At 62.4% G+C, this 57396-nt stretch carries 50 protein-coding genes (1 of these 50 only partly in view); 20 read left to right on the top strand and 30 right to left on the bottom strand.

Annotated features, from left to right (window positions below):
* Positions 1 to 168: the 3' portion of a response regulator gene (locus ACIOMR_RS11565; RefSeq protein WP_003213389.1), read on the top strand. 732 nt of this gene lie to the left of the window's left edge; 168 of the gene's 900 nt are visible here — the last part of the coding sequence; the start codon falls outside the window, past its left edge; its stop codon occupies positions 166 to 168.
* 236 nt (positions 169 to 404) lie between these two features.
* Positions 405 to 1055, top strand: a complete 651-nt coding sequence (locus ACIOMR_RS11560; RefSeq protein ID WP_008439474.1) for a M23 family metallopeptidase — start codon at positions 405 to 407, stop codon at positions 1053 to 1055.
* Positions 1056 to 1172: 117 nt separating this feature from the next.
* Here the strand turns inward: ACIOMR_RS11560 and ACIOMR_RS11555 are convergent, their stop codons facing one another.
* From ACIOMR_RS11555 to phoB, 3 genes are all read right to left on the bottom strand, one after another.
* A complete protein-coding gene (locus ACIOMR_RS11555) occupies positions 1173 to 2513 on the bottom strand; it encodes a hemolysin family protein (RefSeq protein WP_003213385.1) in 1341 nt (446 codons plus the stop codon).
* Positions 2514 to 2637: 124 nt separating this feature from the next.
* Positions 2638 to 3960, bottom strand: coding sequence for a phosphate regulon sensor histidine kinase PhoR (gene phoR / locus ACIOMR_RS11550; RefSeq protein WP_008439473.1), 1323 nt, complete (start codon positions 3958 to 3960; stop codon positions 2638 to 2640).
* A gap of 43 nt (positions 3961 to 4003) precedes the next feature.
* Positions 4004 to 4693, bottom strand: coding sequence for a phosphate regulon transcriptional regulator PhoB (gene phoB / locus ACIOMR_RS11545; RefSeq protein WP_003195617.1), 690 nt, complete (start codon positions 4691 to 4693; stop codon positions 4004 to 4006).
* A gap of 152 nt (positions 4694 to 4845) precedes the next feature.
* Here phoB and ACIOMR_RS11540 point away from each other — a divergent pair, with 152 nt between their 5' ends.
* A complete protein-coding gene (locus ACIOMR_RS11540; protein WP_003213380.1) occupies positions 4846 to 5226 on the top strand; it encodes a hypothetical protein in 381 nt (126 codons plus the stop codon).
* 33 nt (positions 5227 to 5259) lie between these two features.
* Here ACIOMR_RS11540 and ubiA read toward each other — a convergent pair whose 3' ends face one another.
* Complete coding sequence (gene ubiA / locus ACIOMR_RS11535) at positions 5260 to 6150, bottom strand: 4-hydroxybenzoate octaprenyltransferase (protein WP_003213378.1); 891 nt, start codon at positions 6148 to 6150, stop codon at positions 5260 to 5262.
* The gene (locus tag ACIOMR_RS11530; protein ID WP_008439472.1) at positions 6150 to 6713 is read right to left on the bottom strand and encodes a chorismate lyase; all 564 of its coding nucleotides are present in this window, start codon (positions 6711 to 6713) and stop codon (positions 6150 to 6152) included. Before ACIOMR_RS11530 ends, ubiA begins: the two co-directional genes overlap by 1 nt.
* 195 nt (positions 6714 to 6908) lie before the next feature.
* Here ACIOMR_RS11530 and ACIOMR_RS11525 point away from each other — a divergent pair, with 195 nt between their 5' ends.
* The 3 genes from ACIOMR_RS11525 to ACIOMR_RS11515 all read left to right on the top strand — a co-directional run bounded on the left by ACIOMR_RS11525 (position 6909) and on the right by ACIOMR_RS11515 (position 8740).
* A complete protein-coding gene (locus ACIOMR_RS11525; protein ID WP_003213373.1) occupies positions 6909 to 7076 on the top strand; it encodes a rubredoxin in 168 nt (55 codons plus the stop codon).
* 48 nt (positions 7077 to 7124) lie between these two features.
* Positions 7125 to 8273, top strand: a complete 1149-nt coding sequence (locus tag ACIOMR_RS11520) for an NAD(P)/FAD-dependent oxidoreductase (RefSeq protein WP_087693724.1) — start codon at positions 7125 to 7127, stop codon at positions 8271 to 8273.
* A gap of 191 nt (positions 8274 to 8464) precedes the next feature.
* Complete coding sequence (locus ACIOMR_RS11515; protein ID WP_003213368.1) at positions 8465 to 8740, top strand: HU family DNA-binding protein; 276 nt, start codon at positions 8465 to 8467, stop codon at positions 8738 to 8740.
* A gap of 109 nt (positions 8741 to 8849) precedes the next feature.
* On the opposite strand, the gene ACIOMR_RS11510 is transcribed toward ACIOMR_RS11515, so the two are convergent.
* From ACIOMR_RS11510 to tssA, 13 genes are all read right to left on the bottom strand, one after another.
* Entirely contained in the window at positions 8850 to 9224 is a 375-nt protein-coding gene (locus ACIOMR_RS11510) for a DUF4259 domain-containing protein (RefSeq protein WP_017476744.1), read from the bottom strand.
* Positions 9225 to 9360: 136 nt separating this feature from the next.
* On the bottom strand, positions 9361 to 9558 hold the full coding sequence (locus ACIOMR_RS11505) for a hypothetical protein (RefSeq protein WP_177028070.1): 198 nt from the start codon (positions 9556 to 9558) through the stop codon (positions 9361 to 9363).
* Between the two features lie 10 nt (positions 9559 to 9568).
* A complete protein-coding gene (locus ACIOMR_RS11500) occupies positions 9569 to 13966 on the bottom strand; it encodes an RHS repeat-associated core domain-containing protein (RefSeq protein ID WP_401194160.1) in 4398 nt (1465 codons plus the stop codon).
* A 14-nt stretch (positions 13967 to 13980) separates the two neighbouring features.
* Complete coding sequence (locus ACIOMR_RS11495; RefSeq protein ID WP_017476738.1) at positions 13981 to 14415, bottom strand: DcrB-related protein; 435 nt, start codon at positions 14413 to 14415, stop codon at positions 13981 to 13983.
* Between the two features lie 15 nt (positions 14416 to 14430).
* Positions 14431 to 16377, bottom strand: coding sequence for a type VI secretion system Vgr family protein (locus tag ACIOMR_RS11490; RefSeq protein WP_401194156.1), 1947 nt, complete (start codon positions 16375 to 16377; stop codon positions 14431 to 14433).
* Between the two features lie 158 nt (positions 16378 to 16535).
* On the bottom strand, positions 16536 to 19193 hold the full coding sequence (gene tssH, locus ACIOMR_RS11485; protein WP_102604054.1) for a type VI secretion system ATPase TssH: 2658 nt from the start codon (positions 19191 to 19193) through the stop codon (positions 16536 to 16538).
* The gene (gene tssG / locus ACIOMR_RS11480) at positions 19186 to 20229 is read right to left on the bottom strand and encodes a type VI secretion system baseplate subunit TssG (protein ID WP_008439466.1); all 1044 of its coding nucleotides are present in this window, start codon (positions 20227 to 20229) and stop codon (positions 19186 to 19188) included. The genes tssH and tssG overlap by 8 nt, the downstream gene beginning before the upstream one ends.
* Complete coding sequence (gene tssF / locus ACIOMR_RS11475; RefSeq protein WP_401194151.1) at positions 20193 to 22052, bottom strand: type VI secretion system baseplate subunit TssF; 1860 nt, start codon at positions 22050 to 22052, stop codon at positions 20193 to 20195. Before tssF ends, tssG begins: the two co-directional genes overlap by 37 nt.
* Entirely contained in the window at positions 22049 to 22564 is a 516-nt protein-coding gene (gene tssE / locus ACIOMR_RS11470) for a type VI secretion system baseplate subunit TssE (RefSeq protein ID WP_003213348.1), read from the bottom strand. The genes tssF and tssE overlap by 4 nt, the downstream gene beginning before the upstream one ends.
* Positions 22565 to 22642: 78 nt before the next feature.
* Positions 22643 to 23131: a type VI secretion system tube protein Hcp gene (locus ACIOMR_RS11465; protein WP_003213345.1), complete on the bottom strand. Its 489-nt coding sequence runs from the start codon at positions 23129 to 23131 to the stop codon at positions 22643 to 22645.
* Positions 23132 to 23284: 153 nt separating this feature from the next.
* A complete protein-coding gene (gene tssC, locus ACIOMR_RS11460) occupies positions 23285 to 24781 on the bottom strand; it encodes a type VI secretion system contractile sheath large subunit (protein ID WP_003213343.1) in 1497 nt (498 codons plus the stop codon).
* 2 nt (positions 24782 to 24783) lie between these two features.
* A complete protein-coding gene (gene tssB / locus ACIOMR_RS11455; RefSeq protein ID WP_003213340.1) occupies positions 24784 to 25290 on the bottom strand; it encodes a type VI secretion system contractile sheath small subunit in 507 nt (168 codons plus the stop codon).
* Positions 25291 to 25344: 54 nt separating this feature from the next.
* The gene (gene tssA / locus ACIOMR_RS11450) at positions 25345 to 26364 is read right to left on the bottom strand and encodes a type VI secretion system protein TssA (protein ID WP_401194145.1); all 1020 of its coding nucleotides are present in this window, start codon (positions 26362 to 26364) and stop codon (positions 25345 to 25347) included.
* A gap of 403 nt (positions 26365 to 26767) precedes the next feature.
* On the opposite strand from tssA, the gene tagH reads away from it, so the two are divergent.
* The 13 genes from tagH (at position 26768) to ACIOMR_RS11385 (ending at position 44282) form a co-directional block, all read left to right on the top strand.
* Complete coding sequence (tagH, locus tag ACIOMR_RS11445; protein WP_177028066.1) at positions 26768 to 28099, top strand: type VI secretion system-associated FHA domain protein TagH; 1332 nt, start codon at positions 26768 to 26770, stop codon at positions 28097 to 28099.
* 52 nt (positions 28100 to 28151) lie between these two features.
* Positions 28152 to 28658 carry a type VI secretion system lipoprotein TssJ gene (gene tssJ, locus ACIOMR_RS11440; RefSeq protein ID WP_003213332.1) on the top strand — a complete coding sequence of 169 codons (507 nt, stop codon included), beginning with the start codon at positions 28152 to 28154 and terminating at the stop codon, positions 28656 to 28658.
* Positions 28659 to 28672: 14 nt separating this feature from the next.
* The gene (gene tssK / locus ACIOMR_RS11435; RefSeq protein ID WP_003213330.1) at positions 28673 to 30007 is read left to right on the top strand and encodes a type VI secretion system baseplate subunit TssK; all 1335 of its coding nucleotides are present in this window, start codon (positions 28673 to 28675) and stop codon (positions 30005 to 30007) included.
* 6 nt (positions 30008 to 30013) lie between these two features.
* Positions 30014 to 31303, top strand: a complete 1290-nt coding sequence (locus ACIOMR_RS11430) for a DotU family type VI secretion system protein (RefSeq protein ID WP_008439459.1) — start codon at positions 30014 to 30016, stop codon at positions 31301 to 31303.
* A complete protein-coding gene (tssM, locus tag ACIOMR_RS11425) occupies positions 31300 to 34800 on the top strand; it encodes a type VI secretion system membrane subunit TssM (RefSeq protein ID WP_177066885.1) in 3501 nt (1166 codons plus the stop codon). Before ACIOMR_RS11430 ends, tssM begins: the two co-directional genes overlap by 4 nt.
* Positions 34797 to 35450, top strand: coding sequence for a type VI secretion system-associated protein TagF (gene tagF, locus ACIOMR_RS11420; protein WP_401194138.1), 654 nt, complete (start codon positions 34797 to 34799; stop codon positions 35448 to 35450). The genes tssM and tagF overlap by 4 nt, the downstream gene beginning before the upstream one ends.
* Positions 35451 to 36170: a PP2C family serine/threonine-protein phosphatase gene (locus tag ACIOMR_RS11415; protein WP_003213320.1), complete on the top strand. Its 720-nt coding sequence runs from the start codon at positions 35451 to 35453 to the stop codon at positions 36168 to 36170.
* Positions 36167 to 39175, top strand: a complete 3009-nt coding sequence (locus tag ACIOMR_RS11410) for a serine/threonine-protein kinase (protein ID WP_401194134.1) — start codon at positions 36167 to 36169, stop codon at positions 39173 to 39175. Before ACIOMR_RS11415 ends, ACIOMR_RS11410 begins: the two co-directional genes overlap by 4 nt.
* Positions 39175 to 39879, top strand: coding sequence for an ABC transporter ATP-binding protein (locus tag ACIOMR_RS11405; RefSeq protein WP_008439454.1), 705 nt, complete (start codon positions 39175 to 39177; stop codon positions 39877 to 39879). The genes ACIOMR_RS11410 and ACIOMR_RS11405 overlap by 1 nt, the downstream gene beginning before the upstream one ends.
* Positions 39879 to 41063 carry an ABC transporter permease gene (locus tag ACIOMR_RS11400; RefSeq protein ID WP_401194131.1) on the top strand — a complete coding sequence of 395 codons (1185 nt, stop codon included), beginning with the start codon at positions 39879 to 39881 and terminating at the stop codon, positions 41061 to 41063. The genes ACIOMR_RS11405 and ACIOMR_RS11400 overlap by 1 nt, the downstream gene beginning before the upstream one ends.
* A complete protein-coding gene (locus ACIOMR_RS11395) occupies positions 41056 to 42768 on the top strand; it encodes an SUMF1/EgtB/PvdO family nonheme iron enzyme (RefSeq protein ID WP_003213313.1) in 1713 nt (570 codons plus the stop codon). Before ACIOMR_RS11400 ends, ACIOMR_RS11395 begins: the two co-directional genes overlap by 8 nt.
* An 84-nt stretch (positions 42769 to 42852) precedes the next feature.
* Positions 42853 to 43776, top strand: coding sequence for a type VI secretion system-associated lipoprotein TagQ (gene tagQ, locus ACIOMR_RS11390; RefSeq protein ID WP_003213311.1), 924 nt, complete (start codon positions 42853 to 42855; stop codon positions 43774 to 43776).
* Between the two features lie 125 nt (positions 43777 to 43901).
* The gene (locus tag ACIOMR_RS11385) at positions 43902 to 44282 is read left to right on the top strand and encodes a hypothetical protein (RefSeq protein WP_008439448.1); all 381 of its coding nucleotides are present in this window, start codon (positions 43902 to 43904) and stop codon (positions 44280 to 44282) included.
* Positions 44283 to 44416: 134 nt separating this feature from the next.
* Here ACIOMR_RS11385 and ACIOMR_RS11380 read toward each other — a convergent pair whose 3' ends face one another.
* The 9 genes from ACIOMR_RS11380 to exbB form a co-directional block, all read right to left on the bottom strand.
* Positions 44417 to 45817, bottom strand: a complete 1401-nt coding sequence (locus ACIOMR_RS11380; RefSeq protein WP_087693715.1) for an aminoacyl-tRNA deacylase and HDOD domain-containing protein — start codon at positions 45815 to 45817, stop codon at positions 44417 to 44419.
* A gap of 78 nt (positions 45818 to 45895) precedes the next feature.
* Positions 45896 to 47971, bottom strand: coding sequence for an ATP-dependent DNA helicase RecG (gene recG, locus ACIOMR_RS11375; protein ID WP_003213306.1), 2076 nt, complete (start codon positions 47969 to 47971; stop codon positions 45896 to 45898).
* A gap of 8 nt (positions 47972 to 47979) precedes the next feature.
* Positions 47980 to 48900: a hydrogen peroxide-inducible genes activator gene (locus tag ACIOMR_RS11370; RefSeq protein WP_003213305.1), complete on the bottom strand. Its 921-nt coding sequence runs from the start codon at positions 48898 to 48900 to the stop codon at positions 47980 to 47982.
* Positions 48901 to 49014: 114 nt separating this feature from the next.
* Positions 49015 to 49545, bottom strand: coding sequence for an iron transporter (locus ACIOMR_RS11365; protein ID WP_087693714.1), 531 nt, complete (start codon positions 49543 to 49545; stop codon positions 49015 to 49017).
* Positions 49546 to 49564: 19 nt separating this feature from the next.
* The gene (locus ACIOMR_RS11360) at positions 49565 to 50383 is read right to left on the bottom strand and encodes an FTR1 family protein (RefSeq protein WP_401194124.1); all 819 of its coding nucleotides are present in this window, start codon (positions 50381 to 50383) and stop codon (positions 49565 to 49567) included.
* A 3-nt stretch (positions 50384 to 50386) separates the two neighbouring features.
* Entirely contained in the window at positions 50387 to 50722 is a 336-nt protein-coding gene (locus ACIOMR_RS11355; protein ID WP_003213299.1) for a cupredoxin domain-containing protein, read from the bottom strand.
* 167 nt (positions 50723 to 50889) lie between these two features.
* Positions 50890 to 51639 (bottom strand): energy transducer TonB, encoded by a 750-nt coding sequence (locus tag ACIOMR_RS11350; RefSeq protein ID WP_003213297.1) that lies wholly within the window; start codon positions 51637 to 51639, stop codon positions 50890 to 50892.
* Complete coding sequence (exbD, locus tag ACIOMR_RS11345) at positions 51636 to 52061, bottom strand: TonB system transport protein ExbD (protein ID WP_003213296.1); 426 nt, start codon at positions 52059 to 52061, stop codon at positions 51636 to 51638. The genes ACIOMR_RS11350 and exbD overlap by 4 nt, the downstream gene beginning before the upstream one ends.
* A 6-nt stretch (positions 52062 to 52067) precedes the next feature.
* A complete protein-coding gene (exbB, locus tag ACIOMR_RS11340; RefSeq protein ID WP_401194119.1) occupies positions 52068 to 53054 on the bottom strand; it encodes a tonB-system energizer ExbB in 987 nt (328 codons plus the stop codon).
* Positions 53055 to 53242: 188 nt separating this feature from the next.
* Between exbB and ACIOMR_RS11335 the strand changes: the two genes are divergently transcribed.
* The gene (locus ACIOMR_RS11335) at positions 53243 to 54094 is read left to right on the top strand and encodes an SDR family oxidoreductase (RefSeq protein WP_102604062.1); all 852 of its coding nucleotides are present in this window, start codon (positions 53243 to 53245) and stop codon (positions 54092 to 54094) included.
* 43 nt (positions 54095 to 54137) lie between these two features.
* Here the strand turns inward: ACIOMR_RS11335 and ACIOMR_RS11330 are convergent, their stop codons facing one another.
* From ACIOMR_RS11330 to spoT, 3 genes are all read right to left on the bottom strand, one after another.
* On the bottom strand, positions 54138 to 54881 hold the full coding sequence (locus ACIOMR_RS11330) for a hypothetical protein (protein WP_177080584.1): 744 nt from the start codon (positions 54879 to 54881) through the stop codon (positions 54138 to 54140).
* 63 nt (positions 54882 to 54944) lie between these two features.
* A complete protein-coding gene (locus ACIOMR_RS11325; protein ID WP_003213288.1) occupies positions 54945 to 55325 on the bottom strand; it encodes a RidA family protein in 381 nt (126 codons plus the stop codon).
* A gap of 24 nt (positions 55326 to 55349) precedes the next feature.
* Positions 55350 to 57396: bifunctional GTP diphosphokinase/guanosine-3',5'-bis pyrophosphate 3'-pyrophosphohydrolase (gene spoT, locus ACIOMR_RS11320; RefSeq protein WP_401194114.1), on the bottom strand; the 2047-nt coding region annotated here is incomplete at its 5' end.

Below are 57396 nucleotides of genomic sequence, written 5' to 3'. Positions count from 1 at the left end.
CGTCTGAATGGCTACCTGCATGCCGTGGTGGCCTACGAGCCCAAGCCCGACAGTGACTGGCTGCAACTGACCTTCCGGTTTATCGACCAGGATGCGCAGAAGCTTGACTACATTTCGCGGCTGATCGCCCGCGGGACCGCACAGAAGCATTTTGTGCCGGGTGCGTGACTTGATGGGGTCTCCAAAAAACCTGTGGCGAGGGGGCTTGTCCCCCGTTGGGCTGCGTAGCGGCCCCAAACCCTGTAATTGAGTTCTGCCTGACCCTGCGCGATAACTCTACTGGGGCCGCTGCGCAGCCCAACGGGGGACAAGCCCCCTCGCCACAGGGTTAGTGTTTGGTTCACATAGCACTGTCATGATCCCTTGTTAGCCTGCCATTCAGTCGTCCCTGGCAGGCCAACCCGATGCTCGTGCGCTCACTGTTGTTGTGTGGACTGTTCGCCGTTGTCATGCCGGCGATGTCCATGACCCTCTACAAATCCATCGACGCCGACGGCGCTGTGGTCTTCAGCGACCGGTACACGCCCGGGGCGCAGGCGTTTGTGTATCAGGAGCGGGTGATTCCCAAGCCTGTATATCCGTCGCAACCCGCTTCCTATCGTTATCCCTTGCCCTGGCGTGGCGGGCCGTTCCGTCTCACCCAAGGCCCCAACGGTACCTTCAGCCACTCTGAGCTCAAAAGCCGTTATGCGATGGACATTGCCATGCCTGAAGGCACGCCAATCATCGCGGCACGTGGCGGTGTCGTACTGAAAACCGAGAACGAGCAGAGCGGGCGCGGCAGCGATCCATCGGGCAATTTCGTGCGGGTGCAGCACGATGACGGCACGCAAGGCGTGTACCTGCACCTCAAGCAAGGGTCGGTCAGCGTCAGGGAAGGGCAGCGAGTGGCGGTGGGCAGCCCGCTGGCGTTGTCGGGCAATACCGGTAACAGCAGCGGGCCGCATCTGCATTTTGTGGTGCAGCGCACGACGGCGTCGGGGCTGGTGTCGATTCCCTATGAATTCAACCAGCCGGTGCAGGCGTTGCCCAACTTTGCGCTGGGCACGCGGTAAGGCTTTTGTAGGAGCGAGCTTGCTCGCGAAAAACCTGAGGGCGCTGCCGGGTGTCAGGGTCCCAGCGTTATTGTTAACGTCCTTCGCGAGCAAGCTCGCTCCTACAGGGGGTGTGCCCTAGTCGAGCAATAGCACCTTGGCCAACACGATCTTCGGCCCTTTCATCTTCTTGATGATGATGCGCAGGCCTTCGACTTCCAGCACTTCTTCCTCTTCCGGCACCCGCTTCAGGGTGTCGTAGATCAGCCCGGCCAGGGTTTCGGCCTCGATGTGGTCCAGGTCGACGCCCAGCAGGCGCTCCACCTTGAACAGCGGCGTGTCGCCACGCACCAGCAATTTGCCCGGCTGGTAAGCGAGGATGCCGCGCTCGGCCTTGCGGTGTTCGTCCTGGATGTCGCCTACCAGTACTTCCAGCACGTCTTCCATGGTCAGGTAGCCGATGACCTTGCCGTCGGCCTCTTCCACCAGGGCGAAGTGCGCGCCGCCTTTACGGAACTGCTCGAGCAGTTGCGACAGCGGCATATGGCGCGATACGCGTTCCAGCGGGCGGGTCAGCTCGGCCAGGTTGAACGACTCGGGAATGTGGTCCAGGGCCGCCAGTTCCAGCAGCAGGTCCTTGATGTGCAGCAGGCCGACGAACTCGTTGCGCACGGCGTCGTACACCGGGTAGCGGCTGAACTTGTGGCGACGGAACAGCGCCAGGATTTCCTTGAGCGGTGCGTTGAAGTCCAGGGTCACCAGGTCTTCCCGAGAGTTGGCCCAGTCCACCACTTCCAGCTCGCCCATTTCCACGGCGGAGGCCAACACGCGCATGCCTTGGTCGCTCGGGTCCTGGCCACGGCTGGAGTGCAGGATCAGTTTCAGTTCTTCACGGCTGTAATGGTGCTCGTGGTGCGGGCCAGGCTCGCCTTGGCCGGCGATGCGCAGGATGGCGTTGGCACTGGCGTTGAGCAGGTAGATCGCCGGGTACATGGCCCAGTAGAACAGGTACAGCGGCACGGCGGTCCACAGCGACAGCAACTCGGGCTTGCGAATGGCCCAGGACTTGGGCGCCAGTTCACCAACCACGATGTGCAGGTACGAGATCACGAAGAAGGCGGCAAAGAACGACACGCCCTTGATCACTTCCGGCGACTGCACACCGATCGCCCCCAGCAACGGCTCGAGGATGTGCGCGAAGGCCGGCTCACCGACCCAGCCCAGGCCCAGGGAGGCGAGGGTGATACCCAACTGGCAGGCCGACAGATAGGCGTCGAGCTGGCTGTGTACGGTGCGCAGGATCTGCCCGCGCCAGCCGTTCTTGTGGGCGATGGCCTCGACCCGGGTCGAGCGCAGTTTGACCATGGCAAATTCCGCCGCAACGAAAAAGCCGTTGAGCAGTACCAGGATCAGTGCAAAAAGAATCATGCCGAAGTCGGCGAAGAGTGTCGCGAGGGTGATGCCAGGGGAAGGGTCCATGATGGGGTTTTGCGGGTTCCGTCTAATCGAAAAGGGTGAGCAGGTGGGCCTGAAAGGCAGGCGCAAGTCCGCCAATGTAGCGGCTGACGGGGCGCTTGCCTAGTGGCGGCTGCCGGGCGGAGGGTCACTCGTCCTGATGAAGGACCCGGGAACGTGTCACCTGGGCCGGCGGGAAATGGCAGGTAAAGGTACTGCCGTGGCCGAGCACGCTACTGATTTCCAGCCGCGCGCGATGGCGCAGCAGCACATGTTTGACGATGGCCAGGCCGAGCCCGGTGCCGCCGGTGTTGGAGTTGCGGCTGGAGTCGACGCGGTAGAAACGCTCGGTAAGGCGCGGCAAATGCTTGGCGTCGATGCCCATCCCGGAGTCCTGCACGCTGAGGTGTGCGCCCTGGTCGTCGGCCCACCAGCGGATGCGGATGTTGCCTTTGTCCTGGGTGTATTTGACGGCGTTGAACACCAGGTTGGAAAACGCGCTGCGCAACTCGCCCTCACTGCCCTTGAGCAGGATCGACGGGTCGGCTTCAAGGGTGATCTGCTGTTCACGCTGCCCGGACAATGCCTGGGCGTCGCTCTTGATCGTCTGCAACAGGCTTTGCACCGGCACCGGATGGTTGTCCGAGGGGTAATCGGTGGCTTCCAGCTTGGCCAGCAACAGCAGGTCGTTAAGCAGGGTTTGCATGCGCGAGCCTTGCTGCTGCATCTGTTGCAGGGCACGGGTCCAGCGCGGGTTCACGTCTTCGACGTTATCGAGCAGCGTCTCCAGATAACCGCAGATCACTGTCAGCGGTGTGCGCAGTTCGTGGGAGACGTTGGCGACGAAGTCCTTGCGCATCTGTTCCAGCTGATGGATGCGTGTGACATCGCGCACCAGCATCAAATGTTCGTTATTGCCGTAGCGCGTCAGGTACAGCTGGATACGCACGCGGTCGTTGGTCGGTGACGGGATTTCCAGGGCTTCTTCGTAGTTGTCCTGCTCGAAATACTCCTTGAAACGCGGGTGGCGCACCAGGTTGGTCACCGGCTGGCCGCTGTCCTGGGGCGTCTTGAGACCCAGCAAGGTCTCTGCGGCGCGGTTCCACCATTCCAGGTTGCCGTCGCTGTCGAGCATGATCACCGCGTCTTTCAGTGCGGCGGTGGACTCCTGCACCCGGTCGATCACCGCTTGCAGGCGCCCGCGTACACGCTGGTCGCGGCGTTGCAGGTGGTAGATGCTGTCGAACACCTCGCCCCACAGGCCGTAGCCGTCGGGTGGTGCTTCGTCGGGTTTGTGCTGGCGCAGCCATTCGTGCAGGCGCAGCAGTTGCTTGAGGGTCCAGCCCAGGTAAAGGCCCAGGCCGACGGCCAGGCTCCAGCCGTAATAGCCGCTGACCAGGCCCACCAGCAGGCAGCCGGTGATCAACAGGAGCATGTGGCGGATCAGGGTGCCATGCCAGTTTTGGTTCACTTAAACACGCGTCCTTTCAGCTGTCTGGGCAGTTCGGGCTGGCTCAGCCTTTGGTGGAAAACCGGTAGCCGGTGCCGCGCACGGTTTGTACCAGATTCTCGTAAGCGTCGCCCAAGGCTTTGCGCAGGCGGCGGATATGCACGTCGACGGTGCGCTCCTCCACATACACGTTGCCGCCCCAGACCTGGTCCAGCAGTTGGCCGCGGGTGTAGGCGCGCTCCTGGTGGGTCATGAAGAATTGCAGCAGGCGGTATTCGGTAGGGCCCATCTCGGCGGGTTTGCCGTCGATGGTCACGCGGTGGCTGATCGGGTCAAGGATCAGGCCGTCGACTTCGATAGGCGCTTCACCATCGGTGGGGCCGGCACGGCGCAGAACGGCTTTCAGACGGGCGACCAGTTCCCGTGGGGAAAAGGGCTTGGTGATGTAGTCATCGGCGCCGACTTCCAGGCCCTGGATCTTGTTGTCCTCTTCGCCCTTGGCGGTGAGCATGATGATCGGGATATCCCCGGTCAGCTCGTCACGCTTGAGGCGGCGGGCCAGTTCGATGCCGGAGGTGCCGGGCAGCATCCAGTCCAGCAGGATCAGGTCCGGCTTGCGGTCGACGATAATGGCATGGGCCTGCTGGGAGTTCTCCGCCTCCAGGCAGTCATAGCCGGCCATTTCCAACGCAACGGCGATCATCTCGCGAATGGGCGCTTCGTCGTCAACGATCAGAATGCTCCTGCCAACCATGCTAAATCCTCTTGTCATTTAACTGTCTTGCGCCGCATTAGATAACGGAATTATTGCAGTCGTGTGACAGTAATTTAGTCGCCTGGGCAATCCTTGCCTCTCTGGACTACGCTTTGGGTCCGAATCCTGACAACCACAAAAGGAAGGTTCCCATGACTCACAGTACTTTTTCCTGGAAAGCCCTGCTGGTAACGGCCGCGTTAACGCTGCCGACACTGGCGTTTGCGGCAGACCCGGCGATGACCAAGGACGGGATGCTGGTGGACCACAACGGCATGACCCTCTACACCTTTGCCAAGGACGCTGATGGCAAATCCATGTGCAACGACAAGTGCGCCACCAACTGGCCGCCGTTGATGGCCGAATCCACCGACAAGCCCATGGGCAAGTGGACCGTGATCACCCGTGACGACCAGAAAAGCCAGTGGGCCTACAGCGGCAAGCCGCTCTACACCTTCATCATGGACAAGAAGGCCGGTGACATGACCGGCGAAGGCAAAATGGACGGGGCGTGGAAGGTCGCCAAGCCTTGATGTGAGCCGGATAAGGGTGAGGGGCCTGGCCTCTCACCGAAATCCGTAGTCCGCGACAATCCCGACAAAAATCGCCAACCCGGCCCAGTGGTTGTGCAAAAACGCCTTGAAGCATTTGAGCCGGTCCTTGTCCCGGGTGTACCAGAACTCCCAGGCAAAACACCCGGCCGCCGCCAGCAAGCCCAGGTGGAACCAGCCGCCCAGCTCAAAACGCATCCCCGCCAGCCACAGGCACACCAGTGCCAGGCCCTGCAGGGTCAGGATGATCACCCGGTCGGCATCGCCGAACAGAATCGCGGTGGATTTGACCCCGATTTTCAGGTCATCGTCGCGATCGGTCATGGCGTAGTACGTGTCGTATCCCACCGTCCACAACAGGTTGGCGATGTACAACAGCCATGCCGCGGCGGGCAGGCTGCCCGTCTCGGCGGTGAACGCCATCGGCATGCCCCACGAGAACGCCGCGCCCAATACCACCTGCGGGTAATAGGTGTAGCGCTTCATGAACGGGTAGCTGGCCGCCAGCGCGAGGCCGCCCAGAGACAGCCAGATCGTCATGGAGTTGGTCAGCAGCACCAGCAGGAAACTGATGACCATCAGCACCGCGAAGAACACCAGGGCCTCTTTCGAGCTGATCCTGCCGCTGACCAGCGGGCGCTGTTCGGTGCGCTTCACATGGCCGTCGACCTTGCGGTCGGCCCAGTCATTGATGACGCAACCGCCGGCCCGGGTGAGTACCACGCCGAGCACGAAGATCAGGATATTGAGCAGCGATGGCGAACCCTTGCCGGCTATCCACAGCGCCCACAGCGTGGGCCATAGCAGCAGGTAAATGCCGATGGGCTTGTCCATGCGGGTCAACTGGATGAAGTCCCAGGCCCTTGGGTTCAGGTGATTCAGGGATTTGAGCAGGCGCTGGTACATCAGAAACGCTCCGGATGGTCGTGCACGGCTTGCCACAGGGTGGGCAGGAAGATCTCGGCCACCAGCACGCTCAGCGGCCCGCGGTCGAAGCGCGAGCGGCGTGCCCACAGGTGATCGGCCTGGTCCGCCGGGGGCAGCCATTCCCGTGGGTAGCGGCGTACCTCGATGGCCTGGCGCGTGAAGGCGTGGTCACAAAACAGCAATTCCCCGAGAGACCGGCTGCCCAACTCATCCATGTGCAAGCCGTCGCCCTGCAAGGCGCTGCGGGCCGCCACGCTGCGGGCAAACACCCACGGCTGGCCATGGCCACGCAAATACACCTCGCGCACCCAGCCGATGCTGGCGGCGGGCAAGTCCAGGGTGGCACATTCGTCGTCTCGCAGTGGCTGCCAGCCTTCGAACAACGGCGTCACGCTGAAGCCATCGTCGGACAGGCGCGTCAGGCGCCGGGTCAGCGAACCTTCATCGAACAGCCAGTTGAGTGTCAGCGGCGCGGGCAGTGGGCTCAGAAGGCTCTGGGTCAGCCATCGGCAAGCATCGGGAAGGGCGTTTGAATGCGGCACGGAGGGTCATTATTGGCAGTTAATGAGGCGGCGAGCTTACCATGGTGCCCTGGACTTTTGCCGGAGTGCGCCAGGCCCATGCGTCGATCATGCTTGCATCTGCGCCTGCTGATCAGTACAAAACGCCCTGAGCCGCACGGCAAGGTTGCATCTATCGACCGTCGGCCAACGCGCCTGGACCTGAGGAAACAAGTAATGAAGAAGTGGCAATGTGTCGTCTGTGGCCTGATCTACGACGAGAAAGACGGATGGCCGGATGACGGCATCGCGCCGGGCACCCTGTGGCAGGACGTCCCCGAAGACTGGCTGTGCCCGGACTGCGGCGTGGGCAAAATGGATTTCGAAATGATCGAAATCGGCTGATTGCTGATTTAAGTCGCAATTCAAGAAACGTACTACAAGGAGAAAGGAATGAACGCACCTGTCGTGATCGTCGGCACGGGTTTGGCCGGTTACAACCTGGCTCGGGAGTTTCGCAAGCTCGATAGCGAAACCCCGCTGTTGCTGATCACCGCAGATGACGGGCGCTCCTACTCCAAGCCTATGCTTTCCACCGGCTTTGGCAAGAACAAGGAAGCCGACGGCCTGAGCATGGCGGAACCGGGCGCCATGGCCGAGCAACTGAAGGCCGAAGTGCGTACCCACACCCGCATCAGTGGCATCGACCCGGGCCACAAGCGCTTGTGGATCGGTGAGGAAGCGGTGGCCTATCGCGACCTGATCCTGGCCTGGGGCGCAGAAACCGTGCGGGTGCCGGTACAGGGCGACGCCGCCGAGCTGATTTTCCCGATCAACGACCTTGAAGACTACGCACGCTTTCGTGCCGCTGCGGCCGGAAAACGCCGGGTGCTGTTGCTGGGTGCCGGGCTGATCGGCTGCGAGTTCGCCAACGACCTGATCCTCGGCGGCTACGAGATCGACCTGGTGGCGCCGTGCGAGCAAGTCATGCCGACCCTGCTGCACCCGGCAGCCGCCGCAGCGGTGCAGGCCGGTCTGGAAGGCCTGGGGGCGCGTTTCCACCTGGGCCCGGTGCTCAATCGCCTGCAGCGCACCGCTGACGGCCTGGAAGCCCACTTGTCTGATGGCGAAGTGATCCAGTGTGACCTGGTGGTGTCTGCTATCGGCCTGCGCCCGCGTGTCGACCTGGCCGCCGCCGCCGGGTTGCAGATCAACCGCGGGATCATGGTCGACCGCCACCTCAAGACCTCCCACGCCAACATCTACGCCCTGGGCGACTGCGCCGAGGTCGATGGCCTGAACCTGCTGTACGTGATGCCCCTGATGAGCTGCGCCCGCGCCCTGGCCCAGACCCTGGCGGGTAACGCGACGGCCGTCAGCTACGGCCCTATGCCCGTCACGGTAAAAACCCCGGTCTGCCCGCTGGTCGTCTCGCCACCGCCACGGGGCACCGAAGGCGTGTGGAGCGTCGAAGGGCAGGGCGGCGACATCAAGGCCCTGTGCCGCGACGCCAGCGGGCGCCTGCTGGGGTACGCCCTGACCGGCACGGCCGTGATGGAAAAACTGGCCCTCAACAAAGAACTTCCGCCGCTGCTGGCGTAAATGCTGGTCGTTCTGTCGGAATAAGCATCATTTTGACCGTAGAAAGGTCGCCGTGAGACTGGCGCAGGCCCCGATGGCATGCCATCCTCACTCCCGTCTGCCGCAGAGTAGAGCCTGCGGCGCCTTGGGCGCTGCTCCGATAGAGAGCAGCACGGACATAACAACAAAAAACCGTCAAAGAGGCTTCACTTATGCGTAAACCAGAACTCGCAGCCGCTATTGCAGAAAAAGCAGACCTGACCAAAGAACAGGCCAACCGCGTACTCAACGCCGTACTCGAAGAAATCACCGGCGCGCTGCATCGCAAGGACAGCGTCACCCTGGTGGGCTTCGGCACCTTCCTGCAGCGCCACCGCGGCGCCCGCACCGGCAAAAACCCGCAAACCGGCGAGCCGGTGAAAATCAAGGCGAGCAACACCGTTGCGTTCAAGCCAGGCAAGTCGCTTAAAGACAGCGTCAATCCGTAAGTCATGTAGAACGCGCTACGCACATGCGAGTGTGAGCGCGGGATGAAAAATGGGCACGCCGACTGGGTCGGGTGCCCATTTTTTGTTGGGGGCTGGTACGTATGCCAGATTAAGCCAGTTCGCCTAAACGCGTTTTTAGAGCGTCGACTTGCTCCTCCACTGCCTTGATGACATCAGCACTGCCTCCCCACATATCAAGAAACCCCAAGTCTTCATTGGTTGGGTCAATCATTTGCGTCAGTATTGAAATCGCGCGCTGGATCAGGGGCTTCAGTTCTGCCAAATGCTCCGCTGGCCATATATAGGGGTTGCCCAGGGTTTGTAATAGATAACAGGCAGCCCTAAAGGCGTCATAACGTTCTTCAGTGGGATCAAACTGGTTAATTTCGTTGATCAGGACTGCGAAATTCTGTTGTTTCCAAAATTCTTGAAACCAGTCGGCGGCTTCATCGTTTTCCCAAGGATTGTAATTCCAGGCGCCCATTTTTTACTTCTCAGAAAACTTTCCCGCCGGTGACCGGCACGGATTTATTTAATTTATCTTATTGCCGTTAATTTAAATAAATCTGTCTCTTTTATATGTTCTCCAACCTGGCCATCGGTTTTATAATGGTCGTGTATCATAATACTATAGGGGCGTACGAAATAATTTTGTCGGCAATGAATTCGGCGGTCCATTCATGCTGGAAAATGTAGTCGACAGCTTCTGGATCTAAAACACTATTTACCAATAGTTCTATGTCCGCATCTGCCTCTTCTTCAGTTCCTTCGTTTCGCTGAATTTTTAATATAAGTTTTATTAACTCGTCGCGAGACATGGTTAAATCCTCAAAAGTGATAATCCCTGTCCAGCACATCCAGGTGAAACTTCGGCGTTACGATCATTAAGTTATCCATATTATATACGCCTCCTCCGTGCTGTATTGGTTCTCGATGATGGAGTATATATGATCTGTTTTTTCCGTTCCATTGCGAACCATGAGCGATAGGTGCATTCCCATTCTGCATTCGTTTGAGATTCGAAGGACTGAATTTCTTTGACAAATTTTTATCCATCGCAACTTCTTTCCAAAATGAATTTCGGAAATCGTTGAATGTATTAAACGTTTTGCCTCTCATTTTATTGGCAATCGAAGCCGGGAACAGTCCGGCATTACCATGGCTACCTCTGAGCCATTTGTTAGTAATAGTTACGCCTTTGCCTGACGCAGTGCCGGGGGCGCATCGGCTCAGACCTAGAGGATCGACCCAAGACATCGGGTTCGGTGCATATTTATAAAGGTTTATACCTCCCTTGAGCCCGATAGGATCCCGAGTAGTAAACCTGCCCACGTCAGGATCATAAAACCGCAGCGTGTTGTAGTGTAGGCCAATCTCCCGATCCAGATACTGCCCTTGAAACCGTAGATTTTGATCCTCGATGTAAGAGGGCTCACGCACTTCCTCCAAGGCATCACCCCAGACTCGATAGCTCGCCTGCCAGATGGTGTGTCCATCGGTTTCAGTTAGCTGCTCGGGCGTGCCGTTGAGATCATTGTGATAATGGCGAACTTTTTGCTGTGGGCCGCTGCCATCTACGCGGGCAAGGGGTTTGTAACTTTCGTCTTCATAGATATAGAGGCTAGTCTGGCTGTGTTTGTATTCTTGCAGGAGCCGCAATCCATCCCAAATGAAGCGCGTTATGCCCAATGCGTACCCGACGCTGTCGTGTTCAGTCTTCTCGATGCGACGGCCCAGAGGGTCGTAGGCCATTTTGACCACGTTGCCATTTTCATTGCGTACTTCAACTAATCGGCTTTCAGCATCGTAGGCGAAACGCTGCACGCCACGAACAGAGCTGCGTTTTTCGATCATTCGGCCAAAAGCATCGTATTTATAACGTTTGTCTTGATAGGTCAGCAGCCTGTTGTGCCGTACCAGGCCGCCTTGTTGTGGGCCGTCCAAAAGGTTGGCCGCTGCATCGTAGGCGTAGGTTTCGCTCCGGCTCACCTGATGGCTGACGAGAATACGTTCGGTACTGTCGTAACCCAACTGCTCTTGCCGATCATGAACACGGTCAACACGCCGACGCCCGATCAGGTTATCGCTGGGATCGTAGCTGTAGTCAGTCTCAACCAACGGCGGCAACTGCCACGGTTGGTCAATACTGCGGCGCTGGCGTGAGCGAACCCTTCCACTGCGGTCATACGCGGTGTTCGTCCTGAGTTGGCCTTGAGTGCGCTGCACTTCGCGATGCAAACGATCACGCTCGAAGTCGCTGATGACCTTCCCATCGAGATTCAACTGATGCAGGTGACCGCTGCCGTAGTAGAGGCGGTTGAGCCATCGACCGTCGGGCAACTGGGTCTGAATCAGGTTCCCCAATTCGTCGTAGTGATGCTGCAAGGAGCCCGCTGTGCTTTGCTCCTGCAGCAGTTGCCCCAGTGCGTCGTAGCTGAAACCCAGTCGCTGCTGCTGACCGTCAATCGCGGTGAACGTGACGCCGACCAGTTGGTCGTTCAGATCATGTTCGTAAACGGTGGTGCCGTCGGCGGTGACTTTGCTGACCAGGCGTCCAACCGGATCTCGCTGAAACTGGTGTGACAATGGCGCTACCGGTTCGCCTTCCGTCCCCGGCAGGAAGTCCACGGCGACGACATCATCCAGCGGATCATAGGTGTAGCAGCGCTGACTCTGGTCGAGGTCTTGCTGCCGCACCATGCGGTCGCACGCGTCCCACTCAAAGCGATAGCTTTCACCGTTCTCATTGGTCAGCTTGCGCAATCGGCCATAGGCGTCATGGTCGAACATGACCGTGCGGTTGTGCGCATCCCAGCGCTGTTTGACCAGGCCACGCAGGTCATAGGCATAGCGCGTGGTGCTGCCGGCCGGGTCGACATGGGCCGTCAGGTAACCGCTGGCGCTGCGCTGGAACTGTTCCACGCGGCCATCCGGGAGCTGGCATTCCAGCAATAGCCCCTGAGGACCGTACCGGTAGCGAACCGACTCACCTTCCGCATTGGTCTGCACCACCATATTGCCAAAGGCATCGTATTGATAACGGGTGGGATAACCCGAGCAATCCACCGCTTCGACCAGTTGGCTCCATTCGTTCCAATGCAGCGTTTTGGTTTTTTCCGTGGCGTCGATGATGCGCACTGGTTGACCGAACCCGTCGTAGACGTAGCGCGTGCTATTGCCCAGCGGGTCGATTTCCTCGATGCAGTTGCCTCGCTGGTCATAGCGATAGTGCCAACTGTTGCCCGCAAGGTCGGTCTCTACTTGGGGCAACGCCCAGTGCGCGAGCCACTGCGTGCCGCTGGTTCTGGACAGTGGATCGATCACCGCGCTCAGGTTGCCGGACGCGTCATAATTGAAGCGCCACTGACCGTTTTGCGGGTCAATCGCGCCGAGCAACTGGCGATCTTCGCTCCACTCGAACTGCCACGTATGGCCCAGGTTATCGACGTAGCGAGTGATCTGGTACTGCGGGTTCCAATGCCGTGTGCTGACGCGCATCAGGCCATCGGTCACGCGGGTAATGCCGGCGTCGAGATCGTAGTCGAAGGTGTATTCATCGCCTGCGTCTGTCCAGTGGCGGCTGACGCGCCACTCGTCACCGTGGGGGCCGGTCACTGCACTCCATTGATAGAAGCAGCGCAGGCCACTCGGCAACTGGTGTTCGACCATTCGCCGGCCATTGTCATAAGCAAAGCGTCGAAGGGCTGTGCCTTGCACATCCAACACTTCAGCCAGGTCGCCGTTGCTGTCATAGCGGTAGCTGACGAGCACATCGCTGCGCGCATCGAAATGTTCCTGGCGCAGATAACGCCGTTCGATGTGGCTCACGCGCCGTGGGTGTTCAGCCGAGTAGCTCAGTTCGACGTGCATCAAGTCATGGGTGTCGCGCAGGCGATACAGCCGCCCCTGAGCGTCGTAGTCGAGAAAGATCCGCCCTTCATTACGATCACCCAGCAGCTGCAGACGCATCCGCGCGCTGTTCAGCGGGTCGGGCTCGAACAGGCGATACAGGCCGTCGATGCTCTCGATCAATACCGCGCCGTCGGCACTGCGCCTGACCGCAAGGCCTTCGCCCGGGTCGAATGCTCCGCCGGACAAGGGGATGTAGCCGATCTCCAGACGGCGTCCTTGCTCATCGATGTAGAGCAGGTTTTCGTCTGCATCTATCTCGATCGAAACTTCATACGCAACGCTCCAGCCCGCGCCAAAGAGGCCGTCCTGGCGTGTGTCGAGGCTGCTGTAGAAACGCTGCCAATCTATCGGGAGCAAGCCCGGCAGCACGAAGTCCAGCTCCTCGTCCCCACCCAGGACCTTGGCCCCGGTCGCGCTGTGAACCGGATTGGGCGAGCCATTCATGGCGCTCTTGAGCGCAGAGGTGACCTTGCTGGTTGCATACGAAATGGCACCGCCCACCACCAAGCCACCGACCAGGCACGGCAGCTTGGTCCAGAAACACTTCAGGTTGCCCCGCAACGCCATCACCACCGCAATCGCCAAACCCACGCCCGGCGTCTTGCCGCTGCGAATCTCTTGCACCACGATGGTCCCGCCACCGATGCGCACATCCGGCGAGATCAGGCCCGGGGCTGTGCCGATCTTGGCGTCGCACGTGCTGCGATCGCCACTGCGCGCCGCAGGCTGGCCATTGATGAATACCGAGCTGGACCCCTCGGCAATGAATTGCAGGGGCATTGGCGGGTGCTTGTTGCACCCCACGGTGTCCAGCGGGCAAGGCTCGGTGCCGGGGGCGGGGGAGGCGACGGTCGGGCGCCACATCTGTGAGAAAAACTCCCCGGCCATGTCCAGGAAGCTGGGGGCTGGCGGTTCGCTGGGTGCGACCGGAACCGCAGTCATCTTGCCTGCGGCGCGGGCAGCTTTTTTGCCATTGATGAAGACGTTGTCCGAACCGCTGGTGATGAAGGCATCGATCACCGGCGGGAACACCCAGTTGGCGGCGGACTCGCACCAACTGGATATTTTCAGGTCAGCCCCTGTGAGCCCTGCGGTGATCCCAACGACTGCCCCCACTACCAAGACCAATGCAACGCCGCCTGTGGCGATGGTCGCACCGGTCGCGAGGAAAACCGCCCCTGCAACGGCCAGGCAGCCCACGGTAGTGAGTGCGGCATAGGCGGCCACTTCCAGCACGCCGCCGAGAATATCGGCCATCACCGAGGTGTGCAGCAGTGCGTCGCCTTCGCGGGCAGCCCAGAGGTCTTCACTCATTGTTCAGACTCTGCTCAGGGGGTGACGGCAAAGTTGAGCGTGTTCTTGAGCGTTGCCCAATGTGCCGCCTCGGCAGGTCCCAGGGGCTGGGTCTTGACGTAGCTCAAGGCGATCAGGTTGCGTGTGCCGGGTATCTGCATTGCCAACTGATATTGGTAAATATTGTCGCTGCCTTTGTTGAAACGGTTCTGCACTTCAAAGGCGTCGATGTCCTGCGCCGGCCCCACCTTGATGGCTTGCGCCGGCGAATAACGAAGGTCCTTGACCTGCTGTTCGAGCTTTTTCAGCTGGCCCTCGAAGTTGTTTTGCAAGGTCTCGCCATCGGCCAACGGGCTGCGGCTGACCACCAACGTGGTGCCCAGCTTGGCGAACTTGAGAATGTTGATCGAGGTGTCCTGTACCTCTGCATCGGGCAGGGTGAATTGGGCTTCGTTGATCAGGTAATTCATGGTGGAGAAATCTCGTTATTGACCAGCGCCGGGCTTGCCAGGGAATTTTGATTCGACGGCGGACTTGATCGTGCTTTGCACGCCTTGGGCGCCGGGCACCGTGCCCTTGTCGCTGCCAAGGTTGATATCCAGTTTGCCCTTCGTCTGGATTTTGCTGCTGCCGGTAGAAAACAGGTTGAACGAGCCACAGGTCAGGTTGATGTCTCCGCCAGCCTTGAGCTCAATCACACTGTCGCCGCACACCAGGCGAATACTGTCGCCAGCCTCGATGGTGTAGGTCGTGGCGGCGCTGTCGGACTTGGCCCCGCCCACAATCACGGTGTCGTTGTTGCGCACGACCCGCAGGCGGTTTGAGCCAATCGTCACCGTCTCGTTATGCCCAATACTCTTGTTCCGGTCATGCCCCACCGAATGACTTTCATCCACCTCTACCACGATGTCCTGATTACGCTCGGCATGGATGTACAACTGCTCCAACCCCTTCTTGTCCTCCATGCGGATTTCATTGAAGTTGGCCGGCGTGCCGCCTTTGCTGGAGCGGCTTTTCATCCCGCTTTGGGTGGCGTTTTCCGGCAAGTCGTAAGGCACGGTCTGCTCGGCGTTGTACACGCGGCCGGTGATGATCGGCCGGTCGGGATCGCCTTCCAGGAAGCTCACAATCACTTCCTGGCCGATCCGCGGGATCTGCATCGAGCCCCAGTTTTTTCCGGCCCAGGACTGCGATACGCGAATCCAGCATGAGCTGTTTTCGTTGGACTGGTCGTGGCGGTCCCAATAGAAATGCACCTTGACCCGGCCATATTGGTCGGTCCAGATTTCTTCGCCTTTGGGCCCCACCACCAGCGCCGTCTGCGGGCCTTTGACGATGGGCCGGTAGGTGTTGGCCAGCGGGCGGAAACTCTGTTGTGCGTCGATGCAGGTGAGGGTGCTTTCGAACTGCGCCGAAGGCGCGCCACCGCCGCTTTCGAGGCTTTCCTGGGAGATGTAGTAGCGGGCGCCGACGATCAGGTATTCGCGGTTCTGGTCGCGGCGACTGAAGCCGGTGAGGCTGAACAGGTGGCCGGAACCCAGGCCCCGGGCGTTGCCGCTGAACTCCACTTGTTCGTGCAGGGTTTGCAGGGCTTCGATGCGGGTGCGGGCGTAGTGTTCGCCGTCTTCGCTTTTGACGTAGGTGCCGGGGTAGTCGTACAGCGGGTAGTCGCCGGCGGTGTGCGGGCGCGGCATGGCCGAGCGCACGTCGATGCTCGCGCTGGGGCGCTGGAAGTCGTAGTCGTTGAGCTCAAGGGAGCCGGGCTGTACTTCCTGTGCCAGGTGCCAGTTGTGCATATGGTCGCGTTCGCGCTGCTGCTCGTCCTTGGGGTAGTAAGGCACCGAGGCGTAGCCGGGCACGTTGGCGTGGGCACCGTAGGCATCGGCCAGCACCAGCACGTGGCGGTCCTGCTCGTGGCGGAAGAAGTAGTAGATGCCTTCCTGTTCCATCAGGCGGCTGACGAAATCGAAGCTGGTCTCGCGGTACTGCACGCAGTATTCCCACTCGCGGTACGGGCGGCTCAAGGCGTCTTCGAAGTCGGAAAAACCCAGGTCGCGAAACACCTGCTTGATGATCTGCGGGATGCTCAGGTTCTGGAAAATCCGGCAGTCGGAGGTGCGGCTCAGCAGCCACAACCACGGGCGCAAAGTCACCTGATAGCTGGCGAACTGGCCCTGGTCGATGTTCTGGCTGCAGCGGGCGACGATGCCGTGGAAGTGCCGCTCGCCACCGTCCGCCAGTTGCAGGTTCAGGCTCATGGGCTTGCCCAGCAACTGGTTGAGGTCGATGTTGGCGTCCAGCGAGGTCAGCTGCAGTTCGAAATTGAACAGCCGACCCAGCTCTTCGCCGCCACCCATTTCATTGAGCAGCAGCACATCCGGCCCCAGGGGGCTGGTGATCTTGGCCAGGCGTGAGGCTTGGTTGAATAACATCGGTTAACCCGTAAATAGCGTAATAACTGTAGGAACCGGCTCCAACTGTGGGAGCGGGCGTGCTCGCGAATGCGGTGAATCAGCCACTGGATGCATCAACTGATGCACCGCCTTCGCGAGCACGCCCGCTCCCACAGTTTTGATCGCATTCCGTCAGGTCAATCGTTGAAGTCGTAGTGCAATTCGTTATCCCGCGTGCTGATCCGCACCCCCGCCAGCGCCTTGCCTTCGAGCATGCGGGTGAGGAATTCGCGACTCATGTCCGGCAGCAGGCTGTTGGTGAGGATGGTGTCGATCATCCGCCCGCCGCTTTCGGTTTCGGTGCAGCGGGACACGATCAGGTCGACCACGTCGTCGTCGTAATCGAAGGCGACTTTGTGGGTGTTCTCCACACGCTTCTTGATGCGGTTGAGTTGCAGGCGGGTGATTGCCTTGAGCATCTCGTCGCTGAGCGGGTAGTACGGAATGGTCACCAGGCGGCCGAGCAGCGCCGGCGGGAAAATCTCCAGCAGCGGCTGGCGCAGGGCCTTGGCGATTTCCTCGGGCTCGGGGATGTTCGCCGGGTCTTTGCAGACCTGGGAAATCAACTCGGTACCGGCGTTGGTGGTCAGCAGGATCAAGGTGTTCTTGAAGTCGATCACCCGGCCTTCGCCGTCTTCCATCACGCCTTTGTCGAACACTTGGAAGAAGATTTCATGCACGTCCGGGTGGGCTTTTTCCACCTCGTCCAGCAGCACCACGCTGTAGGGTTTGCGCCGCACGGCTTCGGTCAGCACGCCACCTTCGCCATAGCCAATGTAGCCCGGTGGCGCACCCTTGAGGGTGGACACGGTGTGGGCTTCCTGGAACTCGCTCATGTTGATGGTGATCACGTTCTGCTCACCGCCGTACATGGCTTCGGCCAGGGCCAGGGCGGTTTCGGTCTTGCCCACGCCGGAGGTGCCGGCGAGCATGAACACGCCAATCGGCTTGCTCGGGTTGTCGAGGCCGGCGCGGGAGGTCTGGATGCGCTTGGCGATCATCTGCAAGGCGTGGTCCTGGCCGATGATGCGTTTCTTCAGGTGCTGGTCGAGGTTGAGCACCGTCTCCAGTTCGTTGCGAGCCATGCGGCCCACCGGGATGCCGGTCCAGTCGGCGACCACCGAGGCCACCGCTTGGTAGTCTACGGTCGGCAGGATCAGTGGGGTTTCGCCTTGCAGGGTGCTGAGGCGTTGTTGCAGGTCTACCAATTGGGCACGCAATTGATCATCGCCGCTGTCCACGACACCGGATTTTTCACGCAACGTCGCACGGGTGGCGAGCAACTCATCCACCAGGGTTTTCTCTTCGGCCCAACGGGCTTCCAGGGTGGCCAGGCGCTCGCGTTCGGCGTTCAGCAGCGCTTCGCTGTTGGTCTGGCGCGCACCGATGGCGATGCCGATCGCATGCTCGCGGGCGATGATTTGCAGCTCGGTTTCCAGTGCCTCGATACGGCGGCGGCTGTCGTCGACTTCTGCCGGCACCGCGTGCAGGCTGATGGCGACGCGGGCGCAGGCGGTGTCCAGCAGGCTCACGGATTTGTCCGGCAATTGACGCGCCGGAATGTAGCGGTGGGACAGCTTCACTGACGCTTCCAGCGCTTCGTCGAGGATCTGCACCTGATGGTGTTTTTCCATGGTCGAAGCCACGCCGCGCATCATCAGCAACGCCTTGTCTTCCGACGGCTCGGCCACTTGCACCACCTGGAAACGGCGGGTCAGGGCCGGGTCTTTTTCGATGTGCTTCTTGTACTCGGCCCAGGTGGTGGCGGCCACGGTACGCAAGGTGCCGCGGGCCAGGGCAGGCTTGAGCAGGTTGGCCGCGTCACCGGTCCCGGCGGCGCCACCGGCACCTACCAGGGTGTGGGCTTCGTCGATAAACAGGATGATCGGTTTCGGCGAAGCCTGGACGTCTTCGATGACCTGGCGCAGGCGTTGTTCGAACTCGCCTTTCATGCTCGCGCCGGCTTGCAGCAGGCCGACATCGAGGCTGCGCAGTTCCACATCTTTCAGCGCGGGTGGTACGTCGCCGGCGACGATGCGCAGGGCGAAGCCTTCGACCACGGCGGTCTTGCCGACGCCGGCTTCACCGGTAAGGATCGGGTTGTTCTGGCGGCGACGCATGAGGATGTCCACCAGTTGGCGGATCTCTTCGTCACGCCCGACGATCGGGTCGAGCTTGCCGCTACGGGCCTGTTCGGTCAGGTCGACGGTGAAGCGCTTGAGGGCTTCCTGCTTGCCCATCGCGCTCGGGGCCATGGCGCCGCTGGCTTCGCCCGGTACTGCACCGGCATTGAAACCGTCGCTGGCACTCAGTGCATTTTCGGGCGAGTCGCCGACGTATTCGTCAAAGCGTTCGCTCAGGGCTTCGGCCTTGATCTTGTCGAACTCACCGGATAAGCCCAACAGCGCATGGCGCAGGCTCGGCGTCTTGAGAATCCCCAGCACCAGGTAGCCGGTGCGTACCTGGCTTTCGCCAAACATCAGGCTGCCATAGACCCAGCCACGCTCGACCGCTTCTTCCACATGGGACGACAAGTCAGTGATCGACGTCGAGCCACGGGGCAGGCGGTCCAGGGCTTCGGTCAGGTCGCGGGCCAGACGCGCCGGCTCGACATTGAACTGTCGAATGATGCGGTGCAGGTCAGAGTCCTGCAGTTGCAGCAACTGGTGAAACCAGTGGGCCAGTTCCACGTACGGGTTGCCCCGCAGCTTGCAGAACACGGTGGCGGCTTCGATGGCCTTGTAGGCCACGCTGTTGAGTTTGCCGAACAGTGCGGCGCGACTGATTTCACCCATGCTCTGGATTCCTTGAGGTGTTGGCGTGTTCGGCGTAATGCCGGGCCAGGATTAGGTCGTTGGCGTCATGCTCGGGTTGGCCGAGCCAGGTGTTGAAGCCCAGGCGGAACTGGCCGTTGAGTTGCAGGGCCGGCACTTCCGGTTGTTGCAGGATCAGGTTCAGGTCCCAGTCCAGTTCGTGGCCCAGGTACTCGGCGACCCACGCCACCAGCTCGTTGAACGGCTGGCTGCCGGGCAGCATGCCCATGTAGTCATCGAGCTTCAGCGGGCCCAGGCGGATGCGGAATTTATGCTGGCGGTCCCACACGTGGCTGCCCAGGCAAAAGTCCACGCCCAGCTGGTTGGCGCTGACACTCACGCGGCTGCGCTCGGGCAGCTCCAGCCATTGGCCGACGTATTCTTCGATCTCCACCGGCAGGCCGAAGTACTCGCCGAGAATCGCCTTCAGGCCGTCCGGATAGCGGGTTTGTGCCGACAGGTGGCCGCTGTAATGCAGCTTCGCGGTGTCGGGGATCAGGCCCTGGTTGAGCAGGCTCGGGGTGCCGCGACCGCTCAATGCGGCGAGGCGCGCCGACCAGTAGTCATCGTCCGGGCGGTCATGGCTGACGGTCGGCCGTGCCTCGGCCCAGGCACGATAAAACAGGGTCAGCAGGCGATGGTGGAACACATCCAGGAAGCGCTTGCTGGTGCTGTCGGCGTTGTTGCGTTGGCGCTCACGCACGTACTCGGTGATGTGCAGCGGCAGCGGGCCGTTGGGGCCGCCGAGGCCGAAGAAGAACTGCTCCAGCCGTGCAGGCTGGCCTTCAGCCCCAGGTTCGACCGAGGCCAATGTGGCCGGCGCAAAGGTGCAATCGGCCTGCTGCCCGAGACGCAGCGGGTCATCCGCCAGGCGCAGGGAGTGCCCCAGGCGTGGCAGGTCCGGCGATTCGCACTCGATACGCCGCAGCGCCTGGAAGAAGTCATATTCCCAGGGCTCCTGATGCATTGCATCCAGGGTACTCACAGGGTCGGACGGCGTCCGGGCTTGGCTTTCCATCGCATGATCTCGCCGCGTTCGGTGGTACGGATCACCGTCTCGGTAAAACTGTTGATCGACACGTAGCGTGCCAGGAACCGTTCAAACACCGCACCGAGCAGGAACACGCCGGTGCCGCGGAACGCGTTTTCATCAAATTCCAGAGTGATCTCAAGGCCGCGGCCAAACACGATCGGGCCGGGCATCGGCAGGCGCCGGGTCACCGCCTTGCTGCTGACTTCCCGCAGGCCTTCGATCTGCAATTGCAGGGCGGCGTCGTTGCTGTCGCCATACAGGCGCAGCAGTTCACGCAGCGCGGCGGCGCCCTGGCCTTGCTCGCTCAGCGACAGGTAGTTCAACGACAACTGGCTGATCAGGCGCCAGGCCTTGGCGTCATGGGCATGGCTGGCGCGCGGGCGGCTTGGCCCGGCGACGCAGCGCACGGCCAAGACCGGCGCACTGTCGGCCAGGGTGAAGTCGGTCTTGCCGTTGCCCACGCTCATGAACAGCGGCAAGTCGCGGTTAGTGCACATTGCGGTCACGCCCAGTTGGCGCAGGTCATGGCGGTACGGGGCTTGCTGGGTGTCCACCAGGCTGACGAAGGTTTCGCTGCCCACATAGGTGGAGCGCGGCCCGTTGCGGCGCTGGTCGCTGGACAACACGCGGGGTTCGCGGCGCACCGTGTAGTAAGCCTGGTCACGGCCATAGCGCGACGGATCGCGTACTGCGTAGAACGGCAAGAACGGTTGCTCGGGCCCGGTGCCGTGGCCCGTGATGCCGCTCAAGGAGTGAATCTCGAAATCCATCGGCCGCGTGCGGTCGGCGATCACATGGTGTTCGTTGACCCGCTCGGACAAGTGAATCCGGTCCACGCGCTTGGGAAACAGGTTGATTGCCGGGGTGCAGAACGGCACGAACTGCGCCTTGCCGACGCTGCCTTCCAGGCTTGGATCGTGACGGTCGAACAGCACGATCAGTTCCAGTTCCTGGCCGTCACAGCGTTTGACTGCACGGCTCAGTTCAGCGAATTCGACGAACAGAAAACGGTGGGGCAGGGCGAAGTATTCCTGGAGCAAGCGATATCCCTGGAACGCTCTCGGCACCACCGGCATCGCCGCATCGGCGTCATCGAAACCCCGGGAGCGCAAGGCCTCCGGCGGCAGGCGCTCAACCCAGTCACCGCCGGGCTTGCGCGCGAACACCGCGCAGGCATTGCCCAGCAGTTGTTCGTAGAGGCGGAACGGTTGTTCGTCGGCACCGCTGAGGTACAGCGGCAAGTTATCCAGGGCGAGGCTGTTGAACGGCAGCTCGGCGCCGGTACGCAAGGTCAGGCGCAGGCCAGCCTTGGCCTTGGGTTCGCTGGCAGCCAAACGCCCGAGCACGGCGGACGGGTTGCCGAAGTACTCGGCCTGGGCGACCTGCAACGGCCACAGCGTCACCGGGTGCGCGGTGCGGTACTCGCAGCAGGTCTGGGTTTCGCGGCCCAAGGCGGCGCGCAGGACGGTGTCGCGGGGCAGTGGAAAACCACTGGCCAGGGAGCCTTCATCGGGATCGGCCTGCAACTGCACCACGGTCATCGACGGGGTCGGCGCCAGGTAGTGCGGGTAGGCGATCTCCAGCAGGTTGTTGGTGAAGGTCGGGTACTCGGCGTCGAGCTTGAGCTGGACCCGGGCCGTGAGATACGCAAAGCCTTCGAGCAAACGCTCGACGTACGGGTCGGCGCAGTCCATGCCGGACAGGGTCAGCCGACTGGCGATCTTCGGGTATTCCTTGGCGAACTCGGCGGCGCTTTCGCGCACGTGGTGCAGTTCCTGGTTATACAGCTCCAGCAAGCGCGGGTTCATGGGCGTCTCCGCTGGTCGGCGTTCACCACACGCACATGGCCGGACTCCAGGTCCAGGTCGGTTTGCAGCAACAGGCGCAACGGCACCGGCTGCGCCCACAGGTCGCCTTCGATCTCGAAACTCAGGGCGTTGTGGTTCATCTCACCGTGGCCGACGCGTGCCTTGACCCGCAAGGTGTGGCGCAGGATGCGCGGCTCGAAGGTGGCGATGGCTTGTCGAATCAAGGCTTCCAGGGCGCTGATGTCGACACTGGAGACACTGTTGCCCGCCAGCGCCGGCAGCCCGTAATTGACCACCGACGTACCGGCAGGCGTGTGCAGCGTGGCATCGGCGTTGAGCAGTGAAGTGGTGTTGAGCAGCCACGTCAGGTCACGCAGCACCGAGGCTTTCAATTGGCTCAGGGACAGCACGCGTTTGTCGGCGCTTTCCTTGGGATTGGTCGGGTCATCGTCGGTCAACCGGTCCAGCAGGGACGGTTGCAGGCGATCGCGGGAAGCAATTTCAGTTACCACCAAAGCAGCTCCACGGACGGGTTGCGAGAGGAACAGGGGGCTTGCAGCCGCCACTTGGGGTGGCGGCTACAGGGGCAATCAGCGTTTGGTGTTGGAGCGAATGTTCCAGCCAAACTTGATCGCGCCGCCGTCTTTGGTGCCGTCGGCTTTCTGTGGCTGGTAGTCCACCATCACCTGGGCAAAGTTCAGGGTCACGTTTTCGGTCAGGCGGTCATCGCTGCCCGAACCGCCGGTGCTCAGGGAAGTGACCAGCACTTCTTCCAGGTTGATGATCATGTACTCGACCTGGCTTTCACCGCCGGCCTTGCGCACGGTCAGCGTGACCTTGTCGATGTGCTTGCCGCTCGCGCAGTGCATCATCAGGTTGGGCGAGGCCTTGTCGACGTACTTGGTCAGCGACAGGTCCTGGATGTTCACCTTGCCCGCACCGCCGCCACCGCCCACGTGCATGTTGCCGGACTGGGCCATGCCCCAGCTCCAGTTCAACACGTCGATTTCGTCCTTGTGGGCCTTGTCCATGGACTCGCCCTTGATGTCGCCGATCTTGATGAAAATATCAACAGCCATGTTTTCTCCCTGTGTGGTCTCAGCCACAGAATTTGTTAACGCTGATCGTTCCCACGCTCTGCGTGGTAACGCATCTTGTGACGCTCTGCGTCACTGGGACGCGGAGCGTCCCGGGCGGCATTCCCACGCGGAGCGTGGGAACGAGCGACGGTGTTACGCGCCTTTCGCCGAAGGCAGTTTCGATACCAGGCGCAGCGACACGGTCAGCCCTTCAAGCTGGTAGTGCGGGCGCAGGTAGAACCTGGAGTTGTAGTACCCCGGGTTGCCTTCGACGTCTTCCACGATCACTTCGGCGGCAGCCAACGGATGCTGGGCCTTGGTGGTTTCGGTGGAGTGCGCCGGGTCACCGTCGACGTAGTTGAGGATCCAGTCCTGCAACCAGCGTTGCATCTCGTCCTTCTCTTTGAAGGAACCGATCTTGTCGCGCACGATGCACTTCAAGTAGTGAGCGAAACGGCAGGTGGCGAACAGGTACGGCAGGCGCGCGGCCAGGTTGGCGTTGGCGGTGGCGTCCGGGTCATCGTATTCGGCCGGTTTCTGCAACGACTGGGCGCCGATGAAGGCGGCAAAGTCGGTGTTTTTCTTGTGCAGCAGCGGCATGAAACCGTTCTTCGCCAGTTCCGCTTCGCGGCGGTCGCTGATAGCGATTTCGGTCGGGCACTTCATGTCCACGCCACCGTCATCGGTCGGGAAGGTGTGGGCCGGCAGGTTCTCGACTTCACCGCCCGACTCCACGCCACGGATGCGCGAGCACCAGCCGAAGTGTTTGAACGAACGGTTGATGTTCACCGCCATCGCGTAAGCGGCGTTGGCCCAGGTGTACTTGGAGCTGTCGGCACCGTCGGTATTTTCTTCGAAGGCGAAGGCTTCCACCGGATCGGTCTTGGCACCGTACGGCAGGCGCGCCAGGAAGCGCGGCATGGTCAGGCCGATGTAGCGCGAGTCTTCCGATTCACGCAGCGAGCGCCAGCCGGCGTATTCCGGGGTGGTGAAGATCTTGGTCAGGTCGCGCGGGTTCGACAGTTCCTGCCACGAGCCCATGCCCATCACGGTTGGCGAAGCGGCGGCAATGAACGGTGCGTGCATGGCGGCGCAGACTTTCGACAGCTCCCCCAGCAGCTCCACGTCGGGAGGCGACTGGTCGAAGTAGTAGTCGCCCACCAGGCAACCGTAGGGTTCGCCGCCGAACTGGCCGTATTCTTCTTCGTACATCTTCTTGAAGATCGGGCTCTGGTCCCACGCGGTGCCCTTGAATTTCTTCAGGGTCTTGTGCAGGTCCGGCTTGGAGATGTTGAGCACGCGAATCTTCAGCTGCTCATCGCTCTCGGTGTTGTTCACCAGGTAGTGCAGGCCACGCCAGGCGCTTTCCAGCTGCTGGAAATCCTGGTGATGGATGATCTGGTTGACCTGGGCGGTGAGCTTGGCGTCGATGGCGGCGATGATCGATTCGATCGACTTGATCGCGTCGTTGGACACCAGGTCGGTCTGGGCCAGAGCCTGCTCGGCCAGGGTGCGCACAGCGGTTTCCACGGCTTCGCGGGCACGCTCGGTCTTGGGTTTGAATTCTTGCAGCAGCAGGTTCGCGAACTCGCTGGCTTCTTCGGTGGTACCCAGGATCTGGGTGCCTTCGCGGGCGGTATTGTCAGTCATGATTACTGCTCCCCTGCAGGCTTGGGCGCGCTGGCAAGTGCCTGAAGCAGTGCCGGGTCCTTGATCGCCTTCATGATGATTTCTTCAGCGCCGGTCTTGCCGTCCATGTAGGTCAGCAGGTTGGCCAGCTGGGTGCGGGCTTCGAGCAGTTGCTTGAGCGAATCGACCTTGCGCGCCACAGCGGCGGGGCTGAAGTCGTCCATGCTTTCGAAGGTGATGTCCAGGCTCAGGTTGCCTTCGCCGGTCAGCTCGTTGGGCACGTGGAACGCGACGCGTGGCTGCATGGCCTTGAGGCGCGAGTCGAAGTTGTCGACGTCCACTTCAAGGAACTTGCGGTCGGCCACAGGCGCCAGAGGTTCGGCGGGCTTGCCGGCGAGATCGGCCATCACGCCCATGACGAAGGGCAGCTGGACCTTTTTCTCGGCGCCGTAGAGCTCGACGTCGTACTCGATCTGCACCCGAGGCGCACGGTTGCGCGCGATGAATTTCTGAGAACTTTGCTTCGCCACGTTGCTGCTCCTGGTCGCTTGAGCGACGGTGTTGTAACTGCGCGATCCGTACGCTTATTCGCTGTCCGGCCCGCGCAGATTTTCAAATTGGGACATGCCGTCGGGAATCAGGTTGCGCACGATGGCCGCAAAGTCGGCGTGCACCAGATTCTTCGCTCGGCTCAACAGCACCGGCAGCGGGCTCGAAGGCTCGTGCCGGGTGTAGTACGCAAGGATCTTGTCGAGGCTGCGCAGCACTTCATCGCGGCTTGCGATGTCGCCGGTCGGGCGTGCTGCAACGGGCGCGGCGGCGTATTCAACCGAGGGGGCATTGTCGTCACTGACAACCTCGGGCTCGCTGGCAGCGCCGCTGTGCGGGGCGTATTGGTTAAGTATCTGCGCGGCCTGCTTGAGCAGTTGCTTCAAGGGGGCGAGGTCCACGCCCTGGGCGGAACCGACCTGGTCGCTGACGTATTGTTCGATGGCCTCACAGGCGTCGCGGGCGGCGTTCAGCGCGTCGCGGGTGGCTTGCAGTTGCTCGGCATCGCTGTCGAGGAATGCGCCGTTAAGCTGTTCGGCACCGAGGTTTTCGCCGGGGAAACTCTGTAGCCCGCTGGCATTCAGCGCGGCGCGCAGGCTGACGGGCCCGAAGGTGCGGGAACGGGTGAGGATAGCCTCACGCAGCAGGCGGATGTTCGCGTCGCTGGCCACGCCGCTGAGGGCGTTGATGCGCACGGTGGGGTCGTTGTCGTCATCGGCATCCAGGCGCGGATGCAGGTCGGCCCAGTATTCGCGCAGCAGCGCGTTGATCAGTGCGAGTGCGTCGGCAAGCCCTGCAATGCCCTGGAGGGCGAGGGCGGCTTGCAACAGGAAATGGGTGATGCGCAGGTCTTTGCTGCGTTGCAGGAGGTCGAGACTTTGCTGCTGGATGCTGCGCCATTCCGGAGGTTCGGCAGGCAGGATCGAGTCGCCCATGCTGCGCTCGGGTTGACCCTGTGCGGCACGCTCAAGATGCAAGTAATCGGCGTCATATTCCAAGTCTTCGCCACAGGGCGAAGTCGCGGAAACGGCGGCGAGCAGCAGAGGCACATCCACTAAATTCGATCTCCCTATCAGCCCGTTAGATGACGGGCAACTCATGCATTAGTTGCGCGAGGAACTTTGCATGTTTTCTTGGTCTTATTTAGCGCTTTGACATCATTCTGATTTCAAAGTGCCATCATTGGTGTTCAAGAAGTTGTGCATTTTTGGTGTAGTACTTATGCCTTGTCAAGGTAAGCTATTCGCCCTCTATGACAGATGTGCGGTGCTTAACATCTTGTGCGACTGATCAGTCGAAGCAGGTGCCGAGGCAGGATTTTTGTCATACAGGCCGGTTAAGATCAGCAATTACGCGGGTTGAAGCAGGCTTTCAAGGTTTTGAAAGGATCTGTCGTGGATCTCTCGGAGCATTTCTCCCAGGGAACGGCCGCGCGCGAAGTATCAGCAAGGAGGCAAGATGTCGCTGTGCTTGACTATCACTAGTTATCACAAGATTACCCCTGGCCAGTGTTCTGAAAAGTCCCTGGATCAGGGAGTGATGGCTATTGGCCGCGGTTCCGAAAATGACTGGGTACTGCCTGATCCAGAACGTCTTGTTTCCACGCAACATTGCGTTATTCAGTACAAAGATGGTCGTTACTACTTAACTGATAACAGCACTAATGGAGTTGAGTTAGTGCATGCCGGTATTCGTTTGCGGCGGGGAAGCAGCGAGCCATTGCAGGACGGCGAACTGATCCGCATCGGCGATTACGAGATCCAGGCGCGTATCGATTTCAACCTGAAAGTGACAGATACCCCGTCTTTCACCGGTGACGCTTCCAACAGTTTCGAAGCCCTGATGGGCGCCGCCGTGAAGGCCCCGACGCCACCTCCGGTGATCGCGCCGCAGTTCCAGGGCGCCTCGTCGATGGACACCCTGCCGGACCTGTTCGACTTCCTCGCGCCCACCAGCGTACCGCCGGCCACCGTGCACGATCACGTGCCGGCCGAGCAGCACGACTTCCGCCCGCCGACACCGCTGCCCGTGGCTGAGCCGCCTGCGCCGGTGGTCTCGGGCTCAGTAATCCCCGAAGACTGGGATCTGTTCGGCGATGCCCCGGCACCCAGGCCTGTTGCACCGCCGGCGCCAACACCGCCACAGCCGCCGGTCATCGACCCGCCCAAGGTCGAGCGCCCGCTCCCGGTGGCTGATGCCAGCCAGCCCGACCTGTTGCAAGCCTTCCTGCGTGGTGCGGGCCTCGATCAGTTGCGCCTGGACAAGGCCCAGGCCGAAGCCCAGATGGAAAGCATCGGCCGCAGTTACCGGCTGATGGTCGAAGGCCTGATCGACGTGTTGCGTGCCCGCAGCAGCCTCAAGGGCGAGTTCCGCATGCAGCAGACGGTGATTCAACCTGTGGAAAACAATCCGTTGAAATTCGCCCCGAATGCCGATGAAGCGCTACTGCTGCTCCTACGCCACAGCAATCAGGCGTTTATGGCACCGGACTTGGCCGTGCGCGACAGTTTCGACGATCTGCGCGCCCACCAACTGGCCGTCATGGCCGGGGTCGAAGCCGCCATCAAGCACCTGCTGACGCGCTTTGAACCGGCGCAGCTCGAAGAACGCATGGGCAAGCCCGGCGGGCTATCGAGCATTTTCAACGGCTCGCGCCAGGCCCAGTACTGGCAGCAGTTCACCGAGCTCTACAGCAATATTTCCCGCGAGGCCCAGGAAGATTTCCAGGACCTGTTCGGGCGTGAATTCAGCCGTGCCTACGAAGCGCACAGCAGCCGACAGCGTCACTAACAACGCAGTACATGGAACAACGGATAGCTAAGTACGTCATTGAGGACGCAGGATGATTCCCAGGTTTTTACTCGCAGTCGCCACCGCGCTTCTGCTGACGGCGTGTGCCAAGGATGCGGCCAAGCCCGAGGCCGCCGAAGCTGAGGCAGACACCGCCGCCGTCGAGCTGCATTTCCATGCCATCGCCGGGCTCAACCCCGGCGCCAATGGCCAGGCAGCCCCGGTACGGGTGCGGATTTTCGAACTGAAAAACGCCGCCACCTTCAGCCGTTCCGACTACTTCGCCCTGGCCGATCGCGCACAGTCGACCCTCGGCCTCGACCTGCTCGACCAGGACGAAGTGGTGATCCTGCCCGGCCAGCAATTGAGCATCCAGCGCGACCTCGACCCGTCCACCCGCCAGATCGGCCTGCTGGTGGGCTATCGCGAACTGGACCGCGCCGAGTGGCGCACGGTGCTCAACGTGCCGGCACGCCAATACACCGAATACCAGATCAGCCTCGATGTGCATGCCGTGCGTGCCGACGTCGTGGTCCCCCCATCCAGCCCTGCCCAATAAGAATCGGAGCCCCCATGTCCTGGAACAATCGCGTGGTCTGGTCGGAAGGCATGTTCATCGGAACGCAGCACTTCCAGCAGCATGACCGTTACCTGGAAAACCTGATCGATGCGCGCAGCCGCCCGTTGTCGGCGGGGGCCTGGGGCTTTTCCGAACTGTTGATCGACCAGGGCCTGCTGGCCCAGGGCAAGCTGGCGATCGTCTCGGCACGTGGCCTGTTACCGGATGGCACGCCGTTCAATATCCCCCAGGACGACCTGGCGCCGAGCCCGCTGAATATCGACGACAACTTGCGCGATGGCCTGGTGTACCTGGCGTTGCCCCTCAAGCGTGCCGGCGCCCGCGACACCGTCGACGAAGGCGAGGCCCTGGAAGCCGCGCGCTATGTCAGCCAGGTGCGTGAAGTGCGCGACGACAACGCGCCCTTCGAAAACCGTGCGCCGGTGGCGGTCGGCTCCCGCGCCTTGCGCCTGTTGACCGCCCAGGATGGCATCAGCGATTACGCGGCCATTGGCCTGGTGCGCATCAAGGAAAAACGCGCCGACCGCGCCCTGGTGCTGGACGAGAGCTACATCCCGCCGGTCCTCGACGTGACGGCCAGCAAACCGCTGACCGCGTTTCGCAGCGAACTGCTGGGCCTGCTGCACCAGCGCGGCGAAGCGTTGGCCGGGCGCGTGGTGGCTTCGGGCGCCGGTGGTGCTTCGGAGATTGCCGACTTCATGCTGCTGCAACTGGTCAACCGCGCCCAGCCGCTGATCCAGCACCTGAGTCAGTTGAGCCCGCTGCACCCGGAGCGTTTCTTCAGTGAGCTGGTGAGCCTGGCCGGCGAGTTCTCGACCTTCTCCACCACTGGCCGCCGCCCCCACGAATATCCGCAGTACCAGCATGACGACCTGGCCCTGAGCTTCACCCCGGTGATGCAGGCCCTGCGCGAGGCGCTGTCGATGCTGATCGACAGCAAGGCCACGCCGATCCCGATTGTCGAGAAAGCCTACGGCGTGCACGTGGCGATGCTGGCCGACAAAACCCTGATCGACAGCGCCAGTTTCATCCTGGTGGTGCGCGCCGATGTGCCGGGCGAAACCCTGCGCGCGCGCTTCGGCCAGCAAAGCAAAGTCGGCTCGGTGGAACACATCCGCGACCTGGTCAACCTGCAACTGCCGGGCATCGGCCTGCTGCCGCTGCCGGTGGCGCCACGGCAGATTCCGTACCACGCAGGCTCCACCTACTACGAGCTGGACCGGGGCAGCGAGCACTGGCAGCAACTGGGTAATTCCGGTGGCTTTGCGTTCCACATCGCCGGCCAGTTCCCGGGGTTGAACCTGGCTTTCTGGGCCATCCGAGGGTAATCCGCGATGCATCCGAATGACGATGACCGCACCCAGTTCATGCCGCGTCCCGGTGGCCGCGCGCCGGAGCCTGTTCGCGCAGAGCCGGCGCCGCTGTCGATGCCCGCTGCGCCGATCCTGACCGGCAAGGCCCAGGGCCTGAACCCGCTGGAAAGCGCCGCCGGCCCGTTGTTGTCGCTGCTGACGCGCCTGCGCAACACCATCTCGCACCCTGCGCCAGCGAGCCTGCGTGCGCAGTTGCTGGCTTACCTGCGCCAGTTCGAAGAACGTGCCGAGGCGGCCGGCGTGGCCCGCAACGATGTGCTGCTGGCGCGTTACGCGCTGTGCACCGCCCTCGATGAAGCCGTGCTGAGTACGCCGTGGGGCAGTGCCAGTGACTGGGGCAAGCAGAGCCTGCTGATCACCGTGCACAACGAAGCCTGGGGCGGCGAAAAGGTCTTCCAATTGCTGGATCACTGCCTGCAAAGCCCGCGGGAACGCCTGTACCTGCTGGAGCTGTTGTACCTGTGCCTGTGCCTGGGTTTCGAAGGTCGCTACCGCGTGATGAACGATGGCCGCAGCCAGCTGGAAGCCTTGCGCGAGCGTACCGCGGCGGCGATTCGCAGTGCCCGTGGCGAGCATGAGCGCGAGCTGTCGCCCCATTGGCGCGGCGTAACCGTGGCCCGTGATCGCCTGGCGCAGTTCATGCCGCCGTGGATCGCCGTGGCCATCGGCCTGGCACTGCTGTTGGCATTGCTGTTCGGGTTGCGGATGAAACTGGCGTCGGATGCCGAGCCGGTGTTCAAGAATATTCATGCCCTGGGCGAGATCCCGGTGCAGGCCATCGACCGTCCGGTGGCCCAGCCGAAAATCATCGAGCGGCCACGCCTGGCAGGCTTCCTGGTGGAAGACATCAAGGCCGGTCGCGTAGCCGTGGAAGATGCCGTCGACCGCTCCGTGGTGACCATCCGTGGCGATGAACTGTTCGCCTCGGCCAGCTCCAGCATCGTCGATGACTTCCAGCCGCTGATGCTGCGTATTGCCGACGCCATCCGCAAGGTCAAGGGCCAGGTGCGGGTGACCGGCCACAGCGATAACCGTCCGATTGCGACCCTGCGCTTTCCGTCCAACTGGGCGCTGTCCGAAGCGCGGGCCAAGTCGGTGCTGGAGATTCTCGCGGCCAAGACCGGCCAGCCGGAACGCTTCAGCGCCGAAGGCCGCAGCGACACCGAGCCGGTGGCGACCAACGCCACAGCCGAAGGCCGTGCGCGCAATCGCCGGGTAGAAATCACCGTATTGGCGGAGGGCGTCGAGTGAAGGCGTTTTTCAGTTTTGTGATTCGCTGGGTGATCCCGCTGCTGGGCCTGATCGCCTTGAGCCTGATCATCTGGTTTGTGGGCCCGTTGCTCGATGTGCTGGTGCCGGAAGGGCGCCGCTGGGCGCTGATCATCCTGGTGTTCGCGGTGTGGATTGCCTACCGCGTATTCCGGATTATCCAGGCCCGGCGCCAGGCCGCCGAAGTGATGCGCAGCCTCGCGGCGGAAACCCCGCCAGACCCTGCCAGCGTCGCCACCGCCGAAGAGCTGGCGACCCTGCGCCAGCGCATGGACGAAGCCCTGGCCCTGTTGAAAAAGGCCAAGCTGGGCGGTGACGAGCGCCGCAACCTGTATGAGCTGCCGTGGTACGTGATCATCGGCCCGCCGGGCTCGGGCAAGACCACCGCGCTGGTCAATTCCGGGCTGCACTTTCCCTTGGCGGCGCAGTTGGGTGCCGGTGCGGTACGGGGCGTGGGCGGTACGCGCAATTGCGATTGGTGGTTTACCGACCAGGCCGTGTTGCTCGACACCGCTGGCCGCTACACCACCCAGGACAGCAACTCCACGGTGGATAAAGCCGCCTGGCTGGGCTTTCTCGACCTGCTGAAAAAGCAGCGTTCCCGGCGCCCGATTGACGGTGCGTTTATCGCCATCAGCCTCTCGGACCTGCTGCTGGGCAGCGACGCCGAGCGTGCCGCCCATGCCGCCGCGATCCGCCTGCGCATCCAGGAGCTGTACACCCAACTGGGCGTGCGCTTCCCGATCTACCTGATGCTCACCAAGCTCGACCTGGTGCCGGGCTTCATGGAGTTCTTCGACAACCTGAGCAAGGAAGAGCGCGCCCAAGTGTGGGGCATGACCTTCGCCCTGGACGACGGCAAGAACAGCGACAGCCCGCTGGCCCATCTGCAAAGCGAGTTCGCCGGCCTGGAACAGCGCCTCAACGAGCGCCTGGTGGAGCGCCTGCAACAGGAACGCGACCCGGCGCGGCGCGACCTGATCTACGGTTTCCCGCAGCAGTTCGGCGCGTTGAAGGATTGCCTGCAAGGCTTCCTCGAAGGCGTGTTCAAACCCAACGCCTTTGAAGAGCGCGTCTTGCTGCGCGGTGTGTACTTCACCAGCGGCACCCAGGAAGGCAGCCCGATTGACCGCTTGATCGGCGCCATGGCCCAGAGCATGAACCTGGACCGCCAGCACCTGGCGCGCCAGACCGGCACCGGGCGCAGTTACTTCATCGAAAAACTGTTCACCGCCGTGGCGTTTGCCGAGCGTGGCCTGGTGGGCGTCAACCCGAAGGTCGAGCGCCGTCGCAAGTGGATTGCCCGGGGTGTGCTGGCCGCAACCGTGGCGCTGGTACTGGTCGTCAGCACGTTGTGGTGGGTGAGTTATCGCGCCAACCAGGCCTACATCGCCCAGGTTGACCAGAAGGTCGCGCCGTTGGGCCAGACCGTGCAGAACCTGAGCCCGGCGCAGCGCGAAGTACTCGCGGTATTGCCGTTGCTCAATGCGGTGAAGAACCTGGCGGGCGACTCGCCGAGCTGGTCCGAAGGCTTGGGCCTGTATCAGGGCGACATGCTCGAAGCCGAATCCTCCAGCGTCTACCGCAAGCTGTTGATCGCCGTGTTCGCGCCCCGTTTGGTGACGCGCATCGAAGAGCAACTGCACGGTGGCGGCAATTCCGACTTCCTCTACGAAGGTTTGAAGGCCTACCTGATGCTCGCCGACAGCGAGCATTACGACCCGGACTTCATCAAGGCCTGGATCGCTCTCGACTGGGACCGCAACCTGCCGCGCGACCTGCCGGCGGACCAACGCCAGGCCCTGATCGGGCACTTGCAGGCCCTGTTCGAGCGGCATCCGCCCAGCGCCCGTCTCGACCCGCGCTTGATCGACGACCTGCGTCGGCAACTGCAGCAACTGCCGGTGGCCCAGCGCGTCTACGACCGCATCAAGCGCCAGAAACTGCCGGAAGGCGTGCCGGACTTTCGCATCAACGAAGCGGCGGGCCGCGATGCCGCGCTGGTGTTCAGTCGCAAGAGCGGCAAGCCGTTGGGCGAACCGTTGAGCGGTTTCTTCACCGCCAAGGGCTATCGCCAGGGCTTCCTGCTGACCAGCCTGAACCAGACCGGCACCCTTGCTGAAGAGCAGTGGGTACTGGGCCGCGAGCAGGCCGACCAACAAAACGTCGTCAGCCTCGCCGCCGATGTGCGCCGCCTGTACTTCCAGGACTATCAACGCCAGTGGGATGCGTTGCTGGCGGATATCGACTTTGTGCCGATCACCAGCGTGGCCCAGGCGGCCGACGTCTTGCGGGTGATTTCCGGGCCGACCTCGCCGCTGAAGAAGCTGCTGGTGGCGGTCTCCAAAGAGACCGACTTGCAAGCGGAAGAACGCTTGCTGGCCGCCAAGGGCGCGCCGGTGGAAGGTGGCGTGGACAAGCTCAAGGAACGCCTCGGCAGCCTGCTTGGCCAGGACCAGCCAACTGCGAATGCACCAGCGGCCAGTGAAGATCCGGTGACGGCGCACTTCGCCGAACTCAACAGCATCGTCAGCAAGAACGAAGGCGAACCGGCAGCCATTGATGGCCTGCTGGCGGACATGAATGCGCTGTATGTGCAAGTCAGCGCCATGGTCGGCGCCAGTGGCGATGCGTTGCTCGGCGAAGCGAAAAACCAGGCGGCGGCTGCGGCCACGCGGGTCAGCCTGAATGCCGAACGCCAGCCGCCGCTGGTGCAGGGCATGGTCAAGTCAGTGGTCAACTCCACCACCAACAGCATGATGGGCGGGGTGCGCAACCAGCTGAATGCGGCGTGGGTCAGCGAAGTGGTGAACGTGTATCGCCAGTCCCTGGCCGGGCGTTATCCGATGTCGCCCGGCAGTGCGCGGGACGCGACCCTGGATGACTTCGGCCAGTTCTTCGGGGTGGGCGGGGTGATGGACAATTACTTCCGCAAGTACCTGCAACCTTACGTCGACACCTCCACGCAAACCTGGCGCTGGCAGCCGGGCGCGGCGCAGAAACTCGGCATCGCGCCGGGCGTGCTGCAAACCTTCCAGCGTGCGGCGACCATTCGGGATGCGTTTTTCCGTGCCGGTGGCACCCAGCCGATCGTGCGCTTTGAACTCAAACCGGTGGCGATGGACGCGACCATCACCCAGTTCCTGCTGGACCTGGACGGCCAGCAACTGAGCTATGACCACGGCCCGAGCCGGCCGGTCGCGATGCAGTGGCCGAATCCCGGCAGCATTGGCGTGGTGCGCATTTCCATCATGCCGCCGTCAGCCAGCGGGCGCTCCGGCGTGACGCTGGACGGCCCGTGGGCCTGGTTTCGTCTGCTGGAGCAATCGGACCTGACCGCCGGCAATTCGCCGGACCGCTTCAACCTGCGTCTGCGGGTCGACGGCGCGAGCATCTCCTACGAGTTGCGGGCCAACAGTGCCTTCAACCCGTTCAAGAGCCGCGTGCTTAACGGCTTCAGCCTGCCGGAGCGGCTATGACCACGCTGGGTTTCTACGGCAAGTTGGCGTGCCGCGGCGACTTTGTCAGCCGCGCGCTGCCCCAGAGTTTTATCGGCCCTTGGGACAGTTGGCTGGCGTCCGGATTGCTCGCCAGCCAGACCCGCCTCGGGGCTGACTGGCTGAATGCTTACCTGGTCAGCCCATTGTGGCGCTTCGTGTTGGCGCCGGGTGTGTGCGGGCCGGACGCGGCGGTGGGCGTGGTGATGCCGAGCATCGACCGGGTGGGGCGCTATTTCCCGCTGACGGTGGCTGCGCTGTTGGATCACGACACCGACCCGGCCTCCGTCGTTGGCGGCCCGGACACCTGGTTTGAACAGGTGGAAGAGCTGCTGCTGAGCACGCTGGATGCCGGTGCCAGCTTCGAAGGTTTCAGCGACGGCATCGAATCCCTCGGCGCTCCAGCCTGCCAACCTCGCACCTTGGGTAGTCGCTTTGCGGGCTTGCAGCGTGTCAACGCCACAGACCCTCAAGCGCGGATGACTGCGCTTGCCGAACAGGCCTGCGAAGGCGCGAGCCTGTGGTGGGGCCGTGGTTCGCAACAGATTTCTCCCGGTTTAATGCGGTGTCAGGGCTTGCCTGCCGCCGACGATTTTGCGCAATTTTTGCTCGGCCAAGAAGGTGTTGTGTAGATGCGGTCCACGTTCAAATCCGCCAGCAAAAGCCACGTCGGCATGGTTCGCCAAGTCAATGAAGACGCTTGCCTCGACCTGCCGGAAAACGGCCTGTGGGTGGTGGCCGACGGCATGGGCGGGCACGCGGCGGGGGATTACGTCAGCAGCCTGATTGTCGACAGCCTGCGCAGCATTCCCGTGGGCCGTTCTCTTGAGGAATACACGGCGGCGTTGCGCAGCGACCTGCTGCGAGTCAACGGCGCGGTGCGCGAAGAAACCGCCCACCGTGGCGTGACCATGATGGGCAGCACCGTGGTGTTGCTCGCCACCCGAGGCTTGCGCGGCGTGTGCCTGTGGGCCGGCGACAGCCGCCTGTATCGCCTGCGCGACGGCCTGCTGGAAAGCATTTCCCGCGACCACAGCTACGTGCAGGACTTGCAGGACAGCGGCCTGCTCAGCGAAGCCGATGCGCGGGTGCATCCACGGGCGAATATCGTCACCCGCGCGATTGGCGTGGAAGCACAGTTGGCGTTGTCGTCGGTCGACCTGTTGATCGCCCCCGGCGACAGTTACCTGCTGTGCAGCGACGGCCTGAACAAGACCGTCGAAGACCACGAGATCCGCGAAGTACTAAGCCATGCCGAGCCGGACGAAATCGTCCGCAGCCTGGTGCACCTGGGGCTCAATCGCGGCGCGCCGGACAATATCACCGCCATCGTTGTGAAGGTGTCGACATGAACATCATCATTCCCGGCTACGACATCGAAGGCGAAATTGGCGTTGGCGCCATGGCCAGCGTGTACCTGGCGACCCAGCGGTCCCTGGAGCGCAAGGTGGCGCTGAAGATCATGGCGGCAGCGCTGGCGGCCGACCTGAGCTTCTGCGAACGCTTCCTGCGCGAAGGCAAGACTTTGGCGCGCCTGTCCCACCCGCATACCGTGACCATCCATGACATCGGCAATGTCGGTGAGCTGTATTACATGGCCATGGAATACCTGCCCAACGGCACGCTCAAGGAGCGCATTGCCGCCGGCCTGACGCCGGAGCAGGGGCTGACGTATATCCGCCAGATCGCGTCGGCGCTGGGTTATGCCCACGCCCAGGGCCTGGTACACCGCGATGTGAAGCCGGCGAACATTCTGTTCCGCGCGGATGGCACGGCGGTGTTGTCGGACTTTGGCATCGCCAAGTCCCTGGATGACCGCACGCAGTTCACCCAGGCCGGATTTGCCGTCGGCACGCCGAGCTACATGAGCCCGGAGCAGGCCCGGGGCCAGGAAATTGACGGGCGCGCCGACCTGTATGCGCTGGGCGTGGTGCTCTATGAAATCCTCGTGGGCAAGTTGCCTTACAACGGCACCGATGCGCTTTCCACAGCACTGGCACACCTGACTGAACCGCTGCCGGAATTGCCGGTGCACCACGGGCGCTATCAGGAGGTGCTGCGCAAGCTGCTGGCCAAGGACCCGGCGGAGCGTTTCCCGGATGCTGCGGCGTTGCTGCTGGCGCTGGATCAGTTGCCGAAGGAGCAGCAGGTAGAGGCGACGTTGATTCGGCCCCTGCCGATTCCGGTTGCGGTCTCCAATGACCTGGCCGGACTCACGCCGGTTTCCATCGAAATCCCGACCGAAAAGCCGCAGCCACAACCCGTGCGGCAACCGGTGGTGACGCCGACGCAACACTCGGCCGTGTCCGGACAAAACCGTGGGCCGGTGCTGGCGTTGGCGGCAGTTGCCGTGGCGGTAGCGCTGGCAATTGCGGGCGCAGGTTACTGGTGGTTGAAAGATGACGCGCCAGCCGCCGCGCAGCCGGTTGCCGAGGCGGCCAAGACCATCGCGCCGCCTGCCGCGCAACCGGTAGCGGCGCAGGTTGACGGCGGTCAACGCCCGTTGCTGATGGCCGGCAAGAAAACCCTGTTCCAGCGGGTACTGAGCAAGCCTGGCGCCAAGCTTTCCCACGAAGCGGGCGGGGCGCCTGGCGAAGGTTTGCCGGCGTTTTCCGTGCTCTATGTCTACCAACGCAAGGACGTCGACGGCAGCCCCTGGCTGCGGGTTGGCGCCGCCACCGACGGGCGCAGCGACGGTTGGCTGCCGGCGGCGCAAGCCAGCGACTGGAAGCAGAGCCTGGTGCTCAAGTTCACCGAGCGTTCGGGCCGGGCGCCGGTGATGTTCCTGCGTCAGTCCGCTGAAGTGGAGAAGCTTTTAGCCGATCCCGCAGCGGCGAAAAACCTGCTGCTCAAGGTGCAGAAAAACACCGAGGACAACCAGCAGGTTCTGGCCCTGGAGCCGACCGCCAGCGCCGTCCCGCAGAACCAGTTCTATTTGCTGCCGATCTTCGACTCCAAGGAGAGCTTCGACGAAAACGGCCAGCCGGTGCAGTTGCTCAACGTCGCCTCCATCGACCCTGGCAGCACACCTGATGTCATCGCCAAGGCTGTCGGTCGAACGCCGGTGATTGATGCCAATGCCGATGCCTTCCGCACGGCCGTGGTGCTGGTGGTCGACACCACGGTGTCGATGCAGCCCTACATCGACCAGGTTCGCGACGTGGTCCACGAGCTGCAAACCCGCATCGCCGAGCGTGGCGAACTGGACAGCGTGAGCTTTGGCCTGGTGGGTTTTCGCAACAGCATCAAGAAAACCCCCGGCCTGGAGTATGTGGCCAAGACCCTGATCACCCTCGACCAAGGGCGCGACCCGCAGCGCTTCCTCGACATGGCGCGGCAGGTCAAAGCGTCGACGGTGTCCAGCCACTCGTTCAACGAAGACGCGTTCGCCGGTGTCATGCAGGCGGTGGAAGGCATGGACTGGTCCGGCTACGGCGGGCGCTTGATCCTGCTGGTGACCGACGCCGGTGCGTTGCGCAAGAACGACCCGTTCGCCACCACCCAGATGAACGAAGCCGAAGTACGCCAGGCTGCATTGGGCAAGCAGATCAAGATCTACGCCTTGCACCTGCGCACCGACGCCGGCAAGAAAACCCACAGCGGCGCCGAAACCCAGTACCGCACCCTGACCGCCGACGCCAACCCGCAGATCGGCGACCTGTACACGCCGGTGCCCGGTGGCGATGTGCGCAAGTTCGGCGAGCGGGTCGACGAGATCGGCACGGTGTTCGCCAACCTGGTGCATCAGGTGCGCAGCAACACACCGCAGCCGGTGCCGCTGCTCAGTGCCGCGCCGACCCTGGCGGACAAATCCGCGGCCGTCGGTTACGCGATGCACATGGATTTCCTTGGCCGCAAAACCGCGAGCCAGGCGCCGCAACTGGTGAGTGCCTGGACCGCCGACCGCGACCTGACCAACACCGCATTGCCGGCCTTCCAGGTGTGCGTGATGTTGACCAAATTGCAGCTCAACGACTTGCAGCAGTCCTTGAAACTGATCGTCGACGCCGCGCGCAAAACCCAGACCTCACCGAAGGATTTCTTCCAGGAAATCGCCAGCGCCTCGGCCTATATGAGCCGTGATCCACAGGCCTTGAAAAAGGGCGGCAACCTGGCGGACGGCGGCATCCTTGGCGAATACCTGGAAGGCCTGCCGTACCGCAGCAAGTCGCTGAACATGACCCAGGATTTGTGGCTGTCGTTGAGCGTGGCCGAGCAGGAAGACTTTATCGACGAGCTGGATTCGAAGATCCGCCTCTACGAAACCTTCCATAACGATGTGGCCAACTGGGTCCGTTTCGGCGATGCCGAGCCGGGTGATGCGTTGTACCGCGTGCCGCTGTCGACGCTGCCGTAATGCTGAACTTGAGCGCAGTGCACAAGAGCCGGGGCGTTGGTGCCCAGCGCTACAGCCTGGTGATACCGGGCTTGCAACTGCGTGCGGGTGAACAGTTGGCGGTGGTCGGGCCGAGTGGCTGTGGCAAGAGCACCTTGCTGGATTTGCTCGCGCTGGTGTTGGCGCCGGACCAGGTCGGGCAGTTCGATTTCAACCGCGTCGACATTGCCGGGCTTTGGCGTGGTGACCAGCAAAGCGCGCTGGCGGAGCTACGCAGTCGGCACCTGGGTTACGTGCTGCAAACCGGCGGCCTGCTGGGTTTTCTCGATGTGCGCGGCAACATTGCGTTGTCGCGGCAACTCCTGGGTTTGAAAGACGACGGCAGCGTGGCGCGGTTGGCCGAGCAGTTGGAAATCACTGATCAGTTGGACAAGAAGCCGGCGGCGTTGTCCGTCGGCCAGCGTCAGCGGGTCAGTTGCGCAAGAGCCCTGGCCCACGGTCCGCAGCTGTTGCTGGCGGATGAGCCCACCGCTGCGCTCGACCCGTTGAACGCCGAGCGGGTGATGCAGGCGCTGTTGGCCCAGGCCCGGCATAACGGCGCGTGCTGCGTGATCGCCACCCATGATGAACCCCTGGCCCGGGCCAGCGGCTTGCAGGTGCGGCGCATCAGTTGCCGTCGCGACGCCGACGGCGGCGTCACCGCCACCCTTGGGGAGGCGTGCTGATGCGTATCGCCCTGGTGGCTTCCCTGGCCTGGCAGGATTACCGCAACGATGCGTGGCTGTCGGTGTGTTCGGTGCTGGCGCTGGTGGCGGTGATCGCGCCGTTGCTGGTGTTGTTCGGCCTGAAATTTGGACTGGTTAGCAGTTTGACCGAACGTTTGGAGAACGACCCGGCCACTCGGGAAATTATTCCGTTGGGCGGTGGTCGATTCAGCAGTGAATTTGTCGAGCAGCTCCGCCAGCGCAGCGACGTGGCGTTCGCCTTGCCGCGCACCCGGCAGATTGCGGCGACGGCGCAGTTGGAGGCGGTGACGGTGGAGATGCTGCCGACCGCCGCCAACGACCCATTGCTGGCCGGCCTGCCGATGCCCAAGGGCCTGGATCAGATCGTGCTGAGCCACACCGCTGCCGAAAAGCTCGGGGCAAAGGCCGGGGATTGGCTGGAGGCGAGTTTTGGGCGCCAGGTGGCGGGGCGCATCGAGTCGCAACGCCTGCGGGTTCAAGTGCTGCAGGTAGCGCCGCTGGAAGCCTTCGCCCGGGATGGATTGTTTGCACCCTTGGGCTTGCTGGAAGCAGCGGAAGATTATCGCGATGGCCGCGCGGTGCCGGCGTTTGGCTGGGACGGCGATGCGGTGGGCGTCAGCGAGCAACGGGTATACCCGGCGTTCCGTTTGTATGCGCGGCGCCTGGTGGATGTGGAGCCGCTGCGGGTGTATTTCGCCGGGCAGAATCTGTTGGTGTCGACCCAGGCCCAGACCATCGCCCAGGTGCAGTCGTTGAGCCGCAACCTGTCGATCGTGTTCTGGATCATCGCCGGGCTGGCGTTGGCGGGCGCGTTTGCCGCGATCTTTGCCGGGGCGCTGGCGTCGGTTGCACGCAAGCGTCGGGAGCTGTCGGTATTGCGGCTGTTGGGGTTTTCCACCGCCGGGTTGTTGCTGTTTGTGGTGTTGCAGGCGCTCTACAGCGCGGGGTTTGCCGCTGTATTGAGTGGGCTTTTATATGGCTTGGCAGAGTCCGGCCTGAACCAATTATTCGTGCAGGTGCCGGGCGAATACGCCAGTCACCTGCTGGCGCGTCACTACGGCCTGGCCTTGGCAGCTGTCCTCGGCGTCAGCGCCGTGGCGGCGGCGTGTGGCGGTTGGCGTGTGGCGCGTATCCAGGCTTCTGAAGGAGTCAGAGATGTATAAGTTACTGGGCGCCGCCATGGCGCTGACCCTGTCCTGCGTGGCCTGGGCCGATGAGGCGAGCGACAAGCTGGACAACCCCAAGCCGTTGCCGGATGACGTCAGCCTGCCGCTGCCCTGCGAAGGCAACATGGTGTTCCGCTATGCCTACGTGCTGGCCCAGGGCACCCTGGATGACCGCGAGATCAGCCTCGGCTACCCGTTCAGCGAAGGTGAAGCGGGCTATCAGCAGTCGTTCATTTCCGGTTATCGCCGCGACTTCATCAACGGCCAGTTCACCCTCAAGGACCTGCCCAAGGACTGGAACAAGGTCATTGCGCCGCTGATGCCGAAGACCGACGCCAAGACCCCGCTCAAGCCGATGCTGTACTTCATCGGCAAGTACGAAGTCACTGCGCGGCAATATGCGCAGGTCATGTCCCAGGCGCAATCCCTGGCCAGCGGCGAACCCGCCCCGGCGTGTGATGTGCCTACCGGGATGGCGGCGCGCTTGCCCAAGGTCAAGCTGTCGCGCTTTGAAGCCGAACGTTTCTCGGCGGTGTACAGCGCCTGGTTGATGAAATACCACCGCGAGCTGCTGCCGGTGAGTGGTCGCGGTGCTTCGGCAGATGACGGCGGCCTGGGCTTTGTGCGCCTGCCTACTGAAGTGGAGTGGGAGTTTGCCGCGCGCGGTGGCCAGGCGGTCAGCCGTCAGGACCTGGAAGGCCGGCTGTTTCCACGGCGTACCGAGGGCAGCGAAAGCGACGGCCCCCTCGCCGATTATGCGGTGTTCAATCAGGTCGCCGGTGGCACCGGCCAGGCCGCACGCTTGATGCCCATCGGCACCAAGTTGCCCAACCCGATCGGCATGTTCGATGTGATCGGCAACGCGGCGGAAATGGTCCAGGAATCCTTTCAACTGGTGCACGCCGGGCGTCGTCAGGGCACCTACGGCGGGTTCGTGGTCAAGGGCGGCAACTATCTGGAAGGCGAGGGCACGCTGTTCACCGGCATGCGCCGCGAGTACCCGTTGTTCGCCGCCGACGGTACCGAACAAAGCAACGAGACCACCGGCTTTCGCGTGGCGATTGGCGCCTTGTCGGCACCGCGTTCGCGCTACAAGGAACTGTTCGCCCAGTGGCAGAAGGAAGGTCGCCTGGCCTCGCTGACCGATGCCATCGACGACGCCCAGGACCCGACCAAGCGCCTGGACAGCATCATTGCCGCCAGCGTCGACCCGCGCCTGCAAGCCGAGCTCGGCCTGGTCAACGAAGAGCTCAAGCGCAACGTCTCGCTGATCGCCCAGCAGCGCGAAGAAGCGGCCGGCAACCTGATTCAGTCCGCGGCCCTGGTGGCCGAGACCATCAACAACTACAACATCCGCCTGATCAATTTGCAGAAGAGCCGCCAACAGGCCATCGACGCCAAGGACGAGGCCAGCGCGCAGCTGTTCGCCACGGCGATCACCAATGGGCGCAGTGCGCTGGACGGCGCGGTGGCGATCTACATCGACAACCTGGCCACCGGCACGCGCTACACCGATGCGGTGATCCAGGCGCAGTTTCAACGGATCAAGGAAGAGTTGGATCGCAAGCCGGTACTGGGCAAGAGCCTGGTGACGCGTGCGACGTTATTCGTTCGCCATGTGGGCAACTACCGCAAGCAACAGCGGGCCGACCCGGCGACGATTTTGAAGGAATTGCTCGCAGCGAGCGGTCAGCGGTCTTGACCGCTGGTTGTACAGCGAGCTTGGAAGGGACTCAGGCGGCGGTGGGCCGCGCTGGGCAAGTCAAACTTAAAAGAGAACACAACGATGATTTTTTCCCGTAAGGCGGTTTCCAAGCGTCATCTGCTGCTGATTGCCGCAGGCTTCAGCACGGTGCTGACCGGTTGCGCAACGTCGCCGACCAACAAGGTCGCCTCGACCACCAAGGTCGAGTACTACCCGAACTGCTACGAGCCGGTGCAGCACCTGCGTGCTACCGATTCGGACCTGACCAAGTCGGTGGTCACCGGCGCCGCCCTGGGTGCGGCCGGTGGTGCTTTGCTGGGCGCCCTGACCGGCGACTCCGACAAGCGTGGCCGCAACGCTGCCATCGGTGCAGCGGGCGGCGCCCTGGCCGGTGGTGCTGCGGGTTACTACACCGAGCGCCAGAAGCAGATCACCGATGACAACCAGCGCATCGCCTCCTACGCCACCGACGTCAACAAGCGTGCCTCCGACATCGACCGCAGCACCGCGTACGCCAAGGCGTCCCAGCAGTGCTACCAGAGCGCGTTCACCAAGCTGGTGGCCGACCGCAAGGCCAAGACCGTCAACGACGTTGAAGGCCGCAAGCGCCTGGCAGAAATCGTCTCGGGCCTGAAAGAGTCCAACGACCTGATCGTCGCGGTGAACGGCAAGGCCAGCGAAGACCTGAACAACTACACCCAGGCGTACGAGCAGGATCTGCAACAAGTGGGCGTACAACGCGCCGACGTGGTCACTGTTGCGACTGCCGATACGACGCCGGTGGTGACGCCAGCCAAAGGCAAGAAGCCGGTAAAAGTCGCGAAAAAGCCGGTACTGCCAACCGTGCCGAAAGAAGCCGTAGCCACCGAGAAAACCATCCAGACCGCCCAGACCAAACAAGCTGAAAGCAAGCAGGTTGCCAGCGCCGGTAAAGCGCAGATCGAAGGCACTTGCCGTGATCCGAACCTGGCGGATTGGGCACCGGTTCCTTGCCCTAACGTCTGAGGAAAGTTGTTGCTATAAGCGTTAAACGCCAGCCGATCTCCTGCTAAAACGGGAGATCGGTAGCGTTATTTGCACAAATCGTTAAACTGCTGCGGCCACCCAATAATTACACTGAGGCCGTGTGCATGAAATTTCGTTTTCTTCTCTGGATGCTTGGCCTGTTGATGGGCAAAGCCAGCCGCACCAACCCTGCGTTCCAGCAGCAGTTGGGTGACAAGGACCTGGCGTTCCAGTTGCAGACCCTCGACGGCAAGGTTGCCCGTCACTTCATCGTCAAAGACCAGCGCATTACCAGCCGCTCGGGTGTTCATCCCGCGCCTGCGTTTGCCATCGCCTTCAAAGACGCCGCCTACGGCTTCGCCACGATGCAGGCGAAGAACAAGCAACTGGCGTTCATGACGGGGATTCAGGACAAGTCGATCCAGATCAAGGGCAACCCGGCGCTGGTGATCTGGTTCCAGGGGTTGACCAAGTATTTGAAGCCGAAGAAAAAGCCCAAAGGCTAGGGGTTCTTCAGCAATACTGCGTCGCCTGCATTCGCGAGCAAGCCCGCTCCCACATTCGACCGAGTTCCAACTTTGGAATGGGATTGAATGTGGGAGCGGGCTTGCTCGCGAATACGGTGTAACAGGCGCCCGATTTATCCCTGGCTGAACTGCGAAGCCAACTCGCGCAACAACGTTTCCGCGTCCAGCACCTTGCTCACCACATCCTCTGCCTTGTCCCTGGTCAGCCCCAGGCGCTCAAGCAGTTCGTCCGGGATGGATTCATCCGGCCCCGAGCCGATGCCGCGGCTGCGCAACAAGCGCACCGCCAGGCACACCAGGTTCGGGTATTCCGCATATTGGCCGTCGTAGGTCGGGTCGTGCTGGAAGCGCAGGGCGGTGGACAGTTCGTCCGGCATGTCCCAGTAGCGCATCAACCACGCACCAATCTGCTCGCGGCTGATGCCCAGCAGATGCTGCTCGATGTAGCTGTGGCACAGGTGCGGGTTGACCTCCAGGTGCCGGCAGATCAGTGAGAAGTGCGGCGGGAAGACGTGGGCCAGCAACAGGTAGCCGAAATTGTGCAGCAGGCCGGCGAGGTACGTCAGGCCGGCTTCCGGGCGCTGGGCGCGGGGCATGGCGCGCGTCAGGCCTTCGATGACGGCGGCGGTGTAGATCGACTGGTGCCAGTACGGCGTGGCCTGTTGCGGGTGGTCCTTGGGCAGGCTCAAGGTCTTGCCCAGGGCCAGGCCGAGTGCGAGGTTGATCACCAGGTCAAAGCCCAGCACGCGCACGATGGCGTCTTCCACCGAGCGGATCTTGCCCGGCGAGGCGTAGTAGGGCGACGCGGCCCAACTCACCACCTGGGCGGCCAGGGCCGGGTCGGTTTCGACCACGCCGGTGATGTCGTCGATGGTGGCGTTGGGGTCGACCCGCAGCTTGATGATCTTTTGCGCGGTATCGGCCAGCGGTGGAATTTCGATGGTGGCTTCCAGGCGCTGCTGGATACGGCGGGCGGTGAACGCCTGCATCGCCTGGGTGATTTCCTCGCGGTCGTCGTTGGGGCGATCCAGGTTTGGCCTGATGTTGCTCAGCGGCTCGCCGAAATGCGCGGCGCTGGCCTTGGTAAGCATGCTCTTGAACGCGTCGCTGGAAATCTCCAGCAGCAGCCCGGCTTCGCCCGAGTGCACCAGCACGGTCGGCTCACGCAACAGGCTTTCTTCGTACAGGCAGGGAGAACTGGTCAGCGGCGGCAGGCCGGGCAGCAGGCTCAGGCTGTGCTTGCCGAGCATGCGCTCCAGGCGCTCCGGCGACACGGCCGTGAGGCGCCGACCGGTGAGCTCGGCGAGGCGATTAAGGTCCAGCAACTGGTTCTGTGGAAACAGCACCATGAGTGCACCCACGGCATCATCGAGCAGTACGGCTTGAACCTTCTGCGCCGGGTTCAGGCCGGGGCGTTCGGCAACTTCCGTGTAGCTGATGGCGAGCTTTGCAAGCAGCGTCCGAATCACCGAGGGTGCAGTCGGTGGGGCTGTGGCGAGGGCAACTTCTGACATGGCCTGAATCCAATTTCCTACAGTCATTGGAGTATAACCAGCTTGATACAAGTGAGGGTTGTCTAAGTGAGTCAGCCGTCACACTTGGCCGTATTGCTGCCCATGTCTCAGCCAGCGATCCAGCAGCGGGCTGACGTGTTCCGGCCAACGCTCCAGTAACGCCTGGGCCGCGTCGCGCACGGCGGGCAGCAAGTCGGCATCGCGCATCAGGTCGGCGACCTTGAATTGCAGCAGGCCGGTCTGGCGGGTGCCGAGCATCTCGCCGGGGCCGCGCAGTTCGAGGTCTTTTTCGGCGATCACGAAGCCGTCGTTGGTTTCGCGCATGATCCCCAGGCGCTGGCGACCGATCTGCGACAGCGGCGGGTGGTACAGCAGCACACAGTGGCTGGCGGCGCTGCCCCGGCCGACGCGGCCGCGCAATTGATGCAGTTGCGCCAGGCCCAGGCGCTCGGGGTTCTCGATGATCATCAGGCTGGCGTTGGGGACGTCGACGCCGACTTCAATCACCGTGGTCGCCACCAGCAATTGCAGGTTGCCGGCCTTGAACTCGGCCATTACCGCGGCCTTTTCCACCGGCTTCATGCGACCGTGAATCAGCCCGACCTTGAGTTCACCCAAGGCGCTGGTGAGGTCTTCATAGGTTGTTTCGGCGGCCTGGCAGGTCAGCTCTTCGGATTCTTCGATCAGCGTACACACCCAATACGCCTGACGGCCTTCGGCGCAGGCGCCGCGTACCCGTTCAATGACTTCGACGCGGCGGGTGTCGGTGACCAGCACGGTGTTGACCGGCGTTCGGCCCGGCGGCAGTTCGTCGAGGATCGAAGTGTCGAGGTCGGCGTAGGCGCTCATGGCCAGGGTGCGCGGGATCGGTGTGGCGGTCATGATCAACTGGTGCGGGCTCATGCGGCCGCCCACGCCTTTCTGGCGCAGGGCCAGGCGCTGCTGCACACCGAAGCGGTGCTGTTCGTCGATGATCACCAGCGCCAGATTCTTGAACTTCACTTCGTCCTGGAACAACGCGTGGGTGCCCACCACCATCGGGGCGCCGGCGGCGATCTGCTCCAGGGCGGCTACGCGGTTCTTGCCCTTGAGCTTGCCGGCCAGCCACGCGACTTCCAGGCCCAGCGGTTCGAGCCAGCGCTTGAAGGTGATGAAGTGCTGCTCGGCGAGAATCTCGGTGGGCGCCATCAGCGCCACCTGATAGCCGGCTTCGAGGGCCTGCAACGCGGCGAGGGCGGCGACCACGGTTTTACCCGCGCCCACGTCGCCCTGGATCAGCCGCAGCATCGGTTCTTTCTGGCTCAGGTCGTAGGCAATTTCGTTGCCGACCCGTTGCTGGGCGCCCGTCGGTGCAAACCCCAGGTTGGCCAGGTATTGCGCAGGCAGGCGCTTGGCCTTGGGCATGGCCGGCGCGCGCAGCGAACGCATGCTCTCGCGCAGGCGCTGCTGGGACAGTTGATGGGTCAGCAGTTCTTCGAACGCCAGGCGATGCTGGGCCCAGTGATGCCCGAGAGCCAACTCGTCGACGTCGGCATCGGCGGGTGGGTGATGCAGGTAGCGGATCGCATCATCCAGCGGCGCCAGTTGATAGTCGCGCGCCAGTTCCTGGGGCAGCCAGTCGGGCAGGCTTTTTGGCCCGAGCATCGTCAGAGTCTGCATGCACAGTTGGCGCAAGCGCTGCTGGGTCAGGCCCTCGGTGAGCGGGTAAATTGGCGTGAGGGTGGTGTCTACCGGCGGCGGTTCGTCGCCGGTAATCGCGCGGTATTCCGGGTGATAGATTTCCAGCCCCGAAGCGCCGGGCCGGGCTTCGCCGTAGCAGCGCACGCGGGTACCACGCTTGAGGCCTTCCTTCTGGGCGTTGCTGAAGTGGTAGAAGCGCAGGCTCAGGCCGCCGGTGCCGTCTTGCAGGCGCACCACCAAGCTGCGGCGCTTGCCCATGACCACGTCGGCGCCGCTGACGGTGCCTTCAACCACGGCGTCCTGCCCAGGGCGCAAGTGGCCGATGGGCACCACGCGGGTGCGGTCCTGGTAACGCAGGGGCAGGTGGAACAGCACGTCCTGGAGATTTTCCAGCCCGACCTTGGCCAACTTCTCGGCCATGGCCTCCCCGACACCCTTGAGTGCCGTCACCGATACCTGCGACAGCTCAGTCATACCGTTACTTAGCTCGCAGCAGGCGGCTTGGCCACCGAACACAGGCGGATCGAGTCGGCGAGGATTTCAATCGCTTTCGGACGCGGGAAGCTCGCACGCCAGGCAATCGCCACGGTGCGGAACGGTACCGGCGGCGTCAGTGGGCGCACGGCGATCACGCCGGGGGCGTAGTGATGGCTGTCGACCGCCGACAGCGGCAGGATCGAGATACCCAGTCCGGAGGCGACCATATGGCGAATGGTTTCCAGGGAGCTGGACTCCACGGTGGTGTGCTTGGCGCCGTCGTTGCCCTTGGTCAGGGTCGGGCAGGCTTCCAGCACCTGGTCGCGGAAGCAATGGCCTTCGCCCAGCAACAGCAGGCTCTTGTCGTTGAGCAGGCCCGCGTCGATGGTGTCTTTCTGCGTCCATGGGTGGGACGCCGGCATCAGCACGTAGAACGGTTCATCGTAGAGCGGCAGGGTCAGCACATCCGCCTCGTTGAACGGCAGGGCGATGATGATCGCGTCCAGCTCGCCGTTGCGCAGTTTGTCGCGCAGCACGTGGGTGAAGTTTTCTTCGATATACAGCGGCATCTGCGGCGCGACGCGGTGCAGTTGCGGAATCAAGTGCGGGAACAGGTACGGGCCGACGGTGTAGATGGCGCCGACTTTCAGCGGGGCGGTCAGCTGGTTCTTGCCGGCCTGGGCCAGCTCGCGAATGCTTTGGGCCTGTTCTAGAACCTTCTGGGCCTGGGCGACGATGCCTTCGCCGACGGGCGTCAGGCGCACAGCGCTTTTGCTGCGCTCGAAAATCAGCACACCGAGTTCGTCTTCAAGCTTCTTCACACCCACCGACAGCGTCGGCTGGCTGACGTGGCAACGCTCGGCCGCGTGGCCGAAGTGCTGCTCTTGGGCGAGGGTAACGATGTAGCGTAATTCTGTAAGAGTCATAGCGGGCGTCCATGAGGTTGCGGGCCAAGCATACCGGCTGCAATCGATAGACGCACGTTATCAGACAGCGTAGGGGCCGCGACACCGGTTAATCGGGTATCGCCGCCCCGTATTTCACTTTTGCGGGTACTTGAAGGTGAAGGTTTCGGTGAAGGGAGCCCACCATTCAGGCACGCCGGTTTCCTTGTCTACATGGTGGAAGAAGCCCTTGATCTGTGGGCTTTCATAGCGCAACACCACGGTGTAGGTGCCGGGGCCGTCCATTTTCACGTTGTTGGCGTAGTGGGCGCCGTCTTTGGCCACCATCGGCAACAGCGTGCCGATTTCCTTGTAGTCGGGCGAGCCCTCCTTGACCAGTGAGTAGCTGATGGTCAGGTAGGGCACCCACTCACCGTTGGACAGGCCGTATTTGTTGTCGGCGGTGGCGTGCACATCGGTCTCAAGGTGTACCGAGTCCTTGCTCATCACCATGCCTGGCGGCATGGGCGCCATTTCGATGCCCACCAAGTACGAGGAGGCGATCTCCATGTCATTGATCTGCACCGGTCCGCCAATCGGGTATTCGCGGGCTTGGGCGAGGGAGGAAGCGGCCACGGCGCTGACGAGCAGCAGTGCGGCGGCGAAGGGGTTGCGCAGGTGTTTCATGGTGGGGCTCCTGGGGCGGTTAATGTGATTGTGTCGGGCGTGAATGCAGTAAACGGTTACCCAGCACCAGGAGCGAGAGGGTGACAAGCCACGCCACCAATTGAACGCCCAGAGGTCGGTCGGTGTAGCCCACCAGCGCGGTCAATGCGCGGCCGGTGAGGCTGCCATCGGAGACCAGCCAGGAGGTGTCCCAGAGCTGGTAGCCCCAGGCGGGAATCAGGTCGATACCGGCGAGGATCGCGGCGGCCCGGCCAGCCATGCCGGCGGCAAGCAAGGCGATCATCCAGCCGGTAATCGAGAACAGGCGCTTGAGGCTGATGGCGACCAGGCCGCGGTACATCAGCCAGGACAGCGCGGCGCCGGCGACGATGCCGAGCACGCCGCCGGCCAACATCGACAGTGGGTCTGTCTGGCTGGAGGCGGCGATGCCATAGAGGAACAGCACGATTTCCGAGCCTTCGCGCAGCACGGCCACGGTGATGACCACGGCCAGGGCCCAGAGTGATTTTTCACCCTTGAGTACTGAATTGCCGACGCTGCGCAGTTGGGTCGCCAGCTCGCGACCATGACTGGCCATCCACAGGTTGTGCCAGCCCAGCATGACTACGGCGACCACCAGGATGGCTGCGTTGAAAATCTCCTGGCCAAAGCCCTGCAGCGCCTGGGTAATTGCGCCGGTAAATAGTGCGAGGATGCCGGCACCGAGCACGCCGGCTGCGATTCCGCCGCCAATGAACAGCCCACGTCTTGCCAGGCCCTGGGTGGCGGCCATCACGATGCCCACCACAATCCCGGCTTCCAGCACTTCTCGAAACACGATCAACAGACAGGCCAGCATGGCTTACTCCTTGGCCGCGACGGCGGTGACCGTGCCTTTGGCCTGGTCGGGGTGGTAGTCATCGAAGAAGGTGTAGGTGCCGGGATGCAGCGGGCCGGCAAACACCGTGATGGTGTTGCCGGGGACGATGATTTTTTCGAATTTCATGTCGTAGCTTTCGAACTCGTCGACGCTTTCATCGTGGCTGGTGAGTTGAATGCGAAAGCGCTCACCGGCCGGCACCTCGAACGTCGAGGGGCTGAAGGTGTGGTTCTGAATGACCAGGGTGACCAGCTGATCCGCCTGTGCAGCGACGGGTAAAGCCAGTAGGAGGAGAGCCAGCCGGGCAAGGTTGGGCATGCCGAATGTCCGCTAATGAGAACTATTCGCGGATAATTAGCGTTGTCTTTAAGTGTTACAAGTGAAGATCGAGTTAGGTGTTGACTCGTTCAAGCCTGGTTCAGGTTGCGGTGATGCGGGGGGAGGGAGCAACAGCCGTAGGCACCCGAGAGTGCCCACGGTAGGGTTTAGCGGCGACGTTTTTCGATGTTGTAAACGAATGGTGCAACGATCTCGATGCTCCCGCCTTTCAACATGTCGGCCGGCGGCTTGGGCAGCGGCTGGGCACGACGGATCATGTCGAGGGTGGCGCGGTCCAGGTCGGCGTTGCCGGAGCGGCCCACCAGTTCGTAGGACAGCACGTTGCCATCGGCATCAACCACGAAACGCAGGCGGTTCAGGCCTTCCTTGCCACGCGCCTGGGCGCCCGGCGGGTACTTCTTGTACTTCTGCAGGTGGCCCAGCAGGGTACTTTCCCAGGTGGCCTTGGCCGCGATCTGCTGCGGTGAAGGGCCCGGTTGTGGCTGGGCGGATTTTTCCGTAGGCGCGTTGTTCTGCGGAGTTTCGCTCGGCGGCTCTTCGGAAGGTTTTTCCTTGGGCGGATCGGGCTTCTTCTCCACAGGCTTGGGCGGCTGTGGTTTTGGCTTGGGCTTGACCGGCTTTGGCACCTGGATCGTCGGCTTAGGTGCCTCGGCCAGTTTCGGCAATGGCAGCTCTTCGACTGGCGCAGGCGGCTGTGGTGGCGTGATCACCTTCGGCGGGGCCGGAGGTGGCGGCGCCGGCATCGGTGCCAGGTCGATGACCATGGCGGCCGGAGGCAGCTGGACCATATGTGGCGCCGACCACTGGAGCGCGATGATGATCGCGACGGCGTGGACGCCCAGCACGACGGCAAGGCTGGTGCCATAACGCGTCAGTTTGTGGCGCGTCGTGATCATTTCTTGGCTGCCGTCTCAAGTCCGACCAGGCCTACCTTGAGGTAGCCGGCGGCCCGCAGGGCATCCATCACGCTCATCAGGTCGCCGTAGTCCACGCCCTTGTCGGCCTGGAAGAAGATGGTCGTGTCTTTCTTGCCCTGGGTCTTGGCGTCGAGCACCGCGCCCAGGGTGTCGGATTTGACTTCTTCTTCGCCCAGGAACAGACGCTGGTCCGCCTTCACGCTGAGGAATATCGGTTTCTCCGGCCGCGGCGCAGGTTTCGCGCTGGAAGCGGGCAGGTCGACCTTGATATCCACGGTGGCCAACGGTGCTGCCACCATGAAGATGATCAGCAGCACCAGCATCACGTCGATAAACGGCGTGACGTTGATTTCGTGGTTCTCGACGAGCTCGTCGTCGCCTTGATTCAAATGCAGGCCCATGGCCGATTACCCCACTTTCACCATATGCGGTTGCGAGCTGCGCTCGGTAGGCAGGTGATCGAGGTCACGGCTGACCAGCAACAGGACTTCTGCCGAAGCGTCCGACACCTGCGCCTTGTAGCCGGCGATCGAACGGGCGAAGACGTTGTAGATGACTACCGCAGGAATCGCGGCAACCAGGCCCAGTGCGGTTGCCAGCAGGGCTTCGGCGATGCCGGGCGCCACGACGGCGAGGTTGGTGGTCTGGGTTTTGGCGATGCCGATGAAGCTGTTCATGATGCCCCATACGGTACCGAACAGGCCGACGAAGGGCGCGGTGGAACCGATGGTGGCCAGCACGCCGGTGCCGTTGCTCATGTTGCGACCGCAGGCGGCAACCAGGCGCTCAAGACGGAAACTGACGCGTTCCTTGATGCCTTCCTTTTCACGGGTGTTGGCCGACAGGCGCATCTCTTCGAGTGCGTCGTGAACCAGCAGGTGCGCCAGGGTGCCCTTCTTCGCCGCGCTTTCGCTGGCTTCTTTCAGGGTGGTGGCTTTTTTCAGGTGGACGATTTCAGTGCGCAGGCGACGCTTGGCGCCCAGCAGTTCGAAGCCCTTGGCGATCCAGATGGTCCAGGTGATGATCGAAGCGATGGCCAGGCCGATCATCACGATCTTCACGATGATGTCAGCGTTCTGGTACATGCCCCACGGCGACAGGTCGTGGGCCATGCCCAGGCTGTTGTCTTCTTCCAGCACGACGCCGGAATCGTCAGCCGGAGCACCTTCGGCGGCCAGGGCCGGGTCGGTCGCGGCCGGTGCGGCGGCTGGCGCAGGAGCGTTTTGCTCTGTAGCTGGCGCGCTCGCTGCAGGCGGGGCGGCCGGCGCGGTGTTGTCGGCGAACGCGGCGGTCGGTGTCAGCAGGACGCTGAACAGCACTGCAGCAATCGCACGCCAGGCGCGGGATGGGCTGTGAGGCTTGGTTGGCGAAGCGGGGGATGTATTGCGTGTCATGCTGGCCGGACCTGAGAGAAAAAATGAGTGAGCGTCCTTCCAGACCGTAACGGGTCGAGGACAAATGGGCGGTTATTATTGCAAGTAATTCTTGTTAACAGAAGTAATACAGTTACTTTATTTGTCGTTTTGCTGGCCGCTGGTCATCTGCGGGGGCTAACCTTGACCTTTAAGAACGGAGTTTTGTGATGTCTGCGCCTTCTGTGGTGATTGCCGGTTGCGGCGATGTCGGTAGCCGTCTGGCCACCCAATTGCTGGCCCAGGGCTGGGAGGTTCATGGCCTGCGGCGGGATATTTCGCGCCTTCCCAAGGGCGTTATCGGGATTGCCGGCGACCTGTTCAATGAAGACTGCCCCGATACCTGGCCGGTGGGCGGGGTGGATTACCTGGTGTATTGCGCGGCCGCCACCGATCACGACGAGGCGGGTTATCGTGCGGCATACGTGCAAGGGTTGCGGCATGTGCTGGAGTGGCTGAACGACTACGGCCAGGAGCCCAGGCACCTGCTGTTTGTGTCCAGCAGCAGTGTGTATGGGCAGCAGAACGGTGAGTGGGTCGACGAAAGCTCCGAGACCAAGGCAGGCGGTTATTCCGGCCAAGTCATGCTGGAAGCCGAGCAAGTGGCGTTGAATAGCGGCATTCCCGCGAGCGTGGTGCGCCTCACCGGTATCTATGGCCCGGGCCGGGAATGGCTGCTGAGCCAAGTGCGCCAGGGCTATCGCGTGGCGATTGATCCGCCTTTATATGGCAACCGGATTCACGCGGATGACGCGGCGGGTTTGCTGGCGTTTTTGCTGCAGCACGTGGAGCAGGGGGGTGTGCTGGATAAGTGCTACATCGGCGTTGACGATGCTCCGGCCCCGCTGGCCGAGGTGGTTGCCTGGTTGCGCGAGTACCTTGGCGTGACCGAATGGGCCGAGAACGCCAGCGTGCGACGCGCCGGTAGCAAGCAGTGCAGCAACGCCCGGGCCAAGGCGTTGGGCTGGGTGCCGCGTTATCCGAGTTATCGCGAAGGGTATGCGGCGATCCTGGAGGGTTGATCGCGGCTTGAAGAAAAAGGAGCCTGAGGGCTCCTTTTTTGCGTCACTGTTTTTCCAGCAACCACTGTCGTGGCCCGGGGGTGAACGAGGGTACCTCGTCGGCCTGGGCGGTGTTGATCGCCTGGAAGATCTCCAGTTGCTTGCCCTTGCGCGCAAAGATCCACGGGTTGCCCTGGCCGTTCAACTGTAGCCAGATACTGTCGTAGCCGCCGCTCATGGAGGCGCAATCGCCCGCCAGGCACAGCGAGTACTGATCAGCGCCGGGCAAGCCGGTTACCTGGCCATTGGCCTGGAACTGCACCGTCGCGCCTTCGCCGTTGCCGCTGCTGATTTTCCAGGTGCCCCCCATATAGGCGGCGTACAGGGTGCGTTCGAAGTTGGCGCCAAGTGGCGCGCCTTCGGGGGCAGGGTCCTTGGCGCGGGCAAATAGCTGCTCGGGCTCGTTATCATTGGCCCCTTGCAACAGTAGTTTGCCTTTACGCTTGAGTTCAGTGGCGGAGCTGCCGTAGAAGTCGACGCTCCAGGCGCCGGATTTTTCACCCAGCAATTTGCCTTCAGCTACTTCAAAACCGTTGTAGTAGCGGGCCTGGGACGCTTTGGTGTTCACCTCCCATTCGAGGTTCGGACCATAGCTCTGCAGGGCTTCACGCAAAGGGCCGCCCTTGGCTGCCGCGTCGATGGCGGCCTGGTTGATCCAGGTGCCGCTCACATCCAGGTCGGCGGGATTGCTGGCGCAGCCGCCGAGCAACAGGGCGAGCAACGAAGAGGCAACGAGCGCTTTGCGCATTACGAAATCCTTCCAAGAACCAATTCGGCGCAGCCTTCCCGTGGAAGCGCTGCGCCGGATGTTTTACTCGATGACCAGAATGGCGTCCATCTCAACCTGCGCGCCCTTTGGCAGGGCGGCAACGCCGATGGCGGCGCGGGCTGGGTACGGCTGTTCGAAGTACTTGCCCATGATCTCGTTGACCTTGGCGAAGTGGCTCAGGTCGGTGAGGAAGATGTTCAGTTTGACGATGTCCTTGAACGAACCGCCCGCAGCTTCGGCAACCGACTTCAGGTTTTCGAAGACCTGGATGGTCTGGGCTTCAAAGCCTTCAACCAGCTCCATGGTTTTTGGGTCCAGTGGAATCTGGCCGGACATGTAGACGGTATTGCCCGCCTTGATCGCCTGGGAATAAGTACCGATTGCTGCTGGTGCCTTGTCGCTGGTGATAACAGTCTTGGTCATGAATGACTCCTTGTAATGGATGGGCTAGGCGCGCATGCGGGTGATGCGGATGACCCCGGTCAGGGCGCGCAGTTTCTTGATCACGCGGGCCAGGTGCACGCGGTCGTGCACGCTGACCACCAGTTGGACCACGCTGATGCGGCCATCGCGTTCGTCCATGCTGATTTTCTCGATATTGCCGTCGGCCGCGTTCACGCTGCTGGCCAGCAGGGCAATCAGGCCGCGCTGGTGTTCCAGCTCGACCCGCAGCTCGACGTTGAATTCGCCAGTGACATCCTTTGCCCACGAAAGCTGGATGCATTTCTCGGGGTTGTGGCGGATTTCACTGATGTTGCGGCAGTTGTCCAGGTGCACCACCATGCCTTTGCCCGCAGACAGGTGGCCGACAATCGGGTCGCCCGGGATCGGCGTGCAGCACTTGGCGTAGCTGAGCACCAGGCCTTCGGTGCCGCGAATCGCCAGCGGGCCTTCGGGGCTTGGCAACTGTTCGCCTTCGCCCAGCAGGCGGCGCGCGACCACATAGGCCATGCGGTTGCCCAGGCCGATGTCTTCCAGCAAGTCTTCGATCAGTTCCTGGCGGTACTCGTGCAACATCGCCTGCACGCGTTCGGCCGGGATCTTGTCCAGTGAGCTGTCGAAGCCGTTGAGCACCTTGTTCAGCAGGCGTTCGCCCAGGCTGATGGACTCGGAACGGCGTTGCAGTTTCAGGGCGTGACGGATGTGGGTGCGAGCCTTGCCGGTGACCACAAAGTTGAGCCAGGCCGGGTTCGGGCGCGCGCCCGGTGCGCTGACGATCTCCACCGTGGAGCCGCTTTGCAGCGGTTCCGACAGCGGGGCCAGTCGACGATTGATCCGACAGGCTATGCAGCTGTTACCCACGTCGGTGTGCACCGCGTAGGCAAAGTCGACCGCCGTGGAGCCTTTGGGCAGCTCCATGATCCGGCCTTTGGGCGTGAACACGTAGACCTCGTCCGGGAACAGGTCGATCTTCACGCTTTCGATAAATTCCAGGGAGTTGCCGGCACGTTGCTGCATTTCCAGCACGCCCTTGACCCACTGGCGGGCGCGGGCATGGGTGCCTTTTGGCTGCTCGTCGCCGGTGGATTTGTACAGCCAATGGGCGGCGATGCCGTTGTTGGCCATCTCTTCCATTTCGCGGGTGCGGATCTGGATCTCGATCGGCACCCCGTGCATACCGAACAACGTGGTATGCAGCGACTGATAGCCGTTGGCCTTGGGAATCGCGATGTAATCCTTGAAGCGTCCCGGCAGGGGCTTGTACAAATTATGTACAGCACCCAGCACGCGGTAGCAGGTATCGACCTTGTCGACGATGATCCGGAACGCGTACACGTCCATGATCTCGTTGAAGGCCCGGCGCTTGCCGCGCATCTTCTTGTAGATGCCGTAGATGTGTTTCTGCCGGCCGCTGACTTCGCCCTCGATCTCATCGATCGCCAGGCAATGGCTCAGGGATTCTTCGATCTTGTTGACGATTTCCTTGCGATTGCCCCGGGCGCGTTTCACTGCCTGGTAGATGCGCGCGGAACGCATCGGGTGCATGGCCTTGAAGCCGAGGTCTTCGAACTCGATACGAATGGCGTGCATGCCCAGCCGGTTGGCGATGGGCGCGTAGATTTCCAGGGTTTCCTTGGCGATGCGCCGGCGTTTTTCACCGGACAGCACTTCCAGCGTGCGCATGTTGTGCAGCCGGTCGGCCAGCTTGACCAGGATCACCCGGATGTCCCGGGCCATGGCCATGGCCATCTTCTGGAAGTTTTCCGCCTGGGCTTCGGCCTTGGTCTCGAAGTTCATCTGGGTCAGTTTGCTGACCCCGTCGACCAGTTCGGCCACGGTTTCGCCAAATTGCGCACTGAGCGCTTCCTTGGCAATGCCGGTGTCTTCGATCACGTCATGCAGCATCGCGGCCATCAGGCTCTGATGGTCCATGTGCATGTCGGCAAGAATATTGGCCACGGCAAGAGGATGCGTGACATACGCCTCGCCACTGCGGCGGCGTTGGCCGTCGTGGGCTTGTTCGGCGTAGAAATACGCTCGGCGGACCAGGTTG

Source organism: Pseudomonas sp. NPDC087814, from assembly GCF_044742865.1.
GTDB lineage: Bacteria > Pseudomonadota > Gammaproteobacteria > Pseudomonadales > Pseudomonadaceae > Aquipseudomonas.
This window is presented reverse-complemented; position numbering and strand designations above follow the sequence as displayed.

Coding starts and splice junctions, on each gene's coding strand:
- ACIOMR_RS11560 (WP_008439474.1), top strand. CDS start 405: ATGCTCGTGCGCTCACTGTTGTTGTGTGGACTGTTCGCCGTTGTCATG.
- ACIOMR_RS11555 (WP_003213385.1), bottom strand. CDS start 2,513: ATGGACCCTTCCCCTGGCATCACCCTCGCGACACTCTTCGCCGACTTC.
- phoB (WP_003195617.1), bottom strand. CDS start 4,693: ATGGTTGGCAGGAGCATTCTGATCGTTGACGACGAAGCGCCCATTCGC.
- ACIOMR_RS11540 (WP_003213380.1), top strand. CDS start 4,846: ATGACTCACAGTACTTTTTCCTGGAAAGCCCTGCTGGTAACGGCCGCG.
- ubiA (WP_003213378.1), bottom strand. CDS start 6,150: ATGTACCAGCGCCTGCTCAAATCCCTGAATCACCTGAACCCAAGGGCC.
- ACIOMR_RS11525 (WP_003213373.1), top strand. CDS start 6,909: ATGAAGAAGTGGCAATGTGTCGTCTGTGGCCTGATCTACGACGAGAAA.
- ACIOMR_RS11520 (WP_087693724.1), top strand. CDS start 7,125: ATGAACGCACCTGTCGTGATCGTCGGCACGGGTTTGGCCGGTTACAAC.
- ACIOMR_RS11515 (WP_003213368.1), top strand. CDS start 8,465: ATGCGTAAACCAGAACTCGCAGCCGCTATTGCAGAAAAAGCAGACCTG.
- ACIOMR_RS11510 (WP_017476744.1), bottom strand. CDS start 9,224: ATGGGCGCCTGGAATTACAATCCTTGGGAAAACGATGAAGCCGCCGAC.
- ACIOMR_RS11505 (WP_177028070.1), bottom strand. CDS start 9,558: ATGTCTCGCGACGAGTTAATAAAACTTATATTAAAAATTCAGCGAAAC.
- ACIOMR_RS11500 (WP_401194160.1), bottom strand. CDS start 13,966: ATGAGTGAAGACCTCTGGGCTGCCCGCGAAGGCGACGCACTGCTGCAC.
- ACIOMR_RS11495 (WP_017476738.1), bottom strand. CDS start 14,415: ATGAATTACCTGATCAACGAAGCCCAATTCACCCTGCCCGATGCAGAG.
- ACIOMR_RS11490 (WP_401194156.1), bottom strand. CDS start 16,377: ATGTTATTCAACCAAGCCTCACGCCTGGCCAAGATCACCAGCCCCCTG.
- tssH (WP_102604054.1), bottom strand. CDS start 19,193: ATGGGTGAAATCAGTCGCGCCGCACTGTTCGGCAAACTCAACAGCGTG.
- tssG (WP_008439466.1), bottom strand. CDS start 20,229: ATGGAAAGCCAAGCCCGGACGCCGTCCGACCCTGTGAGTACCCTGGAT.
- tssF (WP_401194151.1), bottom strand. CDS start 22,052: ATGAACCCGCGCTTGCTGGAGCTGTATAACCAGGAACTGCACCACGTG.
- ACIOMR_RS11465 (WP_003213345.1), bottom strand. CDS start 23,131: ATGGCTGTTGATATTTTCATCAAGATCGGCGACATCAAGGGCGAGTCC.
- tssC (WP_003213343.1), bottom strand. CDS start 24,781: ATGACTGACAATACCGCCCGCGAAGGCACCCAGATCCTGGGTACCACC.
- tagH (WP_177028066.1), top strand. CDS start 26,768: ATGTCGCTGTGCTTGACTATCACTAGTTATCACAAGATTACCCCTGGC.
- tssJ (WP_003213332.1), top strand. CDS start 28,152: ATGATTCCCAGGTTTTTACTCGCAGTCGCCACCGCGCTTCTGCTGACG.
- tssK (WP_003213330.1), top strand. CDS start 28,673: ATGTCCTGGAACAATCGCGTGGTCTGGTCGGAAGGCATGTTCATCGGA.
- ACIOMR_RS11430 (WP_008439459.1), top strand. CDS start 30,014: ATGCATCCGAATGACGATGACCGCACCCAGTTCATGCCGCGTCCCGGT.
- tagF (WP_401194138.1), top strand. CDS start 34,797: ATGACCACGCTGGGTTTCTACGGCAAGTTGGCGTGCCGCGGCGACTTT.
- ACIOMR_RS11415 (WP_003213320.1), top strand. CDS start 35,451: ATGCGGTCCACGTTCAAATCCGCCAGCAAAAGCCACGTCGGCATGGTT.
- ACIOMR_RS11410 (WP_401194134.1), top strand. CDS start 36,167: ATGAACATCATCATTCCCGGCTACGACATCGAAGGCGAAATTGGCGTT.
- ACIOMR_RS11405 (WP_008439454.1), top strand. CDS start 39,175: ATGCTGAACTTGAGCGCAGTGCACAAGAGCCGGGGCGTTGGTGCCCAG.
- ACIOMR_RS11400 (WP_401194131.1), top strand. CDS start 39,879: ATGCGTATCGCCCTGGTGGCTTCCCTGGCCTGGCAGGATTACCGCAAC.
- ACIOMR_RS11395 (WP_003213313.1), top strand. CDS start 41,056: ATGTATAAGTTACTGGGCGCCGCCATGGCGCTGACCCTGTCCTGCGTG.
- tagQ (WP_003213311.1), top strand. CDS start 42,853: ATGATTTTTTCCCGTAAGGCGGTTTCCAAGCGTCATCTGCTGCTGATT.
- ACIOMR_RS11385 (WP_008439448.1), top strand. CDS start 43,902: ATGAAATTTCGTTTTCTTCTCTGGATGCTTGGCCTGTTGATGGGCAAA.
- ACIOMR_RS11380 (WP_087693715.1), bottom strand. CDS start 45,817: ATGTCAGAAGTTGCCCTCGCCACAGCCCCACCGACTGCACCCTCGGTG.
- recG (WP_003213306.1), bottom strand. CDS start 47,971: ATGACTGAGCTGTCGCAGGTATCGGTGACGGCACTCAAGGGTGTCGGG.
- ACIOMR_RS11370 (WP_003213305.1), bottom strand. CDS start 48,900: ATGACTCTTACAGAATTACGCTACATCGTTACCCTCGCCCAAGAGCAG.
- ACIOMR_RS11365 (WP_087693714.1), bottom strand. CDS start 49,545: ATGAAACACCTGCGCAACCCCTTCGCCGCCGCACTGCTGCTCGTCAGC.
- ACIOMR_RS11360 (WP_401194124.1), bottom strand. CDS start 50,383: ATGCTGGCCTGTCTGTTGATCGTGTTTCGAGAAGTGCTGGAAGCCGGG.
- ACIOMR_RS11355 (WP_003213299.1), bottom strand. CDS start 50,722: ATGCCCAACCTTGCCCGGCTGGCTCTCCTCCTACTGGCTTTACCCGTC.
- ACIOMR_RS11350 (WP_003213297.1), bottom strand. CDS start 51,639: ATGATCACGACGCGCCACAAACTGACGCGTTATGGCACCAGCCTTGCC.
- exbD (WP_003213296.1), bottom strand. CDS start 52,061: ATGGGCCTGCATTTGAATCAAGGCGACGACGAGCTCGTCGAGAACCAC.
- exbB (WP_401194119.1), bottom strand. CDS start 53,054: ATGACACGCAATACATCCCCCGCTTCGCCAACCAAGCCTCACAGCCCA.
- ACIOMR_RS11335 (WP_102604062.1), top strand. CDS start 53,243: ATGTCTGCGCCTTCTGTGGTGATTGCCGGTTGCGGCGATGTCGGTAGC.
- ACIOMR_RS11330 (WP_177080584.1), bottom strand. CDS start 54,881: ATGCGCAAAGCGCTCGTTGCCTCTTCGTTGCTCGCCCTGTTGCTCGGC.
- ACIOMR_RS11325 (WP_003213288.1), bottom strand. CDS start 55,325: ATGACCAAGACTGTTATCACCAGCGACAAGGCACCAGCAGCAATCGGT.